Raw genomic sequence first — 56,434 nt, 5'->3', positions numbered from 1 at the left:
GACCGGGGCGTCGGCCGCGACCCAGGCGGCGAGCCGGGCGTTGACGGCCTCGGTGAGGGCGGGCAGGGCGTCGGCGAGGGCGGGGAACTCCTCGGTGGCGTCGACGGTGAAGCCCTTCTTCTTCAGCGACTTGCCGAGCCGGTAGGTGTCCGTGCTTGCCTCGGTGTCCATCACCGAGCTCGCCATCGCGAGGCTGTCGAAGTCGGGGTTGCCGAAGGCGTCGGAGCGGCCCGGGTCCTTGCGCCAGCGCGGGGCGAGCGCGGCGTTGAGGGCGAGGGCGAGCAGGTGGCAGCCGCTGTGCGAGGCGCTCAGGGCGGCCCGGCGTCCGGCATCGACGGTGAGCAGGGCGGTGCGGCCGGTGAGGTCGCCGGGGTCGGCGGCGAGGACGTGCAGCACCAGCCAGGACCACTCCTCGTCCCCGCGCTTGACCGGGATCTCGGCGCCGACCAGCGGCGCGCCACCGTCCGGGCCGACCGCGCCGGTGAGGCAGTCCAGCACGGCCAGTTCGGTGCCGTCGACCGTCAGGGTGCCGTGGTCGGCCGGCTGGTCGGGCCAGGTGTGGTCGAGCGGGTGGAACGGGGTGGCCGCGGTCACCACCGCGTAGCGACCGTCCGCCAGCGGGTGCACCGCCAGCACCGGCGACTCTCCGGTCACCGCCCCGGCCGGGAAGCTGACGTGGGTGGTGGGGAGGGTCATGGCTGGCTCCGGCGCTGGTGGAGGACGGGGGTGGGCGGGCCCGGGCCTTCCGGCCGGATCCGCCCACCATTCTGCCTGCCGGCCCCCGGCCCCGGTCCGGGAGCCCGGTCAGCCCGGTCAGCCCGGGGTCGAAAACCCGATCAGCCCGGCGCGCGCAGCTTGATCAGCTTGATCAGCCCAGTGTCGGAAGCTTGATCAGCACCAGCAGCGCCAGCAGTTGCACCGCCGAGGCGGCCGCCGCCTTGCCCCAGGGCAGGTCGTGCACCCGCCGGACCATGCAGGTCAGCAGGTACGCGCAGAGCCCCCAGGTGGCCCAGCCGACCAGCTGGACGACCATGCTGCCGGAGGGCAGCACCAGGTCGAGCAGCAGCCGGGGAGCGTCAGTCAGCCAGCCGATCAGCGCGGCCAGCCCGACCGTGGACTTCCACGGGCCGTCGCCGCCGAGCTGGCGGGCCAGCGCGTAGGTGACCGCGCCGAAGACCGCGCCGGCCACGGTGAACCCGACGGCGGCGGCGAACAGGCCGGTCAGGGCCACCGAGAAGGTCGAGTTGACGATGTCGTCGTGGGTCAGCCCGATGCCGAGCACCGCGAGCACGCCGTACGTCAGCGAGACGGTGAGGGCGGGCAGCCAGACCTGGTGGTCCCGGGTGCGGTCGAAGATCGCGGTCGGGGTGCGGAAGATGCCGACGAACAGCTCGCGCCACTGCGGCCGCGGCCCGCTGACGTGCGGGGCGGACTGGCCGCCGGCGCGGTAGACGGTGACGTTGTCCTGGCCGTACGGGGGCTGTTGGTCCGGGCCGCCGCCGTACGCGGGCGGGGGCTGCTGGCCGTACGGCGGGTGCTGCCCGTACCCGCCGTCGTCGTAGTGGCCCGGGCCCGGGGGTTGTCCGTACCGGCCGTAGCCGTGGTCCTGGCCGTGGTCCTGACCGTGCTGCGGGCCGTACGGCGGCTGCTGGCCGTACGGGTCGCCACCCTGGTACGGGTCGCCGACCGGGAAGGCCTGGGTGTTGCCGGGCCGGTCGGCCCGGTACGGGTCGTACCCGTCGCCGACGGTGCCTCCGGGCCCGCCGGGGCCACCGGGTGCCCCCGGCCCGGCGGCCGCCACCGTCGGGTGCGCGGACGTGAAGTACTCCGGCCCGTCCACGGGCCCGTCCGTCCGCCCGTACCCCCCGGGCGCCCCCGCCGGCGGCGGCGGAGGAGGGGCCGGCCATCCGCCGTGCGGACGGTCGGCGCCCTGACCGCTGTCGTATCGATTACCAGCCACGCTCCGAAGGTACCCGTCCGGCCCAGTGCGCGTCGGCCCCGGACGAAGCCGGGGCCGGTTTGCAGCGAGCCTGAGACGAACGGGTCCGAAACCCGCCTGCGCGGCCGTCCGCGCCGGACGGGTCCTAGCGCTGGGCGCTGACCGACGGCCCGTGCACCGCGGCGGCCGCGGTGGTGCCGGCCGGGCAGCCGCCCGGGCCGGCCGTGGTGCGGACGGCGCCGACCGGCAGCAGGGTGCCGCAGGCGATCCGGATGCCGTTGGGCAGCTCGTTGTCGGACTCCACGATCGCGCCGTCGCCGATCACCGCGCCGTCCAGCGCCGAGCGGTCGCCGACGGTGGCGTAGGCGCCCACGATCGAGTCCTTCACCAGGGTGTCCGGGCCGATCAGCGCGCCGGGCAGGATCACGCTGCCCTCGACGATGGCGCCGGCCTCGACCACCGCGTCGGCGGAGACCACGGTGCCTCCGCTGAGCACCGCGCCGGGGTGGACGGTGGCGCCGGGCAGCAGCAGGGCGTCGCCGGTCGGGCCGGGGACGGCCGGGGAGTCGACCTTGCCGAGGACCAGGTCGGCCGAGCCGCGGACGAACGCGCCCGGGGTGCCGAGGTCCAGCCAGTACGAGGTGTCGACGACGCCGCGCAGCAGGGCGCCGGTGGCCAGCAGCTCGGGGAAGGTCTCGCGCTCGACGGAGACCTCCCGGCCGGCCGGGATGCGGTCGATGACGGACCGGGTGAAGACGTAGCAGCCGGCGTTGATCTGGTCGGTGACGATCTGCTCCGGCGTCTCCGGCTTCTCCAGGAACTCCAGCACCCGGCCGTCGGCGTCGGTGGGGACGAGGCCGAAGGCCCGCGGGTCCTCCACCCGGGTGAGGTGCAGCGTGACGTCGGCCCCGGCGGCCACGTGGCCGTCCCGCAGGGCGGCGATGTCGAGGCCGGAGAGGATGTCCCCGTTGAAGACCAGGACCGGTTCGTCCGGTCCGCAGGTCAGCCCGGAGGCGGCGTTGCGGATGGCCCCGCCGGTGCCCAGCGGCTCGCGCTCGGTCAGGTAGACCAGTTCGATCCCGTACGGGGTGCCGTCCTGGAAGTGGTCCTCGAACACCTCGGCCAGGTAGGACGTGGCCAGCACCACCCGGGTGACGCCGGCGGCGGCCGCGCGGGCCAGCTGGTGCGCGATGAACGGAACACCGGCAACCGGCAGCATCGGCTTGGGAGTGTGGGTGGTCAGCGGACGCAGTCGCGTGCCCTTACCACCGACGAGCATGATCGCCTCGGTCATGGTCTGCGCTGTTCCCCTTGTGGTCTCTGCGGCCCGGCCCGGCGGGCCGATACCTCCGTCGGTGGTCTGGTCCCGTCCTGGAACGGGTCGACCGGCTCTCGCCGGTCCGGCGCCTACTGTATTTCCTTCCGACCGAATGCCCGTCCGGCGGTCGTGCGATCAGCGTCACTCGCCGTCCGCCCGCCGTACCGCCGGCCGTCGCCCGGGGCACCGAAAAGCCCGGCCCGGCGGGCGCGTTGGCGGCGTCCACCGGGCCGGGCGGTTGTTGCAGAACTGTCGAACAGCGGTCGCGGTTACGCGTCCACCGTCGCCGGCTCCTCGGCCTCGGCCGGCGGGGTCGCCTTCACCGAGTCGAGCAGCAGCTGGGCCACGTCGACCACCTTGAGGTGCTCCTTGGCCGCGCCCTCGTTCTTCTTGCCGTTGACCGAGTCGGAGAGCATCACCAGGCAGAACGGGCAGGCGGTGGAGACGATGTCCGGGTCGAGGGACAGCGCCTCGTCCACGCGCTCGGTGTTGATCCGCTTGCCGATGCGCTCCTCCATCCACATCCGGGCGCCGCCGGCGCCGCAGCAGAAGCCGCGCTCCTTGTGTCGGTGCATCTCCTGCTGGCGCAGACCGGGGACCTTGTCCATGATCTCGCGCGGCGGGCTGTAGACCTTGTTGTGGCGGCCCAGGTAGCAGGGGTCGTGGTAGGTGATCAGGCCCTCGACCGGGTTCACCGGGACGAGCTTGCCCTCGTCGATCAGGTGCTGCAGCAGCTGGGTGTGGTGGATCACCTCGAAGTGCCCGCCGAGCTGCGGGTACTCGTTGGCGATGGTGTTGAAGCAGTGCGGGCAGGTGGCCACGATCCGCTTGGTCGGGGCGTCCTCCAGCGCGGCGTTCAGCGTCTCCACGTTCTGCGCGCCGAGCATCTGGAAGAGGAACTCGTTGCCCAGGCGGCGCGGGGAGTCACCGGTGCAGGTCTCCTCCTTGCCGAGGATGGCGAACTTCACGCCGGCGGTGTGCAGCAGCTCCGCGAAGGCCTTGGTGGTCTTCTTGGCGCGGTCCTCCAGGGCACCGGCGCAGCCGACCCAGTAGAGGTACTCGACCTCGGCGGGGTCGATGTCCTCGCCGATCACCGGCACCTCGATGCCGGTCTCCTTCTTGAGCTCCTTGACCCAGTCCAGGCGGGCCTTGGTGGCCATGCCCCACGGGTTGCCCTTGTTCTCCAGGTTCTTGAGCATCGTCCCGGCCTCGGTCGGGAAGTTGCTCTCGATCATCACCTGGTAGCGGCGCATGTCGACGATGTGGTCGATGTGCTCGATGTCCACCGGGCACTGCTCGACGCAGGCGCCGCAGGTGGTGCAGGACCACAGGACGTCCGGGTCGATGACGCCGTTCTCTTCGGCGGTGCCGATCAGCGGGCGCTCGGCCTCGGCCAGCGCGGCCGCCGGGACGTCCTTGAGCTGCTCGGCGGTCGCCTGCTCGGTGCCCTCCATGTCCTTGCCGCCACCGGCCAGCAGGTAGGGGGCCTTGCCGTAGGCGTGCTCGCGCAGGCTCATGATCAGCAGCTTGGGCGAGAGCGGCTTGCCGGTGTTCCAGGCCGGGCACTGCGACTGGCAGCGACCGCACTCGGTGCAGGTGGAGAAGTCGAGGATGCCCTTCCAGGAGAAGTGCTCGACCTGGGAGACGCCGAAGACGGCGTCCTCGGCCGGGTCCTCGAAGTCGATCGGCTCGCCCTTGCTCGTCATCGGACGGAGCGCTCCGAGCGCGGTGCCGCCGTCCTCCTCGCGCTTGAAGTAGATGTTGAAGAAGCCGAGGAAGCGGTGCCAGGCCACGCCCATCGAGGGGTTGAGGCCGATGGTGACCGCCCACGCGAACGAGATGCAGATCTTCAGCATCGCGAACAGGTAGACCAGGTTCTCCAGCGTGCCGTGCGACAGGCCGCTCAGCGCGGAGGTGATCGGGTACGAGACCAGGTGCTCCGGGCCGTACGAGTCGACGCCGGCCAGGGCGCCCTCCAGGGCGCGCAGCATCAGGATGCAGAGGCCGATGCCGAGGATCGTGTACTCGACGTAGAAGGCCTGCCAGGCGATCGAGCCGGCGAACCGGGACTTGCGGCCCGACCGGGACGGCAGGCTCATCAGGCGGATCACCATCAGGGTGGCGATGCCCAGCGTGGTCAGGGTGCCGACGAGCTCGACGAAGAGCTGCCAGATCATCCAGTTGCCGATGATCGGCAGTTCCCACTCGGCGTCGAAGAGCTGGCCCATCGCGTTGACGATGGTCAGCACCAGGCTGAAGAAGCCGACCGCGACGAACCAGTGGGCGATGCCCACGATCCCCCAGCGGTTCATCCGGGTGTGGCCGAAGAACTCGGTCGCGACGGTCTTGACCCGCTGGGCGGGCTTCCCGAAGCGGGTCGAGTCCGGCGCGCCGGTCAGCACGACCCTGAAGATGTGCCACGCCGCACGGAGGGCGAGCGCGGTGCCGATCACGAACGTGACCAGCGAGATGACGATCGCTGCTAGTTGCATCGCTCTCCGTCTCCTGCGGCTTGCGGTTGAGCAGTGTCTGCGGTTCTGCGGTTCTGCGGTTCTGCAGTTTTCCGAACTGATTGTACTGGTCGGTAACTTGCCGGGCCGACGGCCCGGACATTACCGGTGCGCAACAGTTCTCCAGAAGGTTCCCAAGCTATGGCGGCAGTCACGTGACCGCACGCCCGCCGCCCCGGCCGTCCGCGGCCGCCGTCGCCCGCACCGCCGCGGCCCGCACCCTCGTCGCCGACCCCGCCACCGCCATCGCCATTGCCGCCGCCACCGCCCCGCCGCCGGGCACCGTCCGCGCCGCGTCGGGCCTCAGCAAAGTTGAGCGACTGGCACTCATACCTGTTGACGCCCCCCGTCGAGTCGTGCATCCTTGAGCCCGTAAAGCTCAACTCTTCCGTGGAGGTACCTACGATGGCACGCGCGGTCGGCATCGACCTCGGCACGACGAACTCGGTCGTCAGCGTTCTGGAGGGTGGCGAGCCCACCGTCATCACGAACGCCGAGGGCGCTCGGACCACGCCGTCCGTCGTCGCCTTCGCGAAGAACGGCGAGGTCCTGGTCGGCGAGGTGGCCAAGCGCCAGGCGGTCACCAACGTCGACCGCACCATCCGCTCGGTGAAGCGCCACATGGGCACCGGGTGGAAGATCAACATCGACGGCAAGGACTTCAACCCGCAGCAGATCTCGGCCTTCGTGCTGCAGAAGCTGAAGCGCGACGCCGAGGCCTACCTGGGCGAGACCGTCACCGACGCCGTCATCACCGTCCCGGCGTACTTCAACGACTCGGAGCGCCAGGCCACCAAGGAGGCCGGTGAGATCGCGGGCCTCAACGTCCTGCGCATCGTCAACGAGCCGACCGCGGCCGCCCTCGCGTACGGCCTGGACAAGGACGACCAGACCATCCTGGTCTTCGACCTCGGCGGCGGCACCTTCGACGTCTCCCTGCTGGAGATCGGCGACGGGGTCGTCGAGGTGAAGGCCACCAACGGTGACAACCACCTCGGTGGCGACGACTGGGACCAGCGCGTCGTCGACCACCTGGTCAAGGTCTTCCAGTCCGGCCACGGCGTCGACCTGTCCAAGGACAAGATGGCCCTGCAGCGTCTTCGCGAGGCCGCCGAGAAGGCCAAGATCGAGCTGTCCTCGTCCTCCGAGACCTCGATCAACCTGCCGTACATCACGGCCTCCGCCGAGGGCCCGCTGCACCTGGACGAGAAGCTCACCCGCGCCCAGTTCCAGCAGCTGACCGCGGACCTGCTCGAGCGCTGCAAGGTCCCGTTCCACAACGTGATCAAGGACGCCGGCATCTCGCTCTCCGAGATCGACCACGTCGTCCTGGTCGGTGGCTCGACCCGCATGCCCGCCGTCGCCGAGCTCGTCAAGGAGCTGACCGGCGGCCAGGACGCCAACAAGGGCGTCAACCCGGACGAGGTCGTCGCCATCGGCGCCGCGCTCCAGGCCGGTGTCCTCAAGGGCGAGGTCAAGGACGTCCTCCTGCTGGACGTCACCCCGCTGTCCCTCGGCATCGAGACCAAGGGCGGCATCATGACCAAGCTGATCGAGCGCAACACCACGATCCCGACCAAGCGCTCCGAGATCTTCACCACGGCCGAGGACAACCAGCCGTCCGTGCAGATCCAGGTCTACCAGGGCGAGCGCGAGATCGCGGCGTACAACAAGAAGCTCGGGATGTTCGAGCTGACCGGCCTGCCGCCGGCGCCGCGCGGCCTGCCGCAGATCGAGGTCACCTTCGACATCGACGCCAACGGCATCATGCACGTCGGCGCGAAGGACCTCGGCACCGGCAAGGAGCAGAAGATGACCGTCACCGGCGGCTCCTCGCTGCCGAAGGACGAGGTCGACCGCATGCGCCGCGAGGCCGAGCAGTACGCCGAGGACGACCACAAGCGCCGCGAGGCCGTCGAGACCCGCAACTCCGCCGAGCAGCTCGTCTACTCGACCGAGAAGTTCATCGCGGACAACTCCGACAAGCTCCCCGCCGACGTCAAGACCGAGGTCGAGACCGCCATCGGCGAGCTCAAGGAAGCCCTCAAGGGCGAGGACATCGCGAAGATCCGCGAGGCCTCCGAGAAGGTCTCCACCACCGCCCAGAAGCTCGGCCAGGCGCTCTACGCCAACGCCGACGCCGCCGGTGCCGGTGCCGCCGCGGCCGGCGAGTCCACCCACGCCAAGGAGGACGACGTCGTCGACGCCGAGATCGTGGACGACGAGAAGCCCAAGGGCGGTGCGTCGGCATGACGGACAAGCCGCAGGGCGGTAAGCCCGGCGACGACTCCGCCGCCGAGGAAGCCGTGATCAAGGCTGCCGAGGAAGCCGCGGCCGGCGGTGCCGGCGAGGGCTCCGACGAGCTCGCCGCGGCCAAGCGCGAGCTGGCCGAGCGCACCGCTGACCTGCAGCGCCTGCAGGCCGAGTACCAGAACTACCGCAAGCGGGTCGAGCGCGACCGGCTGACGGTCCGCGAGATCGCGGTCTCCAACATCCTGGAGTCCCTGATCCCCGTGCTGGACGACATCGGCCGCGCCCGCGAGCACGGCGAGGTGACGGGCGGCTTCAAGTCCGTCTCCGACTCCCTGGAGATGGTCGTCGCCAAGCTGGGCCTGCAGCAGTTCGGCAAGGAGGGCGAGCCCTTCGACCCGACCCAGCACGAGGCTCTGATGCACAGCTACTCCTCGGACGTCACCGAGGACACCTGCGTGCAGATCCTCCAGCCCGGCTACCGCATCGGCGAGCGGATCATCCGCCCGGCCATGGTCGCCGTCGCCGAGCCCCAGCCCGGCACCCAGACGACGCCCGGCCCGGACGCCGAGGCCAAGTCCGCCGACCCGGACAAGTCCGACGGTGGCTCGGACAGCTGACAACCTGTGACAGCTGACAACCAGTGCGCTGCGGAGTCGTACGCCGGCCAGTACGGCGGCCGACTCCGCAGCGCGCTGTCAACAGCACTTCTTTCGGCTGCTGTTGACAGCGCAGTGACGATGGACATCGGGAGGTGGCGGAAGCCGTGAGCGAGCGCAGCGGGCGAACCATTCTGAAGTGCGTGTACCGCTCCGCGGCTGCCGAGCTCGGCGAGGTGGGCGCATGAGTGGCAAGGACTACGTGGAGAAGGACTACTACAAGGTCCTCGGCGTGCCCAAGGACGCCACCGCCACCGAGATCAAGAAGACCTACCGCAAGCTGGCCCGCGAGTTCCACCCCGACGCGAACAAGGGCGACGCCAAGGCCGAGGAGCGCTTCAAGGACATCTCCGAGGCCTACGACGTCCTCTCCGACGAGAAGCGCCGCAAGGAGTACGACGAGGCCCGCAGCCTCTTCGCCAACGGCGGGTTCCGCACCGGCGGCCCCGGCACCGGCAGCTACGGCTTCGACTTCGGCGACCTCTTCAGCGGCAACCAGGGCGGCGGGGGCGGCGGCGGAATCGGCGACGTCTTCGGCGGCCTCTTCAACCGCGGCGGCACCCGGCAGGCCCAGCCCCGGCGCGGCGCCGACGTCGAGACCGAAGTGACGCTCTCCTTCGAGGAGGCCGTCGACGGCGCGACCGTGCCGCTGCGGATGACCAGCCAGGCCCCCTGCCGCCTCTGCAACGGCACCGGCGCCAAGTCCGGCACCACCCCGCGGGTCTGCCCGACCTGCGTCGGCGCCGGCACCGTCAGCCGCGGCCAGGGCGCCTTCGCACTCTCCGAGCCGTGCAAGGACTGCCGCGGCCGCGGCATGATCGTCGACGACCCGTGCCCCGACTGCCACGGCAGCGGCCGGGCCAGCTCCGCCCGCACCATGCAGGTCCGCATCCCGGCCGGCGTCCAGGCCGACCAGCGGATCCGGCTCAAGGGCAAGGGCGCCCAGGGCGAACGCGGCGGCCAGCCCGGCGACCTCTACGTCACCGTGCACGTCGACCCGCACCCGGTCTTCGGACGCAAGGGTGACAACCTCACCGTCACCGTCCCGGTCACCTTCCCCGAGGCCGCCCTCGGCGCCACCATCGAGGTGCCCACGCTGAACGGCCCCGCCGTGAAGCTCAAGCTCCCCCCGGGCAGCGCCAACGGCCTCACCATGCGCGCCCGCGGCAAGGGCGCCACCCGCAAGGACGGCACCCGCGGCGACCTCCTCGTCACCGTCGAGGTCGTGGTGCCGCAGCACGTCACCGGCGACGCGCTGAACGCGCTGGAGCAGTACCGCGAGGCCACCGCCTCCGACGACCCACGAGCCGCTCTCTTCCGGGCGGCGAAGGGAGCGTGACGACCAGATGTCCCCGAACCCCCTCAACCCGATGAATCCGATGGGCGCCGACGGCCCGATGGACTCCAACGGCCCCATCGGCCCCGGCCTCGGCGAGGGCCTGCCCGGCAACGGCCCCCGTCGGCCCCGCCGCGCCGCCGCCCCGCCGCAGTACGTGCTCACCGAGGACACCCCGGTGTACGTCATCTCGGTCGCCGCCGAACTCTCCGGCCTCCACCCGCAGACCCTGCGCCAGTACGACCGCCTCGGCCTGGTCTGCCCCGACCGCACCGCCGGCCGCGGCCGCCGCTACTCCGCCCGCGACATCCAGCAGCTGCGCGAGGTCCAGCGGCTCTCCCAGGACGAGGGCATCAACCTGGCCGGCATCAAACGGATCATCGAGCTGGAGAACCAGGTCACCGCCCTCCAGTCCCGCATCACCGAGCTGGTCGACTCCCTCGAAGGCGCCGCCACCGCCATCCAGCAGCGCGAGGCCGCCGTCCACGCCTCCTACCGCCGCGACCTCGTCCCCTACCAGCCCCCCACGCCGCAATCCAGCGCCCTCGTCGTCTGGCGCCCCAAGCGCTGACCCGGGGCCCGGACCGCACCACAGCCGCCGGCTCCCTCCTGTTCGGGGGGTGCCGGCGGCTGGCGTGTGGTGAGAGAGTGGCTGTCCGCTGGACGGTCCTCGCCTACCAGCAGGGTCACACCGAGCCGGTCGAATTCACGTATTCCACGGGCTTCACCAACCATCTTGTCCGGAAAATGGCAAGGAGAGAAAAATGAGCGGCCGGGAGCAGGCAGGTCTTCCAGCGAATGGATCTCGCACCCTGTCACCCGAAGCCCGAGAGCTCTTCCTGGCCATCAGTCAGAGGCGCGGCAGGACGATCCGAAAGGACGATAAATATGCCGCCACAGATGCACTTAACGAACTGACAGAAATCGGACTACTGGTCCCCGATATCGATGAGCCCGGAACGTTCGTGGCAGTCGACCCCGCACAGCTTTCGATGAGCCTCAGCCTCACTTGGCAGCGACAGGCACTGGATCTACTGTCCCGCGCTATATCGATCCCCACGGATTTCAATGAACTTGCCGAAGGATTTCACTCGCCAAGCCAGATCGGCGGCCCGATCGAATACGTTCGCGGAAAAGCGCTCATAAACCAGAGGCTCCGGCAGTCCACCGAAAAGGGACTGGTGGAAGCGCTTGCGATGCAGCCTGGCGGGCCTCGCCCGCCCGAGGTCCTCGCAGCAAGCATCGAGCCCGACCTTGCGGTCCTCCGGCTTGGCGCCAGCATGAGAACCATCTACCACGCGAGCACGCGATATCACCAGCCGACCAGGGACTACGTCACCACCTTGACTGCGGCAGGTTCACAGTTCCGCACCCTGGACGAGCCCTACACCAGACTCATCATCATCGATCGCCGAATAGCTGTAATTCCTGTTGCCGATGACATGGGCCTTGCGGCATTCATATACGATCAATCCGTCATCAAATATCTCGCCGATGAGATATTTGAACGCAACTGGGCCCGCGCACTTGAGTTCGACGGGAATCGAGCAGTTCCGCAGGAGGTCGTCTCCAGGCTGCGACAGACGATCATCGAACTACTGCTTGAAGGAACGAACCACCGCGTCATCGCACGCCGCCTGGGCATCAGCGAAAGAACCCTGGCGCGCCACATAGCGGAGATGCGAGACGACTACAACGTGGATTCGCTGTTCCAACTGGGCTACGTTCTCGGACGAGCGACCCAAGACGCCCCGATCCAACCGTGAGTCACCAGCCGCACCTGGGCGGCACCGCACTTTCCCGTGACCTGGGGGCGGCGAACCTCACGTCCAGTTTATGTCGTTTTGGATGAGTGCAACCGCAGCAATGTGCCCGGAGCTCACGGGTCGTTCCTGAGGGAGCGAGGAGCACACGGCCACCAGCATCGCCACACCGATGACAACCGGGAGCACGACCCTCCGGACGTGCCGTTGGATGCGAGACATCAGCCAACCACTTCCCTCAAAACCCAGGTATCGAACTAATCATCAGCCATGGAACGCGCACCCCCATAGTGCCGTATGGCCGTGTGGCTACGCCATCCCCCCTGTCGCATGCGTGCGTCATCTCCCTGCCAGGCATCCAGATGCCACCTCGTGAACCTGGACGGGGTGGCGTCATGCGATGGACGATCAGTTCGCTCCCAATGGTCCGGCAAGACACCACATCTTGCCAATGTACCGTCAAATGACTAGCCGTTCACCAAACATCGGCATTACGCCGCAGAGCAGCCCAAATCCAACGCATTCGCCGACGCACTCTCCCCTGGTCGGCCTTCCCCCGGAGTCGACATGACCGAGCCCTACCTGCGTCACAACGACAGCCAGGCCCCTGAGGGTCGGCGTGCACGTGTGTTCCTGGCCGCGCCGCTGATGCGGCTGACCGGCCCCGCGGACAGCGTGGTGACGCTCGCCAGCCGGACGCGGCTGACGACGCTCCGCACCACCCTGCTCCGCAGCGGTGCCGCCGTGTACAGCGCGCACCACAGCGACGCCTGGACCGTTGCCGGCCGGGCGCCCGAGCCCCGGGTGCCGTCCGACTTCCGGGCGCTGCAGTCCGCGGACCTGGTGTTCGCCTACGTCGGTGCCCCGCTCTCGGCCGGGGTCAGCCTCGAACTCGGTTGGGCGTCGGCGCTGCGGAAGCCGATCGTCCTGCTCGTCGACGAGGCCATCACCCACAACCCGCTGATCGCCACCATCGAGCAGGTCGCCCCCGTCCTGCCGCTGGTCTTCGACGACACCTGGTCCCAGGAGGCCCTCCACCACACCGTGGAGACCGCCCTGGACTGGGCCGGCATGGCGCTCTCCCTCCGCGAGGGCTTCTGGACCGCCCCCGGCGACCGCTTCAACGTCCCCCGGCAGCAGACCGCCCTTCCCGGCTACTGGCCGACCGGCGCCGCCACCGGCTGAGCCGAACTCACCCACCGGACTCCCCCGTCCGGGCTCCCCGCTTCTGCCGGCCGAGCTGGAACAGGGTCTCGGCGTCGTACACGTCACGCAGCCGGGCGATGTGGCCGGCCACGGTCCGCTCGCTCAGCCCCGTGCGGCTGGCGATCGCCCGCTGCGTGAGCCCCTTCGCGAGCAGGCGACCCACCTGATCGTGGGCCTGGGTCAGGTCCTCCAGCAGGTCTGGCGCCTCGGCGGACCGGACGAGCAGGCGGGCACTCTCCTCCCGCAGATCTGCCCCGACGCGGTCACCGACGGCACGGGGGCTCACCGCGCTGTAGGTGCTGTCGGCAACGCGGAGGACGGTCAGTCCGAGGTCGGCGAGTCGCTTGACGGTGGCTTCGTCCTCTGGGCAGATCTCACCGATGTGTATCCGGCCTTCTTCGGCCAGGATCGCGCGGTAGAGCTCGCGGGCGGCGGCGTCGGGCAGGTCGAGTACCGGCTCAGGCATTGCGGGCTCCCCCCATCTGCCAGCCGAGCTGGAAGAGGGTCTCGGCGTCGTACAGCTCGCGCAGGCGGGCGATGTGACTGGCCACGGTGCGCTCGCTGAGGCCGAGGCGGGTGGCGACGGCGCGTTGGGTGAGGCCTCGGGCGAGGAGGCGGGCGATCTGGTCGCGGGTGTCCGGATCGGGTGAACCCTCTGTCATGGAATCCCAGTTGACGGCGTCGGACTGGTGCCACAGTTGCTCGAAGGCGTCCACGATGAACGCCACCGTCGGCGGGTCGTCGACGATGGCGGCGCTGCTGTTGTCCGGAGCGGCGGGGATGACGGCGACGGTGCGGTCGAAGACCATGAAGCGTTTGAACGGCCGGTCCAGCACTCGTATCCCGCAGCCGAGTCGGGTGGCCGCCGCCGCGTAGGCCACTGCCGGGGCGTCGGTGCGGGCGCCGCGCTCGAACAGGCAGCGAATGGCGCCACCGCGTTCGAGGTAGCGGCGGGTGCGGACCAGGGATTCGGCCAGCTGGCCGGCGTCACGGCTGACACCCGGCTGTGCACTCAGCGCCTCACTGGCGAACTCCCGGGTCAGTTGCTCGACTTCGTGACGGATCTCGGCCTTGTCCGTGATGATCCTGGCGCTACTGCGGCCGGGATCGCGGCGGGGTGCGGTGTCGTAGGCACGGGTGAGGTCGCGCAGTTGCCCGGGGATCTGGTCGGCTTCGGCCAGCAGTCGGGCGCACGCCCTGCGGATGTCGGCACTGATCCGTTCGGCGACCGACCGGGGATCGACCGCGCTGTACGCGTTGTCCACCAACTGCGGCACCAGAAGGCCGAGTTCAACCAGCTGTCCGAGCGCCTCCCGGTCCGCCGGGCCGATGTCGGCGGCGCGGACGCGGCCGCCCTCGCGGAGGATGGCGAGGTAGAGCTCGCGGGCGGTGGGGTCGGGGAGGGCGGCGGGGTCAGCCATGGCGGTCTCCGCGGAGGTGCCAGCCGAGGTGGAAGAGGGTCTGGGCACCGTAGCGGTCGCGGAGGCGGGCGATGTGGCCGGCGACGGTGCGTTCGCTGAGGCCGAGGCGGGTGGCGACGGCGCGTTGGGTGAGGCCACGGGTGAGGAGGTGGCCGATGCGGACGGTGGTGGGGTGGGGGGCGCCGAGGTGGTGGTCGGCCGGGGTGGCGCGGGCCCAGTCGCGGTGGAAGTGGGCGACCAGGTGGGCGACGGTGGCGGGGTCGGTGAGGACGGCGACGCAGTTGCGGTCCTCGGCGGCGGGGATGACGGCCACCGAGCGGTCGAAGACCAGCATCCGCTCGTACGGTTCGGCGAGCACCCGGGTCTGGGCGCCCTGGCGGCTGCGGAGGCCGATCTGGTGCAGTACGGCGGGGTCGTCGAGGATGGCGGGCTGGTAGAGGGTGCGTGTGGTGCAGCCGCGGCGGAGCAGGGAGAGGTCCTGGCCGAGGGTCAGTTGGAGGAGTTCGGCGGGGCGGGGGCCGGGCTGGGCGGAGAGGAACTCCTCCTTGCAGTCGGCGAGGAGTTCGGTGAGGCGTCGGCGGATGGCGGTGTGGCCGTCGATCTGGGTGGCGGGGAGGGACCCGTCGTCGAGTTCTCCGCCGGCCGGGCCGCCCGACCGGTGGAGCGCCTCGTAGGCGTGGGAGAGCGGCCGGAGGGCGCCCGGGAGCCGTTCGGCGTGCACGAGCAGCCGGGTGGCGCGGAGCCGGAGTTCGGCGCCGAGCCGGTCACCGAGGGCGCGCGGGTTGGCGGCCGTGTAGCCGGTGGCGGTGGGGGTGAGGAGGCCGCGGGCGACGAGGGCGGCGACGGTGGGCCGGTCGGCGGGGGCGAGGTCCTCGTGGCGCAGCCGGCCGCCGCCGCGGACGGCGGCGAGGTAGAGGTCGCGTTCGGCGGGGCCGGGTTCATCGGTCATCGCGGGCGCCTCTCATCAGCCAGCCGAGCTGGAAGAGGGTCTGGGCGCCGTAGCGGTCGCGGAGGCGGGAGATGTGGCCGGCGACGGTGCGTTCGCTGAGGCCGAGGCGGGTGGCGACGGCGCGTTGGGTGAGGCCGCGGGCGAGCAGGCGGCCGACCCGGTCGGGGATGGTGCGGGCGGGGCCCTGGCCGAGGGCGGCGGCGGCTTCGGCGGTGTCGGCGCGGGCCCAGTCGCGTTCGAAGCCGGCGATCAGGAAGGCGAGGGAGGCCGGGTCGCTGATGAAGGCGGCGGTGCTGTTGTCGTCGTTGGCGGAGATGACGGCGACGCTGCGGTCGAAGACGATCAGCCGCTGGAAGGGCTCGTCGAGGACCCGGATCTGCGAGCCGTGCCGGGTGACCTGCTCGGCGTAGGCGATGGCGGGTGGTTCGGCGAGCGCGACCGGCTGGTAGACGGTGCGCAGCGAGCAGCCGCGCTGGAGGAGTTGGACGTCCTGGGCGAGGGCGACCTGCAGGGTGTCGGCGGGCCGGTGGCCGGGTTGGGCGGTGAGGACCTCGGAGCGGCAGTCGGAGACCAGTTGGGAGATCCGCTGGCGGATGTGGACGTGGCCCTCGACGTAGACGGCGCCGCCGGCGCGGCCGGACGGGCGGGGCATCGCGTCGTAGGCGCGGGTGAGGCCGTCGAGGGCGCCGGGGAGGTTCTCGGCGCGGACCAGCAGCCGGGTGGCCTCGCTGCGGAGTTCGGCGCCGAGGCGGTCGCTGACGGACCGCGGGCTGACGGCGGTGTAGCAGCGGTCCAGCCGGTTGGCCATGACCAGGCCGATGTCGAGGAGTTGGCGGAGCGCGGTCCGCTCGGCGTCGGTGATGTCGGCGAACGGGATGCGGCCGCCTCCGGCGATGATCGCCAGGTAGAGCTGTCGGGCGGCCTCGTCGGGTTCCTCGCCCTCGGGTCCCGCCTGGTGCGGCGCGTCCGCCGGTTCCGCCGTCACGTCGTAACTCTCCCTGCCGGACGCTCTCCCCTGTTGCCTCCCCGCCGGTACGCGCGCGCCGTGGCGGTGCACGGTCCGCGGGTGCCGGTGGCCGGGCGTCTCACGCTACCGGCCGGACGGCGGGCCCCCGGGTCCGGGTGCCGTCGCACACGGGCTCCCGGGGGCCGCCGTCGGTACGCCAATGCCAGGGCGATTCCGTCGAGGCGGAGCAGCAACGCCTCGCCGGATCCGGCCCGGGCTCCATCACCACACATGGATCCCGGCCGGCGCTCTTCCCCCCCGTTCCACGGCCGCGGGATGTTGCACCCGCGGTCAGTTCTGAAGAGCGGATCGCCACCATCGGGCTGCGGTGCCCGGACGGCCTGGCGTGCCTCCACCCTCACAGCGTGACGGCCGGTGGACAAGTGCCGCCGGAGTGCAGGTTCACGCAATTGCAACTTTCCGCATCCCCCGGTGGGCCCGGGGGCGTGGGCGGCGGGCAGGATTCCGGTAAAGGTCGAGGCCAGCGGGGGGCGGGGGCGGTGGGCGGCGGTTGGCGGTGCACCGTCATCCCGTAGCTGCGCGTTCCTGCAACGGCCGCGTGCTCATGAGCAGCGAGAACCGTCCGGCGAGAACCGCCCGGCGGGGTCCACCGCGGTCGTGTCCCACCGCTGAGCCCGGCCCGTGCCGGCCCGGTTCAGCGCGCCAGCAGCCGCCCGCGCACCAGCCCGGCGGCCGTACCGCCCGCCGCCAGCACCCAGGCGGTGCCGAGCAGCAGGTAGAGCCCGACGGTCAGGGCGGTGAAGCCGCCGAAGCCGGTGTGCTTGGCGAGCGCGGCGGCGCCGGTGACGCAGGTGCCGATCGGGAAGGTGTACGCCCACCAGGTCATCGCGAAGGGCATCCCGGCCCGCCGGGCGCGCAGGTTCGCGGTGAGCGCGACGGCCAGCCAGAGCATCGCGACGCCGATCACCGCGACGCCGTACAGCTCGGCCAGCGGCAGCAGGACGGGGGCCAGCGCGGGCAGCACCGGGCGGGCCGCGTCGGCGAGCTGGTGGATCGCGGTGACGGACTGGCCGAGCGGGCCGAGCACCAGGAACAGCGCGGGGGTGAGCGCCAGGGTGGGCAGCTTGCTGTGGAACAGCCCGGTGAACACCACCGGCAGCAGCACCAGGGTGGCCAGCAGGCCGACCCCGAACAGCGCCCAGCAGCCGTACAGCAGGGCCTGCTGGGGCGTTCCGGCGGGCAGGTGCGGGACGAGGGCCGGGCCGCAGGCGGAGGCGACCAGCGGGGCGACCACGGGCAGCAGCCAGGTCGGGTTGGCCTCCAGGGCGGACACCCGGTGCCGGGTGATCATCAGGTACGGGATGCCGGCCGCGACGGTCAGCGCGTAGAGCGTGCCGACGCCCCACAGCACGGCGTCGACGGCGACGGCCGGGCCGGTGCCGATGACCCGCGAGCCGAGCAGCAGGGTGCCGAGCCCGACCGCCAGCAGTGCCATCGGCGGACAGCCGTAGAAGACGGCGGTGGCCGGGTTGTCCAGCAGCTGGGTCCGGGCCGCCTCGCGGTGCCGGGTGAGGTGCACCAGCCGGGCGCCGGCCAGCACCAGCAGGGCGGCCGCTCCGAGCGCCCACATGACCTCGCCGAAGCCGATCAGGCCGGGCAGCCGGACCGGCAGGGCGGCGGCACCGTTGGCCACGATCGCGGTGCCCATCACGGCGGCGTACCAGTTGGGGCCGAGCTGGGAGAGGTCGAAGCGGGAGAGCCGGGAGCCGGCGGCGGGGATCGCGGGGATGGCCTGAACGCCGGTGGAGCCGGCGGGAACGGCCGGGGCGCCGGTGGAGCCGGCGGGAACGGCCGGGGCGCCGGTGGAGCCGGCGGGGGCCGCGGGGCGGCGGGCGAGTGGACGGACATCGGCCGAGATGGACATGGATCCACCGTCGCCGAGCGGCCCGCCCTCCGGTAGCGCCGCGGATTCTATGAGGGCATAGCCTGAACCTATGCCCCTCTCCCCGCACGTCCCCGAACTGGGTGCCCTGGAACTGCTGCTCTCGGTGGCCCGGCTCGGCAGCGTCGGCCGGGCGGCGGCCGAGCTGGGGGTGAGCCAGCCGACCGCGAGCGCCCGGATCAAGGGCATGGAGCGGCAGATCGGCGTCCCGCTGCTGGAGCGCTCCCCCCGGGGCAGCCGGCCGACCGAGGCGGGCCGGCTGGTGGTCGAGTGGGCCCGGCAGGTGGTGGAGGCGGCGCAGGCGCTGGACGCCGGGATCGACGCGCTGCGCGAGCGGCGGGACGCCAAGCTGCGGGTGGTGGCCAGTCTGACCGTCGCCGAGTACCTGATGCCGGGCTGGCTGCTGGCGCTCTCCGAGGCCAGTCCGGGGACGGCGGTGACGCTGCGGACGGCCAACTCGGCGGAGGTCGCCGGGCACGTGCTCGCCGGGGACGCCGACCTCGGCTTCGTCGAGGGCCCGTCCACCCCGCCCGGACTGGGCGGTGCCGTGGTGGCTGCGGACCGGCTGGTGGTCGTGGTGGCGCCCAACCACCGGTGGGCCCGCCGCCGCACCCCGCTGACCGGGAAGGAGCTAGCGGCCACCCCGCTGGTGCTGCGCGAACCGGGCTCGGGCACCCGGGAGGTGCTGGAGATGGCGCTGACCCCGTACGGGGGCGCGGTGCCGCCCCGGATGGAGCTGGCCTCGTCCACGGCACTGAAGGCGGCGGCGATGACCGGGGCGGGACCGGTCTGCCTGAGCGAGCTGGCGGTGGTGGAGGAGCTGGCCACCCGGCGGCTGGTGGAGGTGCCGCTGGCGGAGGAGCTGGACCTGCGGCGGCCGCTGCGGGCGGTGTGGCCGGCCGGGCAGCGGCCCGGCGGGCCGGCCCGGGAACTGCTGGGGCTGACCCGGCGCCGCCCCGGCCGGTCCCCGAGACGGACGGCCTGAGCGGCAGGGCCGACACGGAAGGCCCGGGGGCCGAAAAGGCTTCGCCGAAAAGTTGAGCGGAATACACTCAACTTAGTGCATGCTGTATCTGGCAGTACTGAAGGACGACGAGGGAGGATCCCCCAGCAGTGGACGCGAGCAAGTTCACCACCAAGACGCAGGACGCCCTGTCCGCCGCGATCCGGCAGGCGGGCGCGGCCGGCAACCCGGACGTCAAGCCGGTGCACATCCTGATCGCCCTGCTGGAGCAGCCCGAGGGCATCGCCCGGCCCCTGTTGGAGGCGGTCGGGGTGAACGCGGCCCGGATCGACGCCGAGGCGCGCCGCCAGCTGACCGCGCTGCCCAGCGCGATGGGCTCGACGGTCGCCGCCCCCCAGCTCGCCCGGGACACCCTGGCAGTGCTCACCGAGGCCGGCAGGCGCGCGGACGACCTGGACGACCAGTACGTCTCCACCGAGCACCTGCTGGTCGGCCTGGCCGCCGAGGGCGGGGCCGTCGCCGAGCTGCTGGTGCAGCAGGGCGCGACGCCCAAGGCGCTGCTGGCCGCCTTCAAGGACGTACGGGGCAGCGGAAAGGTCACCTCGCCGGATCCGGAGGGGACGTACAAGGCCCTGGAGAAGTACGGCACCGACCTCACCCAGGCCGCCCGGGACGGCAAGCTCGACCCGGTGATCGGCCGTGACCACGAGATCCGCCGGGTGGTCCAGGTGCTCTCCCGCCGGACGAAGAACAATCCGGTGCTGATCGGCGAGCCCGGCGTCGGCAAGACGGCCGTGGTCGAGGGGCTGGCCCAGCGCATCGTGGCCGGGGACGTCCCGGAGTCGCTGCGCGGCAAGCGGCTGGTCGCGCTGGACCTCAGCGCGATGGTCGCGGGCGCCAAGTTCCGCGGCGAGTTCGAGGAGCGGCTGAAGGCCGTCCTGAACGACATCAAGTCCTCCGACGGCCAGGTCGTCACCTTCATCGACGAACTGCACACCATGGTCGGCGCGGGCGCCGGCGGAGACTCCGCGATGGACGCCGGCAACATGCTCAAGCCGATGCTGGCCCGCGGCGAGCTGCGGATGGTCGGCGCCACCACGCTGGACGAGTACCGCGAGCGGATCGAGAAGGACCCGGCCCTGGAGCGCCGCTTCCAGCAGGTGCTGGTCGGCGAGCCCAGCGTGGAGGACTCGATCGCCATCCTGCGCGGCCTCAAGGGCCGGTACGAGGCGCACCACAAGGTGCAGATCGCGGACGCCGCCCTGGTCGCCGCGGCCACCCTGTCCAACCGCTACATCACCTCCCGCTTCCTGCCCGACAAGGCGATCGACCTGGTCGACGAGGCGGCCTCCCGGCTGCGGATGGAGATCGACTCCTCCCCGGTGGAGATCGACGAACTCCAGCGTGCCGTCGACCGGTTGCGGATGGAGGAGCTGGCCCTGGAGAAGGAGTCGGACCCTGCCTCGGTCGACCGGCTGGCCCGCCTGCGGCGCGATCTCGCCGACCGGAACGAGCAGTTGAGCGTACTGACGGCCCGCTGGGAGCAGGAGAAGAAGAGCCTCAACCGGGTCGGCGAGCTCAAGGAGCGGCTGGACGACCTGCACGGAGCGCTCGAACGGGCCCAGCGCGACGGGGACTTCGAGCGGGCGTCCAAACTGATGTACGCCGAGATCCCGGCCGCCGAGACGGAGCTCATCGAGGCCCAGGAGCGCGCCGCCACCGCGAACACCGAGCCTGGGGCCGCCACCGCCTCGATGGTCAAGGAGGAGGTCGGCCCGGACGACGTGGCCGACGTGGTCGCCTCCTGGACGGGCATCCCGGCCGGTCGGCTGCTGGAGGGCGAGAGCGCCAAACTCCTGCGCATGGAGGACGAGTTGGGCCGGCGCCTGATCGGCCAGGCGGAGGCCGTGCAGGCCGTCTCGGACGCGGTGCGCCGCACCCGTTCGGGCATCGCCGACCCGGACCGCCCGACCGGCTCCTTCCTGTTCCTCGGCCCGACCGGCGTCGGCAAGACCGAACTCGCCAAGGCCCTGGCCGACTTCCTGTTCGACGACGAGCGGGCGATGGTCCGGATCGACATGAGCGAGTACGGCGAGAAGCACTCGGTCTCCCGGCTGGTCGGCGCCCCGCCCGGGTACATCGGCTACGAGGAGGGCGGCCAGCTCACCGAGGCGGTCCGCCGCCGCCCGTACAGCGTGGTGCTGCTGGACGAGGTGGAGAAGGCCCACCCGGAGGTCTTCGACGTGCTGCTCCAGGTGCTCGACGACGGCCGGCTCACCGACGGCCAGGGCCGCACGGTGGACTTCCGCAACGCGATCCTGATCCTCACCTCCAACCTGGGCTCCCACTACCTGGTGGACCCGGCCATCCCGGAGGACAAGAAGAAGGCCCTGGTGCTGGACTCCGTCCGGGCCGCGTTCAAGCCGGAGTTCCTCAACCGGCTGGACGACATCGTGGTCTTCGACCCGCTGGGCACCGCCGAGCTCAGCCGGATCGTCGACCTCCAGGTGGCCCGCCTCGGCGAGCGGCTGCGCGAGCGCCGGCTCACCCTGGAGGTCTCCGCCGCCGCCCGCGACTGGCTGGCGCTCACCGGGTACGACCCGGCGTACGGCGCCCGCCCGCTGCGCCGGCTGGTGCAGTCCGCGATCGGCGACCAGCTGGCCCGGGCGATCCTCTCCGGGCAGGTGCACGACGGGGACACCGTGCTGGTCGAGCGGGACGACGAGGGCGACCGGCTCACCGTCCGTAGCCGGGGGCCGCTGGAGAAGTAGGCACCGGTGTCCGGGCCGCCTCCCCGCTCGCGCGAGGGGGCGGCCCGTGCCGCGCCCTGGCCCGCCGCGCCCACCGCCGCGCCCCGCCGTACCCGCCGCGCGCCCTACCCCGCCGTACCGCGCTGCTGCCGCCGGGAGCGGTCCCGCCAGGCCCGCGCCAGCCGGTGCAGCTCGGCCCCCTGGGACTCCGGCAGGTTCCAGGTCTGGGTGAGCAGCCGCAGGGTGGACACCCGAGGGCAGGACACCCCCCGCTCCAGGTCGCGGATCGACCGCACACTCAGTCCGGACACCTCGCCCAGTCGCTCCTGCGTCATCCCCCGTTCCAGCCGGATGTTCCGCAACAGCGCCCCGAGCGACGCGCCCTCCCCGGTCACCGTACGCTCCATCCCTGCTCCCCCCATCGGTCCAAATCACCTCAACTCACCCGGGGCAAAAGGGTTTTGCCAACGGCGAGTTCCGTCGCACGCTAACCGCATCCGGCCCGCGCGGCAGCCGAACCCGGCCGCCGGGCGCGTGACTTGGCTCACCCACCCGCCCGGGGCCCGACAGTTCGGTCGGACCCCGCGCACCCTGGGTGACCGCGACCTCCGCACGCCCCCCGGAGGAAGATCGACGCGCCCCCCGGCGCCCCTGTGAGCGAAGCCCCCGATGAGGCAGGATGGGAGGTGGAAAGGGCGGCCTCTCATTGCCGGCCACCACGTGCACTGAGGAAGAGGACCCCCATGAGCATCGACCCGTCGTCCATCCCGTCGTTCGGCGCGCCCCAGGGCGGCCAGCCCGGCGGCCAGGGCGGCCGGCCGGCCGGCCCTCCGCCGATCATCGTCCCGGACCAGGCCCTGGTCACCCAGCTGCTCGACCAGATGCAGCTCAAGCACGTCGTGGACGAGGAGGGCGACCTCACCGCCCCCTGGGAGGGCTTCCGCGTCTACTACATGTTCCGCGGCGAGCAGAAGGAGCTCTTCGCGGTGCGCGCCTTCTACGACCGCTCGTACCCGCTGGAGAAGAAGGGCGAGATCCTCGACCTGATCGACGAGTGGAACCGCGAGACCCTCTGGCCCAAGGTGTACACCCACACCCACGAGGACGGCGTGGTCCGCCTGATCGGCGAGGCCCAGATGATCGTCGGCACCGGCGTCAACCTGGACTACTTCGTCACCACCACCGCGAACTGGACCCAGGCCGCGGTCGGCTTCGAGCAGTGGATCGTCGAGCGCCTCGGGCTGCAGAACGAGATCGAGGGCGAGGACGGCGAGGGCGAGGACGGCGAGGAGGCCTGATCCCGGCCCCGGCGCGCACCCCTGCGGCCCGGTCCCCGGCACGGCCGGGCGCCGGGCCGTTCGCGTCTCCGTACCCCCCGCACCGCCGGACCGTCCTTGTCGCCCGCCCCCGGCTGCCCCAGGATGGCCCTGACGACGATCCGTGAGGAGCCACCGATGGGTACCAGGCCGCTGCTGAACCGCCGACTGGCCGGGATGGGCACGACGATCTTCGCCGAGATGTCCGCCCTGGCCACCGCCACCGGCTCGATCAACCTCGGCCAGGGCTTCCCGGACACCGACGGGCCCGAGGAGGTCCGCGAGGCCGCCGTACGGGCCCTGCGCGAGGGCCGCGGCAACCAGTACCCGCCCGGCCCCGGCGTCCCCGAGCTGCGCACCGCCGTCGCCGAGCACCAGCAGCGCTTCCACGGCCTGTCGTACGACCCGGACACCGAGGTGCTGGTCACCGCCGGCGCCACCGAGGCCATCGCCGCCGCCCTGCTCGCCCTGCTGGAGCCCGGCGACGAGGTGATCGCCCTCGAACCCTTCTACGACTCCTACGCCGCGTGCATCGCCATGGCCGGTGCCACCCGCCGCCCGCTCACCCTCCGGGCCCCGCACTTCCGCCCCGACCTGGACGAGCTGCGCGCCCTGATCACCCCGCGCACCCGGCTGCTGCTGATCAACACCCCGCACAACCCCACCGGGACCGTCCTGACCCCCGAGGAGCTGGCCGCCATCGCCGCCCTCGCCGTCGAGCACGACCTGCTGGTGGTCACCGACGAGGTCTACGAGCACCTGGTCTTCGGCGCCACCCACCACCCGCTCGCCGCCCTCCCCGGCATGCGCGAGCGCACCGTCACCATCTCCTCGGCCGGCAAGACCTTCTCCTTCACCGGCTGGAAGGTCGGCTGGGTCACCGGGAGCCCCGCCCTGGTCTCCGCCGTCCGCACCGCCAAGCAGTACCTCACCTACGTCAGCGCCGGCCCCTTCCAGTACGCCGTCGCCGAGGCGCTCCGCCTCCCCGACAGCTACTTCGACACCCTGCGCACCGACCTGCGCCGCAAGCGCGACCTGCTGCTCGACGGCCTCACCGCGGCCGGCTTCCGGGCCTTCACCCCCGAGGGCACCTACTTCGTCACCACCGACATCACCCCCCTCGGCGAGAAGGACGGCATCGAGTTCTGCCGCGCCCTCCCCGAGCGCTGCGGTGTGGTCGCCATCCCCAACGCCGTCTTCTACGACGACCCCGACGCGGGCCGCAGCCAGGTGCGCTTCGCCTTCTGCAAGAAGGACGAGGTGCTCACCGAGGCCGTCACCCGCCTGCGGCGGCTCTGACCGACCACACGGTGGAAGAGCGCGCTCAGCCGCCCGGGGCCACCGGACCGGCCTCGTGGGCGAAGACCACCGCCTGGGCACGTCAGACCCCTGCGGCCGTACCGAGCAGACGGACGGCCAGCCGCCGCCGGGCGACGACGAGCACCCGGAACAGTGCCGCGACGGCGTACGCCGAGCTGCGCCAGTCGTAGCTTGCGCGACGCCAACCTTCCTATGCAGCGGGCGACTTGGCGGTGAGTCCGGAATGCGTGGCGAGTGCCATGAGGCGTTTCCCCCTGCGGGGCGGTTCCGCGAACCCTCCGCCGCCAGCCCGACCCAATGGTCTTGTCACCATGAAGAGTTGGCGATCACATCGTCCGGCACAGGTGCCGGCCGAGCACCGTGACGTAGCACGCCGGCGCGACCACCGGCAGGCCGTGGCCACCCATAGCCCGGGGGTGGGGCGGTTTGTGCAAAGGGGTCGGGTACTCCAGGGGTGCGGTGCGCGCAGGCGGCGCTCGGAGAGGTTTCGCGCGCCCCCCATTGGACGGGTCCAATTCTGGCCCGACTGCCGTGCTGATTGGCTCTCAACTTCCATGAGTGACAGGCTTCTTTGCTGCCGTTGAGGCAAACCGGGCGACCCGTCCGGCACGCCGGAGCGGCCCTCCGCGCCCGGCGTGTCGAGGGCGGCGGCGCATGTAGCGCGCGAACAGCGCACTACCGGCGCACACGGCGCACAGGCCGGTTACAGGGGCGCGCGCTGTGCAGAGTCGCACACCGGGTCGATCAGAGCCGGGAAGCAGGTGTGCTCGAAACGGTGAATGCTTGACAAAGTTGGGTAAATCACCGACGGACCCGGCGTATTCATGCTTCTCTGCTGCTGAATCTCCAGCCGGAATCCTTCCTTCCACGGTCGGCCGCGCCCAGGGCCGCACAGCCACGAACAGCCTCGCCATCGGCCCAGGCCTACTCGATGCTGCTCGGCGGGCGCGCACGGAGCTGAAACGCGGAGCCGAGCATGCTCACCACACTGCAGACCTCCTACACGGACACCCGCGCCGGTGACCTCGCCTGGTGCCTCGGCGGCGAGCCGCTGCCCGCTCTCGCCGTCCGCGACCTGAGACTCGACACCGACCGCCCCGGCACCTCCGGCACCCTCCAGCTGCGGTTGCTGGGCGCCTCGCACCAGGTGGTGATCTCGGCCGGCCCCGGCGACTGCCTGGAGACCGTCGCCTGCCTGCCCGGCCGCCGCACCCCGCTACCCGCCAGGGTGGCCAAGCAGGTCGGCGGCTGGGAGTACGAGTTCGCCGCCCGGATCGAGGCCCTGCCGCCGCACGACTTCGCGGCCCGCGCCCAGGAACTGCTGGCCCTGGTCGAGGGGCACCCGCGCGGCCTCGCCGGAGTCTTCCCGGGGGACCCGAGCGCCTTCACCGCGCTCGTCACCCAGGGCGGTACGGACCGGCTGCTCTGGCGGACCTGGCACGCCTACCCGCAGGAGGGGCAGCTGGTCTGCACCCGCTCCTCGCTGGTGGTGTCGAGGGCGTGACCACCGACGGACCGGGCACCCAGAGCCCGGGCGCCATCGCCGATCCGGTCACACACCACCCGGCCCAAGCCTATGAATCGCACGCAGGAACGATTCGTCAATCCGACGGTCCTCGCTGTCCGTCGGATGGGCGCAGCGATCCGTCCCGCACGTCCCCTAGCGTTTGTTCGTGATCAACCATCCGGCCGGTCCGCCCGCACGCCCGCGAGTGGACCTCGACGACGGCACCCCACCCCGGCCCGGGCGAAGCCTCACCCCCCTGCCCACCCGCCGTCGATCCCGGCTGCGCTCCCGACCCCGGCTCGCCCGGCTGACCGTCCTGCTGGCCGCCTTCGTCTGCGCGGCCTGCGGACTCGTCTACGAACTCGAACTCGTCGCGCTCGGCGACTACCTGCTCGGGGACGCCGTCACCCAAACGTCCGTCGTGCTCTCCGTCATGGTGTTCGCGATGGGCCTCGGCTCCCTGCTCGCCAAACGGCTCACCAGCCGGCCCGCCACCGCCTTCGCCCTGGTCGAATGCGCCCTCGCGCTCACCGGCGGACTCTCCGTCCTCGCCCTCTACTCCTGCTGGGCCTGGATCGGCCGCTACCAGGCCGCGATGGTCGGCCTCACCTGCCTGATCGGCATCCTGATCGGCGCCGAGATCCCCCTGCTGATGACCCTCATCCAGCGGATCCGGCGCGAGGACGCCGGCCGTGCCGTCGCCGACCTGTTCGCCGCCGACTACGTCGGCGCGCTGATCGGCGGCCTCGCCTTCCCGTTCCTCATCCTCCCCCTCCTCGGCCCCGGCGACGGCGCGCTGCTCACCGGGGCCGTCAACGCCGTCGCCGGGGCGGCCGTGGCGCTCTGGCTGTTCCGCGAGGAACCCGCCCCCCGGATACGACGGCTGCTCTGGGCCGGCTGCGCCCTCGTCCTCGCCCTGCTCGCGGCCGCCGCCGTCGGCTCCGACGCGATCGAACGCGCCGCCCGGCACGCCCTCTACGGCGACCAGGTCCGCTACGCCACCCGCAGCCACTACCAGGAGATCGTGCTCACCGGCCCAGCCGAAGGCCCGCTCCGGCTCTACCTCGACGGACGGCTCGCGGTCTGCGGGCCCGACGAGTACCGGGGCAACGAAGCCCTCGTGCACCCCGCCATGGCCGCCGGGCCGGACACCCGGGTCCTGCTGCTCGGCGGTGGCGACGGCCTCACCCTGCGGGAGGTGCTGAAGCACCGGGGCGTTCGCAGCGTCCGGCTGGTCGACGCCGACCCGGCACTCCCCCGCCTCGCCCGCACCGACCCCGGGCTCGCCGCCCTCGGCGACCACTCCCTGGACGACCCCCGGGTCCGCACCACCGCGGCCGACCCGATGGCCTGGCTGCGCGGCGCCCCCGACGAGGAGTACGACGTGGTGCTCGCCGACCTGCCCGCACCCTCGGACGGCGGACCGGTCAAGTTCCACTCCCAGGAGTTCTACGGCCTCGCCGCCCGGCTGCTGGCCCCCGGCGGTCGGATCGCCGTCCGCGCCGGAGGAAACAGCGGGAACAGCGGGAACAGCGGGGTCAACGACGGGAAGGGCGAGGTCAACGGCGGGAACGGCGGGGCCGACGACGGCCTCTGGCGGATCGAGTCGGGCCTCCGGGCAGCCGGACTGCGGACCACCCCGTACGCAGTCCCGGGCAGCGCCACCGCCGGCTGCCGCCCCGACCCTCCGGACACCGCCCAGGACTTCCTGCTCGCCGCCGCCACCCCGCCCCCGCTCGCCCTCGCCCCCGACGCCCCATCACCCCGCGCCCTCACCCCCGACACCCTCCACGCCTCCAGCACCCGCCTCACCGCCCTCCGCCCGCCCCACCTCCCGGCCCCACTCACCCTCCTGGGCCCCCGCTGACGGGACCGCCCGAGGTGGGTCCGGCAGCGGGCGGAGGCCGGTGAGGCGGGTGGACACCCCCGGCGGGGTTCGGGGCGGGTGGCGTGGGGCGCAGGGGTGTGGAGGGCGCTGGTGGGGTGGGGAAAGTCGGGCGGTGGTGGGTAGGGACCGGGCCGGGTGCAGTCGGTAGGCTCCGTGGCATGGAGCATGAGGTTGTCGTCCCGATGTCCGCAGAGCTGGTGCGGCAGGCCCTGCAGGATCCCGCGCTGCTGGCGCGGAGTGTGCCGGGGCTGAGCACCGAGCCGGCCGCGGTCGGGGCCGGGCTTGCGGAGGAGATCGGCGGGCGGCTGAAGCTGCGGATCGGTGGCTCCACGATCACCTACAAGGGTGTGCTGTCGCTGATCGAAGGCCGGGGCGGCGTGCTGACCGTACTCGCCGAGGGGCAGGAGGCCCGGGGCGACGGCGAGGCGACCGCCACCGTGCGGGTCAGCGTCACGGAGGGCGCCGAGGACGGCACCGCGACGATCCGCTTCACCGGCGACCTGAGCGCCACCGGCCGGCTGACCGAGTTCGACGCCGAGACCCTCGACGCCACCGGTCGCCGCCTGCTGGAGCGCTTCGCCGCCACGCTCACCTCCCCGGACGCCCCGGTGGAGGGCGACGAGGAGCCCGCCGACGGGACGACGGACGAAGCCGAGGACGCGGCCGACACCGGCACCGGCACGGGCACGGGCACGGACGCCGAGGTCGTCTTCATCGAGGACCGCCAGGACCAGCCCGGCGACGACCTGGACGACGACCTCTCGGACCTGATCGCCTTCTCCGACGCCGACGCCGAGCGCTTCGGCCTCCCCACCGGCTCGGCCGCCGACGACGCGGACGACGTCGACGAGCACGACGAGGCGGACACCGGCGACGGCGGCCCCCAGGACGGGGTGGCCGAGGAGCTCCCGGTCGAGCCGCTCTTCGCCTACGAGGACGAGCCCGAGCTCAGCGGCCCGGTCCGCCGCAGCATCGTCGGCCGTTCGGCCGAGGAGGTGGACCACGCCCCGCCGCGCGGCCGCTACGCCCCGGCGCTGCCGGCCCGCAGCGCGCGGGCCCGAGCGGCGTCCCGCTGGGGCGGCGAGGTCGGCGGCATCGTGGTGCCGGGTGCCGGTGGCCGCAGCGCGGTGCCGTGGGTGATCGGCGGCTCGGTGGCCCTGCTGGGCGGCGCCGTGGTGCTGGTCAGGGCACTGCGCCGACGCTAGGCCCTGTCCGGCCGACAGGACCTCGTCGCGAGCACCCCCGAGCGTTCAGGCCCTAGACTGAACGCTCATGAGCAACGACCGCGACGCCCTGCTGGCACAGATCAAGGACAAGGCCGTCGTGCACGGCAAGGTCACCCTCTCCTCCGGCAAGGAGGCCGACTACTACGTCGACCTGCGCCGGATCACGCTGGACGGCGAGGCCGCCCCGCTGGTCGGCCGGGTGATGCTGGACGCGACCTCGCACCTGGAGTACGACGCCGTCGGCGGTCTGACCCTGGGTGCCGACCCGGTGGCCGCCTCGATGCTGCACGCCGCCGCCGCGCGCGGACAGAAGCTGGACGCCTTCGTGGTCCGCAAGGCGGGCAAGGCGCACGGCCTGCAGCGCCGGATCGAGGGCCCCGAGGTGAAGGGCCGCCGGGTGCTGGCGGTCGAGGACACCTCCACCACCGGCGGCTCGGTGCTGACCGCCGTCGAGGCGCTGCGCGAGGCGGGCGCCGAGGTGGTCGGCGTCGCGGTGATCGTCGAGCGCGGTGGCGCGGCCGCCGTCGAGGAGCAGGGCCTGGCGTACGTGACCGCGTACACCCTGGACGACCTGGGCCTCTGACCCGTACGGAGACTCCGGACAGCACGAAGGGCCGGGCCCTGTTTCACGTGAAACCGCGTGGAACGGGGCCCGGCCCTCTGTCGTGAACGCCGTGGAGGCCGTCGACGCTGCGAAGACCGTCGACGCTGCGAAGACCGTGAACGCCGCGAAGGCCGTCGAGGCCGCAGCAGGGGTCTCAGCCGCGCCGGTGCCGCCCGCTGCCGCTCTGCGCCACGTCGGCGGCCGGGGTCTCGACCAGGCCGGCCTTCTTCTTCCGGCGCTCCCGCATGACCTCGACCAGGATCGGCGAGATCGACAGCAGCACGATCAGCAGCACCGCCGGGATCAGGTACTTGTCGATCACCGGGGCGAGGGCGTCGCCGAAGAAGTAGCCGATCAGCAGCATGGACTCGGTCCACAGCACGCCGCCGATGACGTTCCAGACGAAGAAGGTCCGGGCGGGCATCTCCAGGGTGCCGGCCACCGGGTTCAGGAAGGTCCGGATGATCGGCATGAAGCGGGCCAGTACCACGGCCTTGCCCGAGCCGAACTTGTTGAAGTACTCCTCCGCCTTCACCACGTACTCGCGGCGGAAGATCTTCGAATCGGGCTTGTCGAACATCCTCGGCCCGACCTTGGCCCCGATCAGGTGCCCGAGCTGGGCTCCGGCGACCGCCGCGATCGGGCAGCCGACGAGCAGCACCGCGATCGGCAGCTTCGCGCCGTCGCCGAGCACCGAGGAGGCCGCGTTCGAGGCGGCGACGCCCGCCAGGATCAACAGCGAGTCGCCCGGGAAGAAGAAGCCGACCAGCAGGCCGGTCTCCGCGAAGATGATCGCGATCAGCCCGATGGCGCCGAGGGACGAGATCAGGGATTTGGCGTCGAGCAGATTGACGGCCAGCTGGTTGTAGTCCACGGGCGCAGGATAGCGGGCGTACCTTTCCGGCGACTTCCGGCCAAGCCCCGCGGGCCCGGTCCGGGCGGGCCGACGGGTTCCGGCCGAGCCGTCACGTGCGACGTCCCGACAGGCGGGCTCCTGCTGACCTGCGGGCACGAGTCTGGGAAGATGGCCCAGGCGTCCGGTCCGCGGCGGCCCACCACCCTCAGGGCCCCACCGCGGAGGTCGCCTCGAACCTTGGTGCCGGAGAGCCACACCGCAGCGCCGCGCGTCGGCGGGCCGGCACGGAGTCGTCACGAAGGCGTACACAGCGTCGGACAGCACCGTCCGTACGCCGCAACCCGACAGGAGCGGATCGCATGCCCATCGCAACTCCCGAGGTCTACAACGAGATGCTGGACCGGGCCAAGGCGGGCAAGTTCGCCTACCCGGCCATCAACGTCACCTCGTCGCAGACCCTGCACGCCGCGCTGCGTGGTTTCGCCGAGGCCGAGAGCGACGGGATCATCCAGATCTCGACCGGTGGCGCGGAGTTCCTGGGCGGCCAGCACAACAAGGACATGGTGACCGGCGCGGTCGCGCTCGCCGAGTTCGCCCACATCGTCGCCGCCAAGTACGACATCACCGTCGCGCTGCACACCGACCACTGCCCGAAGGACAAGCTGGACGGCTACGTCCGCCCGCTGCTGGCGGTGTCCGCCGAGCGCGTGGCCAAGGGCGAGAACCCGCTGTTCCAGTCGCACATGTGGGACGGCTCGGCCGAGACCCTCGCCGACAACCTGGCGATCGCCCAGGAGCTGCTGGCCCAGGCCGCCGCCGCGAAGATCATCCTCGAGGTCGAGATCACCCCGACCGGCGGCGAGGAGGACGGCGTCACCCACGAGATCAACGACGAGCTGTACACCACCGTCAACGACGCCGTGCGCACCGCCGAGGCGCTGGGTCTGGGCGAGAAGGGCCGCTACCTGCTGGCCGCCTCGTTCGGCAACGTGCACGGCGTGTACAAGCCGGGCAACGTCGTGCTGAAGCCGGAGCTGCTGCGCGAGCTGCAGGACGCGATCGGCAAGCAGTACGGCAAGACCGACCCGTTCGACTTCGTCTTCCACGGCGGCTCGGGCTCCACCGCCGAGGAGATCGCCACCGCGCTGGAGAACGGCGTCGTGAAGATGAACCTGGACACCGACACCCAGTACGCCTTCACCCGCCCGGTGGCCGGCCACATGTTCGCCAACTACGACGGCGTGCTGAAGGTCGACGGCGAGGTCGGCAAGAAGAACACCTACGACCCGCGCACCTGGGGCAAGCTGGCCGAGGCCGGCATGGCCGCCCGCGTGTTCGAGGCCGCCGAGCAGCTGCGCTCGGCCGGCAAGCGCCTGAAGTGACAAGCGTCTGAAGTGAGGGGCGTCTGAGGTCACCAGCGCCTGAACCGACCGTGCCCCCGGTGGATGATCCACCGGGGGCACGGTCGTGTCCGGGTCCCTACAGCTCGGACGACTGCTTGAGCTCGGTGTACGCCTCCGCGCTGCTGTCCTTCAGGAACTGCCAGCAGCGGGCCTCCTCCTCGGTCTCCTTGATCGCGCCGGCCGCCCGGGCGAGCGCCGCCAGGCAGCGCAGGAAGCCGCGGTTGCCGCGGTGGTCCCACGGCACCGGGCCGTGGCCCTTCCAGCCGGCGCGGCGCAGCGCGTCCAGGCCGCGGTGGTAGCCGGTGCGGGCGTAGGCGTAGGACTCGACGTGGCGGCCGGCCACGTAGGCGTCGTCGGCGAGCATGGCCCAGCCGAGGCAGAAGGCCGGGAATTCGGCGACCACCTGGGTCGGTGAGGCCGACTCCTCCGCCAGCATCCGGTAGGGCTGCTCGTCCTCCGGCAGAAGGGTCGGTTCGGGGCCGTCGAGAAGATTCTTGTGAATCGCCATGGAGTGCAGTCTGCCATCCGGGGCCCTGGGGTCAACCGCCCGGCCGTGATCGGGCGCCCGCTCGACCGGCACGGGGCCGGGGTCCGCGCAGCGCCCGGCTCACCCCGGAGGTTGCATACCGGGTATATGGACATTCACCCGTTCGCCATGCCAGGGTGTGGCTCGTGCCCGCAGCCAGATCCGCCCGCAGGCGAGCCACTCCACCCAAGAACGCTCGCAACAGACGCCGCCGGTCACGCCGCAGGATCGGCCCTGGCATGCTCACGGCAATGATCGCCTCCGTCGTCCTGCTGGGCGTCGCGGCCTTCGCGCTGAACGGCTCCACGGACACTCCGACCCCCGCCACCACCCAGGCCCGGTTCGCCCCGCCCGCCGAACAGTCGCCCGGCACCGCGTCGGCGGCGGCGACACCCACCAGCGCGCCCACGGCGGCCCCGACGCCGACCCCGACGCCCACCGCTCCGGACCCCGGCCCCACCAAGGGCTCGGGCACCTTCAGCATCGCCCCCGCCAGCGCCAAGGCGGTCGGCCGCGGCACCGTGCGCCGCTACCGGGTGGAGGTCGAGGACGGCATCGGCCTCGACGCCACGTCCGCCGCCGCCCAGATCCACGGCATCCTCGGCGATCGCCGCGGCTGGACCAACGACCGCAAGAACGCCTTCCAGCTGGTCGCCGGCGGCTCGTACGACTTCACCGTGAAGATCGCCTCCCCGGTCACCGTGGACAAGATCTGCGGCGCCTCCGGCCTGGACACCCACGGCGAGGTCAACTGCAACGTCGGCAACCAGGTGCTCGTCAACTCCAAGCGCTGGAACACCGGTTCGCCCCAGTTCAGCGGCCCGCTGGACGAGTACCGGGCGCTGATCATCAACCACGAGGTCGGCCACCGGATCGGCCACGGGCACGAGACCTGCCCCGGCCCCGGCAAGCCCGCGCCCGCGATGATGCAGCAGATCTACGGACTCAAGGGCTGCGCGCCGAACGCCTGGCCGTACTCGGCCGAGGGCACCTACCTGAGCGGCCCGGCCGTCCCCTAGGGTCCGTCCGGCGGACCGTGCCGGACGGACCCCAGCGGTACGGACCGGAACGGAGTTGAGACCTGATCGGCGATCCCCCGGCACAACCAGCACCTACCCTGCGGTCATGACCGCAGCCCAACGCCGAAAGCTCACCGCCGTGTTCGCCGCCGCCGGGATCGCCCTGGGCGCCGCCGCCTGCTCGTCCTCGTCCGGCACCGGGCCGGGCGGCGGGCCACTGTCCTACGACCGGGTCCGGTCGACCGCCCTGGACCTGGTGAAGAACAAGTCCACCAGCTGCCCGTTCGGCCTCGACCTCGCGAAGGCGACGGCCGCCGCCGGGATCAGCGGCACCGTCGCCCCCGCCGTGACGGACGGACGTTCCGTCACCGGCAACACCGGCGACGGCGTGCCCGCCCAGCCCTGGCCGTCGGCGGTCAGCCACCCACCGACCATGACCGAGATGCCGGCCACGCCGCCGAACGCCCAGATCACCTGCTCGTACACGGTCGGCCCGTCCACCGTCGACCTCGAACTGCTGGCCGTGCCGAAGAACGACTACGGCGTCAGCATGATGCTCCCCGCGATCCAGCGCGCCGGGCTGCTCAGCGTGGATCAGCTCACCCGGTTCTCCACCGACCGCCCCTCCGTCGGGCAGACCAGGATCACGCCGGGCCAGGGAACGGCCGCCGTCGCCCGGATCGCGCTGCACGGCGACGGCGACCTGGTGCTGATGCTCGACCAGAACACCACCGCCCAGGACGACCGGAACCCGGCCCTGGCCGGCGAACCCCTGCGCAAGACCGCCGAGAACCTGGCCGGGCAGCTGCGCTAGGGGGGGGTGCTCCGGCGTCGCGTGCCCGGCGGGAACTGTCAGAAGCGCCCTAGCCAAGTCCTAGCCAAGTCCTAGCCCAGGACCGGCAGGTACTCCCCCAGGTCGCTGCGCTCGCCGGAGGCGGACACCTCGTGGTCCGCCACCGCGGCCGCCCACGGCACCCGGCCCGTGGCGAGCCGGATCCAGGTCAGCGGGTCGGTCTCGACCACGTTGGGCGGGGTGCCGCGGGTGTGCCGGGGGCCCTCGACGGCCTGGACGACGGCGTACGGCGGGATCCGCAGCTCGACCGCCCCGCCGGGCGCCCGGGCGGCCAGCGCGTCGGCCAGCAGCCGGGTGACGGCGGCCAGGGCCTGGCGGTCGTGCGGGAAGGCGGCCAGGCCGAGGGCCTCGGCCAGGTCGTCGGCGTGCACCACGGTCTCGACCAGCCGGGTGACCAGCATGTCGGCGAGCGTCATCGAGCCCAGCCGGATCTCGAACCGCCGTGCCGGGTCGGCGGCTTCGGGCCGCGCGAGCAGTCCGGTCAGGGCGTCGGCGGCCCGCCCGAAGGCCTCCGCGACCGCGACCGCGTCCCCGTCGAACTCCGCCCCGACCCGCTCCCGGGCCTGCTCGTCCAGGAGCGGCGCCACCGTGCCGACCGCCGCCACCCAGCCCGTCAGGTCGAGCGGCGGGCGCCCCTGGAGCGGGTCGTCCAGGTGCGCGGGGAGGTACTCCAGCTGGACGGCCAGGTGCGCGAGCAACTCCCGCACCCGCCAGTCCCCCAGCCTGGTCGGCAGGTCCAACTGCCCGTCGGCGAGGCCCGCCACGGCGGCACGCAACGCCCCGGTCTGGGCGGCCAGCGCGGCGCGGACCTTCTGCGGTTGGTAGGTGCGGGACTTGGCAGGCATGGGGCCCAACATACGCCGAGGGGCGGACGGTTCAGAACGAACCGCCCGCCCCTCGGAACAGCCGATCAGGCCAGCAGGGCCTCGATGACGCCGGTGTGGGCGTCCTTCAGCTCGGCCAGCGTGACGCTGAACTGCCCCTGGACGTCGATGCTGTCGCCGTCCACGACACCGATCCGGGTGGCCGGCAGGCCACGCGCGGTGCACATGTCGTTGAAGCGGAGCTCCTCGCTGCGCGGCACCGCCACGACGGCACGGCCGGCCGACTCCGAGAACAGCAGGACGAACGGGTCGGTGCCCTCGGGCACGACGATCCGGGCGCCGTGGCCGCCCTTGAGGCAGCTCTCCACGAGCGCCTGGCCGAGGCCGCCGTCGGAGAGGTCGTGCGCGGCGTCGATCATGCCGTCGCGCGAGGCGGCGATCAGGATGTCGCCGAGCAGCCGCTCGCGCTCCAGGTCCACCTTGGGCGGCAGGCCGCCGAGGTGGTCGTGGACGACCTGCGACCAGGCCGAGCCGCCGAGTTCGTCCGCGGTGTCGCCGAGCAGGTAGAGCAGCTGCCCCTCCTCGGCGAAGGCGACCGGGGTGCGCCGGGTGACGTCGTCGATGACGCCGAGCACCGCGACCACCGGGGTCGGGTGGATGGCGACGTCGCCGGTCTGGTTGTACAGCGAGACGTTGCCACCGGTGACCGGGGTGCCGAGCACCAGGCAGGCGTCGGCCAGGCCGCGGGTCGCCTCGGCGAACTGCCACATGACGTCCGGGTCCTCGGGGGAGCCGAAGTTGAGGCAGTCGGAGACGGCGAGCGGCTTGGCGCCGCCGGCCGCGACGTTGCGGTAGGACTCGGCCAGGGCCAGCTGGGCGCCGGTGTACGGGTCCAGCTTGGTGTAGCGGCCGTTGCCGTCGGTGGCGACCGAGACGCCGAGGTTGGTCTCGTCGTCGATCCGGATCATGCCCGAGTCCTCGCCGTGCGAGAGCACGGTGTTGCCGAGCACGTAGCGGTCGTACTGGTCGGTGATCCAGGACTTGGAGGCCTGGTTCGGGTGGCTCGCGACCTTCAGCAGATCGGCCTTGAGGCCCTCGCCGGTGGTCGGGCGGGCCAGCCGCTCGGCGGTGGGGGCGTCGGCCTGCAGCGCGTCCTGCCAGCTCGGGCGGGCGTAGGGGCGCTGGTAGGTCGGGCCCTCGTGGGCGACGGTGCGCGGGGGCACGTCCACCACGAGCTCGCCGTGCCAGAAGATCTCCAGGCGCTCGCCGTCGGTCACCTCGCCGATGACGTTGGCGATGACGTCCCACTTCTCGCAGATCTCCAGGAAGCGGGCGACCTTGTCGGGCTCGACGATCGCGCACATGCGCTCCTGCGACTCGCTCATGAGGATCTCCTCCGGCGAGAGCGTGTGGTCGCGCAGGTGCACGGTGTCGAGGTCGATCCGCATGCCGCCGGAGCCGGCCGAGGCCAGCTCGCTGGTGGCGCAGGACAGGCCGGCGCCGCCGAGGTCCTGGATGCCCTTGACGAGCTTCTCCCGGAAGATCTCCAGGGTGCACTCGATCAGGAGCTTCTCCTGGAACGGGTCGCCGACCTGGACGGCCGGGCGCTTGGCCGGCTTGGTGTCGTCGAAGGTCTCGGAGGCCAGCACCGAGACGCCGCCGATGCCGTCGCCGCCGGTGCGGGCGCCGTACAGGATGACCTTGTTACCGGCCCCGGAGGCCTGCGCGAGGTGGATGTCCTCGTGCTTCATGACACCCACGCACAGGGCGTTGACCAGCGGGTTGCCCTGGTAGCAGGAGTCGAAGACGACCTCGCCGCCGATGTTCGGCAGGCCCAGGCAGTTGCCGTAGCCGCCGATGCCCGCGACGATCCCGGGCAGCACGCGCCGGGTGTCCGGGTGGTCGGCCGCACCGAAGCGCAGCGGGTCCATCACGGCGACCGGGCGGGCGCCCATCGCCAGGATGTCGCGCACGATGCCGCCGATGCCGGTGGCCGCGCCCTGGTAGGGCTCGATGTACGAGGGGTGGTTGTGCGACTCGACCTTGAAGGTGACCGCGTAGCCCTGGCCGACGTCGACCACTCCGGCGTTCTCGCCGATGCCGACGAGCATCGCGTCCGAATCCGGCTTCTTCTCGCCGAACTGCTTCAGGTGGACCTTGCTGCTCTTGTACGAACAGTGCTCGGACCACATGACCGAGTACATCGCGAGTTCGGCGCCGGTCGGGCGGCGGCCGAGAATCTCCCGGATGCGCGCGTACTCGTCCTGCTTCAGGCCGAGTTCGGCCCACGGCTGGGCGGCGTCCGGGGTCTGCTCGGCGTTCTTGACGGTGTCGAGGCTCATCAGGCGTTCACCAGCTGCTTCAGGACGGAAGTGAAGAAGCCCAGGCCCTCGGTGCTCGGGCCGGTGAGCGGCTCCACGGCGTGCTCCGGGTGCGGCATCAGGCCGACGACATTGCCGGCGGCGTTGGTGATGCCGGCGATGTCGCGGTACGAACCGTTCGGGTTGACGTCGAGGTACCGGGCCACGACCCGGCCCTCGGCCTCGAGTTCGTCCAGGACGTGCGCGTCGGCGACGAAGCGGCCCTCGCCGTTCTTCAGCGGGACGACGATTTCCTGGCCCGCCGTGTAATCCCGGGTCCAGGCGGTCTCCGCGTTCTCGATGCGCAGCTTCTGGTCGCGGCAGATGAAGTGCAGCGAGTCGTTCCGGGTGAGCGCGCCGGGCAGCAGGTGCGATTCGCACAGCACCTGGAAGCCGTTGCAGATACCCAGCACGGGCATTCCGAGCCTGGCCTGCTCGATGACGGTGTCCATCACCGGCGAGAAGCGGGAGATCGCGCCGCAGCGCAGATAGTCGCCGTAACTGAATCCGCCGGGCAGGACGACGGCGTCGACCTGGTGGAGATCCTTGTCACGGTGCCAGAGGGCGACCGGCTCCGCGCCGGCCAGGCGGACCGCGCGCTGGGCGTCGCGGTCGTCGAGGGATCCGGGGAAAGTGACGACGCCTACGCGGGTGGTCACTTCGCCTCCTCCTCGACCCGGACGGTGAAGTCCTCGATCACGGTGTTGGCGAGAAAGGTCTCGGCGGCTTCGCGGATACGGGCGAGCGCGGCGTCGTCGACCGGGCCCTCCAGCTCCAGCTCGAAACGCTTGCCCTGGCGGACGTCGGCGATCCCGGTGAATCCGAGACGGGGCAGTGCTCGCTGCACCGCCTGTCCCTGGGGGTCGAGGATCTCCGGCTTGAGCATGACGTCGACTACGACGCGTGCCACTGGCACTCCCGGTGGTGTCTTCGGTGAGGCGGGGGAACTCCAGACTACCGGCCGTTCGGGGCAGGATTGCTGGCCGGGGCGGGTGACGCGCGTAGACCCAGGACCCTTACGGCACAAGGGATCCAGCACCCCCACCCCCCGCAAGACCCGGCCCGTTTCCGGTGATTCGCGGGCCCGGACCACGACGCGCGAAGAACACCCGAATACGGCACTTGGGGACAGATCCGCCCGTCCCGCACTCCGGTATCCCGCAGTCCCGCGAAGACTCGTGAATATCCGGAAAAGAATGTCGAACTCTTCGATTTCGACCCCCTTCGGGTGCAGAATAGGGCCACCTGTCGCGGCAAGTGCTGCGTATCCGGCGGGCCACCAGGCCTGCCCGTATGCGCTTGCGCGAGTTGGTGCACATCAGGCCACCCGTCGCACTCCGCGAACCGGCGGCCGAATTGCCCGAGAGGATTGACACCCATGGCTCAGCGTGTAGTTGTCACGCTCTCCGACGACCTGGACGGCGGCGCCGCCGCAGAAACCGTCCACTTCGGCGTCGACGGGAAGTCGTACGAGATCGACCTGTCCGTGGACAACGCGGAAAAGCTGCGGGAGGCCCTCGCTCCGTTCGTTGCGGCCGGCCGTCGCCAGAGCCGCACCGGAAAGTCCTTCCGCCGCACCGCGCTCACCCCGGACCCGGCCGCCGTGCGCGCCTGGGCCCTGTCGCGCGGGATGGAACTGCCGGCCCGCGGCCGCATCCCCAAGCACGTGTACGAGGCGTTCGCCGAGGCGAACTGATCCCGTCGGGGCACCGCCCCCGGTCGCCCTGCCCGCCTGGACCGAAAGGGTGGGGCGACCACCCCGAACGATGCTGTAGAGTAATCCTCGTCGCCGCAACGGAGAGATCCGAAGAGGCGGCGGGTGCCCCACCAGGCACCATGCGGACGTGGCTCAGTTGGTAGAGCATCACCTTGCCAAGGTGAGGGTCGCGAGTTCGAATCTCGTCGTCCGCTCGCAGTGCGCGAGCACAGCACAACTCAATAGTTTGACCCTGCGGACGTGGCTCAGTTGGTAGAGCATCACCTTGCCAAGGTGAGGGTCGCGAGTTCGAATCTCGTCGTCCGCTCCAGCACGAAGGCCCCCTCGATCGAGGGGGCCTTCGACGTATTCCCGCACTTCCTTCCCCGCTCTCCCCATGACATTTGTCATCGCCGACCCGTGGATCCGCACCGCCGATTCATGACGGCGCGCACTGCCCGCGCGGCCGGGTCCGCGGAAGGCTCGGGGCATGGAGAAGAGCCAGCCCGCCCACCCCGGCGACAGCGTGATCGAGGTCACCGACCTGCACCGCCGCTACGGCACCGGCGCCACCGAGTACCACGCCGTCCGCGGCGTCGACCTGACCGTCGGCCGCGGCGAGCTGTTCGCCCTGCTCGGCACCAACGGCGCCGGCAAGACCTCCACCATGGAGGTCATCGAGGGTCTGGCCGCGCCCGGCGGCGGCACCGTCCGGGTGCTCGGCCGTGACCCCTTCAAGGAGCGCACCGCCGTCCGACCGCGGATCGGCATCATGCTCCAGGAGGGCGGCTTCCCCGGCGAGCTCACCGCCTCCGAGACCGGCCGCACCTGGGCCGGGATGACCAGCGGCGCCCGCCCGGTCGCGGAGGCCCTGGAACTGGTCGGCCTCGGCCACCGCGCCGACGTCCGGGTCAAGCAGCTGTCCGGCGGCGAACGGCGCCGACTCGACCTCGCGATGGCCCTGCTCGGCCGCCCCGAGGTGCTGTTCCTGGACGAGCCCAGCACCGGACTCGACCCGGAGGCGCGCGCCGCCGTCTGGCGGCTGGTGCGCGAACTGCGCGCCCAGGGCACCACGGTGCTGCTCACCACCCACTACCTGGAGGAGGCGGAGGAGCTCGCCGACCGGCTGGCCATCATGCACGGCGGCCGGGTCGTCACCACCGGCACCGTCGCCGAGGTGATCGCCGGCCGGCCCTCCCGGATCACCTTCGAGCTCCCCGAGTTCGCCGGCAGCGCGCTGCCCGTCCTGCCCGGGGCCGAGGTCACCGTCGACGGCCGCAAGGTCACCGTGCAGAGCACCGGCCTCCAGGACACCCTCACCGACCTGCTCGGCTGGGCCCGGCACCACGGGATCGCCCTCGGCGCCCTGGACGCCCGCAGTGCCTCGCTGGAGGAGGCCTTCCTCGCCATCGCCTCCGAGGCCGCCCACCAGGCCCCGCCGCAGGCCCCCGCCGCCGCCCGCCCCGCCCGCCCCGCCCGCCGCCGCCTGATCGGATCCGCCCGATGACCACCGCCACCGCCACGGGTGCCCCGAGCACCACCGCCGGCCGACTGTTCGCCCTCGGCCGCGCCGAGGCCACCCTGCTGCTGCGCAACCGCACCGCGCTGTTCACCGCCGTGGTGATGCCGGTCGTGCTGATCGGCACCCTGCGCGGCATGCTCAAGAAGCAGGCCGAGAACACCCCCGGGCTGGACGTCGACTCGATGCTGGTCTACGGCTCGGTCGGGATGATCCTGGCCTTCGTCGTCTACTACAACCTGACCGCCGCGTACGTCGGGCGGCGCGGTGAGCTGGTGCTCAAGCGGCTGCGCACCGGCGAGGCCGGGGACCTGGAGATCCTGCTCGGCACCGCCGTCCCCTCGCTCCTCCTCGGCCTGCTGATGGCCGCCCTGATCGGGGTCGGCGGCAGCCTCGGCCTGCACCTGGCGGTGCCGGTCAACCCGCTGCTGATGCTGGCCGGCCTGGTGCTCACCCTGGCCACCATGATCGCGCTGGCCGCGCTGTCCAGCGCCTTCACCAAGACCGTGGAGAGCGCGGGCATCACCACCCTGCCGGTCATGCTGGTCATGCAGTTCGGCTCCGGCCTGTTCGTCCCGCTGGAGGTCATGCCCTCGCAGCTGGCCGACGTCTGCCGCCTGCTGCCGACCACCCCGGCCTTCCAGCTGATCCGGGTCGGCTGGTTCGGCACCGACGGCTCGGCCTCCCCGACCGACTTCCTCGGCAGCTGGAGCGCCGCCGCACCGCACCTGGTCACCGGCACGGTCTGGTTCGGCCTGGCGGTCTGGGGCGCGGTCCGCTACTTCCGCTGGGAACCGCGCCGCTGACCTGGGGCGGGAGAGGGAAACCAGAAGACCGGCCCCCTGTTCCACCTCTGATATGAAGGCAGCGACACGATCGTGATCAGACGGGGAGCACTTCGATGGTCCGGGGGCCGATCCGACGCTGGCGGGGCTACGGCAAGCCGCAGCGCGCCGAGCTGTACTTCCGCTGGTCGCTCTACCTGATGGCCTGGTTCATGCTGCCGCTGAACCTGCTGGCCAGCGCCTCCGCCGTGCGGATCCAGGGGGCCGCGGCCACCGCCCAGGTCGGCCTGGTCCTGTCGCTGGCCTCCGTGCTGGTCACCCTCCGGGCGTACCGGACCTCGCTCGACCACTACCTGGGACGGCCCAGCACCTACCGGCGGTGGCTGATCGTCAACGGCGCTCTGAGCGTGGCCGGTTCCTGGATCGTCCTGCTGCTCGGCCCGGCCTCCGACGGGCTGTCGACCCACCCCGGCCCGCCGTTCACCGCGGTGATCGCCGCCGCCCTGGTCGGAGCGACCGCAGGCCCCACGGGGGTGGGCCTGCGGTGGCGGTGGGCCTCGCTCGTCGGAATCGCTCTGCCGTTCACGATCGCCCCGGCAATGCTGCTGGCCGGAATCGGCTTCGCCACCACCTGCGGATGGGTCTGCGGTTCGGTCTTCGGCGTCCTCCTCCTGATCGGCACCTGCCGCAGCTTCGCCTGGCTCACCGCCATCGTCTGGGAGCTGGACGTCGCCCGCGAGGCGCAGTCCCGGCTGGCCGTAGCCGAGGAGCGCCTGCGGTTCTCCCGCGACCTGCACGACGTGATGGGCCGCAACCTCACCACCATCGCGCTGAAGAGCGAACTCGCCGTCCAGCTCGCCCGGCGAGGACGCCCGGAGGCCGCCGAGCAGATGGCCGAGGTACAGAAGATCGCCCAGGAGTCGCAGCGCGAGGTCCGGGACGTCATCCGCGGCTACCGCACCGCCGACCTGCACGCCGAGGCGATCGGCGCCCGCGCCGTACTGCGCGCCGCCGACGTCAGCTGCGAGATCGACCTCGGCGAGGACCTCGACCGGCTGCCGCACCCCGTGCAGTCGGTGCTCGGCTGGGTGATCCGCGAGGCCACCACCAACGTGCTGCGGCACAGCGAGGCAGCCCACTGCCTGATCCGGCTGCGGCAGCGGGACGGCCAGGCGGTGCTGGAGCTGGAGAACGACGGGGTGCCAGCCGTGCCGCTGCCCTCCCAGGGCGGTGGCACCGGACTGCGCGGCCTGCGCGAGCGGCTGGCCGCCCACGACGGCGAACTGAGCGTCCCGACCGCCGCGCCCGGTACCTTCCGGATGCTCGCCACCGTCCCGCTGCCAGGCTGAGAGAGGCCCCGATGACCGAGAACACCGCGCCCGTCCGCGTCCTGCTCGCCGACGACGAGCACCTGATCCGCGGCGCACTGGCCGCGCTGCTCTCGCTGGAGGACGACATCGAGGTGGTCGCCCAGGCCGGCTCCGGCCCGGAGGCGTTGGCGATGGCCCAGTCGCACCGGCCGGACATCGCGGTGCTGGACCTGCAGATGCCCGGCAAGGACGGCATCGAGGTGGCCACCGAGCTGCGCCGGCTGCTGCCGGACTGCCGCTGCATGATCGTCACCGGCCACGGCCGGCCCGGCTACCTGAAGCGGGCGCTGGAGGTCGGGGTGCGCGGCTTCCTGCCGAAGACCGTCTCCGCGGCCGACCTGGCCGGCATCATCCGCACCGTGCGCTCCGGCGGCCGGTACGTGGACCCGGAGCTGGCGGCGGACGCGATCAGCGCCGGGGAGACCCCGCTGACCCCGCGCGAGACGGACGTCCTGGAGCTGGCCGCGGACGGCACCCCGATCGCGGAGATCGCCGAGCGGGCCGCGCTGTCCCAGGGCACCGTGCGCAACTACCTGTCCTCGGCCGCCACCAAGCTGGGCGCGGAGAACCGGCACGCGGCGGTGCGGATCGCCCGCGAGCACGGCTGGATCTGACGCCGTACCCGCGGGCCGTCCGGGCGGCTCAGACCCAGCTGGTGCCGGTCAGCCGCTCGTACACCTCGATGTACTTGGCGCGGGTCCGCTCGACCACCTCGGCCGGCAGCTCCGGCGGCGGCTGCTCGCTGTAGCGGTCCCAGCCGGAGGCCGGGGAGACCAGCCAGTCACGGATCAGCTGCTTGTCGAAGGACGCCTGCGAGCGGCCCGGCCGGTAGTCGTCGGCCGGCCAGTAGCGGGAGGAGTCCGGGGTGAGCACCTCGTCGCCGATGATCAGCTCGCCGTCCAGCAGGCCGAACTCGAACTTGGTGTCGGCCAGGATGATGCCGCGGTCACGGGCGATGTCCCGGGCCCGGGCGTAGACGTCCAGGGTGGTACGGCGGACCTGGTTGGCCAGCTCGGCGCCGATCCGGCGGGCGGTCTCCTCGTACGGGACGTTCTCGTCGTGCTCGCCGACCTCGGCCTTGAGGGCCGGGGTGTAGATCGGGGCGGGCAGCTCGGAGCTGTTCTCCAGGCCCTCCGGCAGGGCGATGCCGCAGACCGTGCGGCTCTCCTCGTACTCGGTCAGGCCGGAGCCGGCCAGGTAGCCGCGGGCGACCGCCTCGACCGGGATCATCTCCAGGCTCTTGCAGATCAGCGTGCGGCCCTTCCAGTCGGCGGGGGCGCCGGCCGGGACCTCGGTGGAGATCACGTGGTTGGGGACGATGTCGGCGATCCGCTCGAACCACCACAGCGAGAGCTGGGTGAGGACGCGGCCCTTGTCCGGGATCTCGTTCGGCAGCACCCAGTCGTGGGCGGACGTCCGGTCGCTGGCCACCATCACCAGCTCGCCCGCTTCGGTGCGGTACAGGTCGCGCACCTTGCCGGTGTGCAGGTGGACCAGGCCGGGTACCAGCACCGGCTCGGGCTTGGTGACAAATCCGCTCAAGGTGTTCAGTCCTCAGGGGTCGTTCACGGGCGTGGGGCACCGCGAAAGGGGAGGTCACTGCTCCCGCAGTCTTTCACGCCCGCCCGGGCCCGGTTCCTGCGGAGCCGGGGCTCAGTTCTTGCAGAGCCGGTCCAGCAGGTTGGCGGTGGCCCGCTGGACCCGCTCGTCGGTGAGCCCGGGGCGGCCCAGCGCGGGCGACCAGGCGAAGGTGCCGGCCGCGAAGACGTACGCGCCGCTGGGCGCCCGGTACAGCGAGGTCTCCTGGTAGCGGGTGCGGCCGGCCAGGTCCCGGTACGGCGAGTGGGCCAGCAGCACCCGCTCGGTGTGCTCGGGCAGCGCGACCTTCGGGTAGTACCGGTCGGCCTCCCCCGCGACCAGGCCGGGCAGCTCGTCGCCCTCCTGCAGGCCGGTGCCGTCCCAGAGCCAGTGCCCGGTGTGCCGGGCGACCAGCGGCACCGGCGCGGCGACCCGGCCCGAGTACTGCACCCCCAGCAGGTGCTGCTCGGGCTCGCCGGCGTCCCGCCACAGCGCGCTGGCCGCGCCGGGCACCCCGGCGGCCGGGCTGCCCGGCCCGGCCTTCTGCCGCTTGCGGCAGTTGAGCAGCCGGTTGGGCTCGCCGGAGGCGGCGGCGGTCAGCTCGACCCGCCAGTACATGGTGTTGGCGGACAGGAAGACCAGCGAGGTGCCGCCGTCCCGGGCCCGTTCGGCGGCCCGTCTCATCGGCTCGGACCAGTACTCGTCGTGGCCCGGGAAGACCAGCGCGCGGTGCTCGGCCGGGTCCACCAGACCGGCGTGCAGGTCGGTGGCGGTGGCGTAGGAGAGGTCGTAGCCGTAGCGCTCGGCCCAGCGGATGAAGTCGTACGCGTGGCCGACGTGCAGCGGCAGTCCGGCGGTGGCGTGCGGGCGGTCGAAGGACACCGTGACGGCCGCCTCGGGCTCGCCGACCAGGCTGCCCCGGCCGTCCCAGGCGTGGTAGAGGCTGGCGCCGGTGCGGCCGTCCTCGGGGAACAGGTTGTACGCCTGCCAGGTCACGTCCGGGAGCACCAGGAGCAGCTCGGCGGTGCGCCCCTGGTCGGCGAAGTCCCTCACGGTGAAGGGGATGTGGCTGCGGTGCAGCATGTCGGCGGTGGTCAGCACGGCGACGTACGCGCCGGGCTTCCAGTGCGCCGGGATCTGCAGTCGCCAGGAGTGCCACCAGTGGTGGCAGGAGACCGTCCGCTCGACCACCAGCGGGGCGGGCTGGGCGAGGCCGGCCACCAAGGGGCTGTCGGTCATGTGGCGGGCGCCGTCGCCGCCGTAGTGGCCGATCCGGTAGACGCTCACGGTGAAGTCGCGGGGCGGGTTGACGGTGACCCGGAAGTCCACCGAGCCGCCGGGGCGGACCACCCCGGCCGAGGCGAAGCCCTTGATCTGCTGGTCCACGTCGTTGGAGCTCTGCGGAGTGCCGACCGGCGGCTTGGTCCGCGCGCCGGCCGACAGCGGCTGCTGGCCGGGCGCGTCCACCGAGACGTACCAGGGCACGGCGCCCTCGGCCCCGGCCAGGTACTGGTCGGGGCTGCGCAGCCAGGGCAGCGGGCCCTGGCCGAAGGGGTCGGAGACGCTGTAAGCGTGCGTGCCCGACTCCCAGCGGCGGTTGAGTTCCGTCCCCACGCGCCCCTCCCAGGTGCACTTCCGTCCGGTTGGCACGTGCCCCCCGGATGTGCGTGCGGTCTAATACACCACACGGCGCTGGCGCTCCGTCACCCCACGGTAGCAATTGGTGCCGGGAATCTTCCGGGCCGTCAGGACAGGGCCTCCGGCCTGCGGATACGGCCGGCGGCCGGAGCCCACGGGGGCGCGTGCCGGCGCTCCGAGCGCCGCCCGGGACGGCTGCGACGTCAGAGGCGGACGGGTTTCTCGAGCCTGACCTCGGCGGCGTCCAGCCAGGCGCGCAGCGGACCGTCCTGGCCCTGCTCCACGGCCTGGGCGACCGGGCCGGCCAGGTCGGTGCGGCGGACCCCGCCGAGCAGCAGCACCGGGCCGTCCAGCCAGTCCAGGCCGGGCGCGCCGCCCGCGGTGTCCACGGCGGCGCAGCAGACCATCGCGGTGACGTGGTCGACCAGCAGGTCGCGGCCGGTGCGGTCGGGTTCGAGCAGCGGGGCCGGGGCGGTGGTGCGGGCCAGCTGGGCTGCCAGGGCGGCCGCCAGCTGCTCGCCGTCGCCCTCGGCGAGCCGGAGCAGCAGCCGGGTGAGAGTCGGGGCGCCGGGGCGGGACTGCGGGGCCAGCCGGTCCAGCGCGGACTGCAGGCCGGTGGCCCGGGCCCGCCAGCCGACGTCCACCACCCCGGCCGGGTAGTCGGCCCACTCCAGCTCGTGCCAGGCGCCGGCCGCCGGACGGCCGAAGAACAGCTCGGCGGCGAGCCGGGAGACCGCCCGGTCCACCTCGCCGGGCTCCTCCAGCAGGTCGCAGGCGGGGCGGTCGCCGAGCCGGGTGCCGTAGCCGTCGGCCAGCCGGTCGCGGCGGGACAGCTCGGTCAGTGCGGCGACCACGCCGGCGTTCAGGTGCACCGGGTGGCGGCCGAGCCGCCAGGCGGGCAGCGCGACCCGGGTGAGCAGCCGGTCCCAGCCGGCGTAGGCCAGGCCGACCTGCTCCTGGGCGGCGATCCGCAGGCCGTAGTCGACCGTCCGGGCCTGCTCGGAGGCCCAGCTCGCGACCGACCGCTCCAGCTCGGCGGAGTGGCCGCGGCAGGCGCCCAGCAGCCGGCGGGTGATCCGCCGGGTGATCCGGTCGGCGAACCCGGCCGGGCCGCGGCGGGGCGGGGCGGGCGGCCCGGCCAGGGTGCCGCCGCCGAGGCCGGGAGCGGTGCCCGCGCCGGAGTCCAGGCAGGCGTCCAGGCTGCGCAGGAAGCGGCGGGCGGCGGCGATCTCCGGGTCCGCGGAGGCGGCGGTGCCGGCCACCACGGGGGCGAGCAGGGCGCGCAGCTCGCCGGCCCGCATCCACCACAGGAAGGGCGAGCCGATCACCAGCACCGGCGCGGGCGGCCCGGCGTGCGGCCGAGGTCCGTGGGGGCGCCGGGGCGGCGCGACGTCCTCCAGCCAGCTGTCGCAGTCCGGGGTGAGGGCCACCGCGGAGGGCGCGGGGACGTCCAGCCGGTCGGCCAGTTCGTCGATCAGCCGGTACAGCTCGGGGGCGGCGCCCCGCTCGACCGGTACGGCCGGGGTCCGTGGCGGGACCGCCCGGCGCAGGGCGCGGGCGGTCAGCCCGGCCACCAGCAGGGTCAGCGCGGCGACCGCGCATATCACCCAGCGGGCGGCGTCCCAGCCGGCGGCGTCGGAGGAACCGGCGGCCCCGATCCGGCCGGTGAACCGGCCCGCGAGCAGGACCACCGCGACGGCGGCGGGCAGGACGGCCGCGGCCAGAGCGAGGCCCCGGATCCGCAGGACCGCTTGGGCGTGAGCGCGCGCGGTGTCGACGGCCATACGGTGCGGCACCCCCTTCGGAGCCCTCGGGCGCCCGTTACAGGCCCTGAGCCGACTCGAAACGATCAGTTCCGACCGGGAAGCGGAGGTGTCCGATCCCCGGCAGTGCATGCTGTGTGGCGCTACTGACATTTTCGACGCCCCGATCCGGGCGGGTGTTCCGGATCGGCCCGGTTTCCACTCGTCCCGGTGACGCCGCCCGGTCGTTGCGGTGACGCCGTCCGAATTCCGGACGCCCACGACCGGTCCGATGCGAAGCACCGGGCGACCGCCTGGCCGATCGCCGTCCAGCATCCCCCCGCGGGCGCGCCGCTACCCGGCGGCGACCCAGGCGCACGGCCCGTCGCACGGCGATCCAGCGCACCATAAGGCCGAGCGCCCGGTTACGTCAGCTGGATGCGGGTGCTATCACCCGATGGGCTGGAATCCGCCCGCCGAACGGTGAGTCGGCCCGCCGGACCACCCCCACCCCGGAAACGCCGGGGGCGCTGCGCCCTGTGGGTTGCCGGGCTGTAATTTTTGGGCTCGCTCGCGCCGTGCGTGGCGCAGGACCCGTGGCGCAGGCCCGATGGCGCAGGGCCCATGGCGCGGGGCCCATGGCGCGGGGCCTGTGTCGTTGGCCCCATGGCGCGGCCCCCGTGCGAGGGGTTCGCACGGGGGCCGCGAGGGGCGCGGGAGCCTCAGGCGGTGGCCGCCTTGAGCGCGATGTCGGTGCGGTGCTGGCCGCCCTTGAGGGAGATCCGGTCCACGGCCGCGTAGGCGCGGTCGCGGGCCTCGGCCAGGTCGGCGCCGGTCGCGGTGACCGACAGGACGCGGCCGCCGGCGCTGAGCACCCGGCCGTCCTGGTCCGTCGCCGTGCCGGCGTGCAGCACGTACGCGGTGCCGTCCGCCTCGGCCTCGGCCAGGCCCTCGATCGGGTCGCCGGTGCGGGGCGCGGCCGGGTAGCCCTCGGAGGCGACGACCACGGTGACGGCCGCCCCCTCGTCCCAGCGCAGCGGCTCCAGCTGGTCCAGGGTGCCGGTGGCGGAGGCCAGCAGCACGCCGGCCAGCGGGGTGCGCAGCCGGGCCAGCACGACCTGGGTCTCCGGGTCGCCGAAGCGGGCGTTGAACTCGATCACCCGGGTGCCGCGGGAGGTGAGCGCCAGGCCCGCGTACAGCAGGCCGGAGAACTCGGTGCCGCGGCGGCGCAGCTCGTCCACCGTGGGCTGGAGGACGGTGTCCAGGACCTCCTGGACCAGCCCGGCCGGGGCCCAGGGAAGCGGCGAGTAGGCGCCCATGCCACCGGTGTTGGGGCCCTCGTCGCCGTCCAGGGCGCGCTTGAAGTCCTGGGCGGGCTGCAGCGGCAGCACGGTGGTGCCGTCGGTGATCGCGAACAGCGAGACCTCGGGGCCGTCGAGGTACTCCTCGATGACCACGCGCTCGCAGGAGGCGGCGTGCGCCAGCGCGGCGGCGCGGTCGGAGGTGACCACGACGCCCTTGCCGGCCGCCAGGCCGTCGTCCTTGACCACGTACGGGGCGCCGAAGGCGTCCAGCGCCTCGGCGGCCTCCTCGGCGGTGGTGCAGACGTAGGAGCGGGCGGTGGGCACGCCGGCGCCGGCCATCACGTCCTTGGCGAAGGCCTTGGAGCCCTCCAGCTGCGCGGCCGCGCCGGAGGGGCCGAAGACCGGGATGCCGGCCGCGCGGACGGCGTCGGCGACGCCGGCCACCAGCGGGGCCTCCGGGCCGACCACCACCAGGTCGGCGCCGAGCTTCGCGGCCAGTTCGGCGACCTGCGCGCCGTCCAGCTGGTCGACCGGGTGGACCGTCGCCACTTGGGCCGTACCGGCGTTGCCCGGGGCACAGTGCAACTCGGTCACGGAGGGATCTTGGGACAGGGAGCGGCACAGGGCGTGTTCGCGGGCGCCGCCGCCGATGACGAGGACCTTCACGCCAGGCAGCGTAGTCGGTGGCCAGTTCCGGCCGCTCTCCGGTCCCGTCGGATCCTCCAGGAAACGCGCTCCGTACACCGATGACGTAGGAGGATCCTCCAAACCGGGATGACCCCTGATGCGCGGTGGGTGTCCGGGTCAGGACGGCGGGTCACCGGCGCCTCGCTCGGACGGGTGAAATCTCGCCGCCCCCCGCAACCGCCCCACCTCGGGTTCCGGTGGCCGAAACCGGTAACGATCAGCGATGAAGGGCACCCACGGTCAGCCATTTGGCGGTAAGAAGTGCTGTTGGAGAACCACCGGCAGACGTCATGTCAGCCGATGCGCCGACAGACCCAGCCGCCCGCCCGCCACAGGGAGCCCCACAGGTGAGCCAGCCGGAAATGCAGCCCGAGGAGAGTGCCTGGGGCAAGGAGATCGGTGAGGAGGACCAGCCCGCCGCAGCCGTGGCCCGGCGGGCCTCCACCCGCCACCGGACCGATCTGAGCGCCCGCCAGTTCCCGCTCGGGGACTGGGGCGAGCCCGCCGAACGGCTGGAGGAGCTCTACCGCTGGTCCGAGGAGCGGGCGGTCGAGGCGATCGAGTGGTACCGCCGGGACCGGATCTGGAAGCGCCGCTGGGCCCGACTGCTGCGGTTCGGGTCGGCCGGCTTCGCGGTGGGCGGGGTGACCGCCCCGCTGGTCCAGCTCACCGGCACCGTCGCGCACGGCGCCGGCTGGGGCTACGTCGGCCTCGCGCTCGCCGCCGCCTGCTACGGCACCGACCGGGTCTTCGGGCTCACCTCCGGCTGGATGCGGGACGTCTCCACCGCGCAGGCGCTGCAACGCCGCCTGGAGGCCTTCCAGTTCGACTGGGCGTCGGAGTGCGTGCGCGAGGTGCTCGGCCCGACCGAGGGCACCGCGGGCGAGGCCGCCGAGCGCTGCCTGGGCGTGCTGCGCCGGTTCTGCGAGGACGTCTCGGACATGGTCCGCACCGAGACCTCGGAGTGGATGCTGGAGTTCCGCGCGTCGATGACCCAGCTGCCCACCCAGTCCGCGGGGACGTGGGGCGGGCGCACCGAGCCCGGGGTGGGCGCCCAGGTGCGGGTGCTGCCGCCGCCGGGGGCCAGGCCCACCATGCCGCGCCAGCGGCCGCCGGAGGGGCCGCTGCGCTAGGGCGTGTCAGGCCGGAGCGGGACGCGCTACGCGAAGACGATCATCGAGCCCTGGGCGAGGCTGCGGGTCGCCGCCGCGTACAGGCCCGACCAGGCGTGCCGCTCCCGGGCGAAGGGGTGCAGGTCGTCGATCGGGGGCCCGAACGGCTGCTCCAGGCCGGTCGGGCCGAGCGGCCGGGTCGGGGCCGGCGGGTTGAGCGGGTCGATGCCCAGGGCCGGTGCCACGGCCTGGAGTTCGCGCAGCAGCCCGTGGCTGGAGCCGAGCGGGCCGCCGGAGGCGAGCAGGGTGTCGTCCACCAGCGGGGCCGGGAACTCGATCGGGACGTACGCGCCGGCGTGGTCGAAGTGCCAGACCAGGTGGGACTGTTCGGCGCTGCTCTCGAACATCTCCAGCAGCTGCTCGTAGTCGCCGCCGAGCGCGTCGACCGGGGTGATGTCCAGGCCGGTGAGGCCCAACAGGTAGGCGCGGCGCAGGAAGTGCAGCGAGTCGTAGTCGAAGGCGGCTATCGGTTCGACCGCCCCGCTGAGCCCGGGGACGAACTGGTAGACCGGCACCTCGGGCAGCCCGCGTGAGGTCAGCACCGCGTTGTAGAGCGCGAGGTCGTCCCGGAAGGGGTTGTCGGGGCTGTGGCTCAGCACGTCCACCAGCGGGACGAGCCAGAGGTCGCAGGCCATGGCCGGCAGTTCCTCTCCGGGCGGCGGGAATCGCCCGCGGGAGCGGGGCGACGACGGGGGCGGAGTCGGTACCCGGACGGCCCGTGCGGGCGCCCGGTTCGACGCCCGCCCACCCTACCGGCCCGGAGCCGGGTGCGGATCGGGCCGTCCCCGCGGGGCCTCGGGGGGCGGCTCGGGCAGCTTCCGGCCGAACCCGTTGTGCGGCGGCGCCCAGCGCGGCTGCGGCACCAGGCCGAGGCCCAGCCCCAGCTCCCGGCCCAGCTCCCGGCCGACCTCGTCGCTCCGCCGGGGCCGCCCGGACCGGGCCGTCCCCGTCGCCGTTCCCGTTCCCGTTCCCGGCGAGGGCTCCGGCGTGGGCTCCGCCGGCGGCCGGGCCGGCGACTGGGCCGACGGCTGGACCAACTGCGACGCCGGCGGCTCGACCGGGACGGGCAGCGGCTCCCCGTCGGCGACCTCGGTGAGCAGCCCGAGCACCGTCACCGACTCCAGCGGCCGTCCGGCCAGCCCGGCCAGCAGCCGGACGGTGAACAGGTTGTACTCGCAGACGATCCGGTGCGCGCCGGTCAGGTCGTGGGTCGCGATCGCGTCGACCAGGTCGGGGTGGCGGTCCCAGCAGACTCCGGCCAGGGTGGGCATCGCCCGCAGGTAGGGCGCGGCGAACATCCAGGACTGCACCCGCAGCCAGTCCAGGTAGTCCCCGATCCGGCGGTTGCCGAGCAGGGCGGAGACCTCCTGCCAGAACCGGCGGTCGCAGCCCACCATCACGTCCAGGTTCCCGGCCCGGGCGGCCCGGACGGCCGCGTCGGCCCGGCGGCTCAGCGAGGGCAGCCGGCTGAGGTCGGGCAGCGCCCGGCGGGTGGAGAACTGGCGGTAGAAGCTGTCGGTGAGCAGCACCCGGGACTCGAAGATCTCCAGGAAGTCCTCCCAGCCCAGCTCCGGCACCGTGAAGCCGCGGTGGTGCTCGGCCCGCAGCAGTCCCTGGGCGCCGAGGTCGACCAGGGCCTCGCGGGCCGGGGTGGCGGAGACGCCGTACAGGTCGGCGATCTCCTTGACGGTGAAGTTCCGGCCGGCCTCCAGCCGGCCGGCCATCATCTCCTCGCGGAGCGCGCCGGCGATCTGCTCGCGCAGGCTGTTGCGGTGGATGACGGGGCGGGGGGTGTCGCCGGCGCCGGTGCCGGACATGCGCGCGACCTCCTCGGGCGGGCCGCCGTGCCGACCCGCGACGGACCGGCCGACCGGCGGCGGGGAACACGACGAGTGCTCATCTTCTCAAACCGGCCCGGAGCAGGTACGAACCAACCCTCCGGAAAGCCGTGCCCCCGCCCGCGCCTACCGCTGGACCGGCGCCGGGATCCCCAGCAGGCGGTCCCGCAGCACCGGGAAGTCCTCGCGCGCCCGGCCCACCTCGGCCGGGTCGAACTCGACGGTCAGCACCTGCTCGTCCGGCCCGGCCTCGGCCAGCACCCGGCCCCACGGGTCCACCACCAGGCTGTGCCCGGCCTGCTCGACCCCGGCGTGCGTCCCGGCGGTGTTGCAGGCCAGCACGAAGGCCTGCTCCTCCAGCGCCCGGGCCCGGGCCAGCAGCGTCCAGTGCTCGCGCCGCTTGGCCGGCCAGGCCGCCGGGACCACCAGCAGCTGGGCGCCGGCGTCCAGCAGCGCCCGGAACAGCTCCGGGAAGCGCAGGTCGTAGCAGGTGGCCAGGCCCAGGGTGCCGAACTCGGTGGGCGCGGTGACGATCTCCTGCCCGGCCCCCATCACCACCGCCTCGCCGCTGTCGAAGCCGAAGCGGTGGATCTTGCGGTAGGTGTGCACCAGCTCGCCGTCGGGGGCGAACACCATCGAGGTGTTGTAGATCGGACCGTCCGGGTCGCGTTCGACGATCGAACCGGCGTGCAGCCAGACCCCGGCGGCCCGGGCGGCGGCCGCCATCGCGTCCGAGGTGGGCCCGTCCAGCGTCTCGGCGCCGTCCGACCAGAGCTCGTGGGCGAAGCCGCCGAGCGGCCACAGCTCGGGCAGCACCACCAGGTCGGCGCCCTGTTGGGCCCGCACCAGCGCCGCGGCCCGGGCCCGCCGTTCGGCGGGCGGCTCGGCGTCGGAGACCGCGAGTTGGATCAATGAAGCGCGCACAGTACCACCGTCCACGGCAAGAGACCTACGATCGTCACCCGAAAGCGCTGCCCAGCTGTCTCCCGGCAGCGTAACGTGCGGTTAGCGTGCGCGCCCGGAAGCCGGCCATCCCGGCCGAGAGCGACGGCCGGGCGCGGAGCGTAGGAAAGCTGACGGAGGGCCGGAGATTCCCGTGACGGACAACCAGACCGTGCAGGCTTACACGGAGGCGTGGACGCAGAGCATCGAGGCCATATCGGAGCTGGTCGCCCCCCTGCCCGAAGGCTCCTGGAACCGGGCCACCGAGTGCCCCGGCTGGTCGGTCCGAGACGTCGTCTCGCACGTGATCGCGGTGGAGTCCGAGCTGCTCGGCGATCCCCGCCCGATCCACTCGCTGCCGCGTGACCTTCGCCACGTGACCACCGAGTTCGCCCGCTACGTCGAACTGCCGGTCGACAAGCGCCGCTGCCACACCGCGCTGGAGATGACCAGCGAGCTGGAGTACACGATCATCCGCCGCTCCCGCGCGCTGCGGAACGCCAAGCAGACGCCGCAGGAGCCGGTCCGCTGGCCGGGCGGCCCGCTGGCCGGGGACATCCCGTACCACGAGCTGCTGCGGATGCGGGCCTTCGACGTCTGGGTGCACGAGCAGGACCTCCGCCGGGCCCTGGACACCCCCGGCGACCTGGACTCCCCGGGCGCCCTGGTCGCCCGGGACTACCTGCTGCAGTTCCTGCCCAAGGCCGTCGCCCACAACGCCGGCGCCCCGGCCGGGACGGCCGTGGTGGTGGACGTGACCGGCCCGGTGGAGTTCCTGCGCACCGTCCGGGTGAACGCGGCCGGCCGCGGCGTCGTGGACGAGTCGATCAGCCTGGCCCCGGACGTCCAGCTCACCATGGACTGGGAGACGTACGTCCGACTCGCCTGCGGCCGCGGTCGGCCCGGCCCGGTGGGCGTCGAGGGCGACAAGGAGCTGGCCGAGCGGGTGCTGGCCAACTTCTCGGTCACCGTCTGAGGCCCGGGGTTCAGGAGGCGGCTGCGACCTTCCGGCGCAGCCGCAGGATCATCGCCGTGCCCAGCGCCAGCGGGACGTACTGCCAGCAGAACGCCCAGCGGAAGGCCTCGGCCGAGTACGCCCCGGAGCCGGCCGGGGAGAGCGCGTCCAGCAGCACGCCGATGCCGAACAGGGTGATCATCGTGCCGATGAAGCCGCCCATGTTGACGATCCCGGAGGCGGTGCCCAGCCGCTCCACCGGGTTGCGGGCGCGCGCGTAGTCCAGGCCGACCAGCGAGGCCGGGCCGTTGCTCCCCATCACCAGGATGATCCCGACCAGCAGCCAGAACGGCGGGTGCCCGCCCGGCCAGGCCAGCACCAGCGCCCAGCCGAGCCCGGTGGCCGCGAGGACGCCGAACACGATCGGCATCCGGGCCCGGGCCGTCCGGGAGATCAGCCGGCCGAAGACGAAGCCGCAGCTCATGTTGGCGAGCACCAGCACGGTCAGCAGCCCGCCGGCCTCGCCCCGGGTCATCCCCTGGGCCTCGACCAGGTAGGGCAGGCCCCAGAGCAGTCCGAAGGCGTTGCCGGGGAACTGGGTGGTGAAGTGGATCCACAGGCCCAGCCGGGTGCCCGGCTCCCGCCAGCAGTCCAGCACCTGACGGCGGACCTTCGGCCGCTCCCGCCGCTCCCCCGCCGGCCGCACCGGCTCCTGCTGTGCCGGGGTGTCCTGGAGGAAGAGCGCGACCAGCGCGAACACCGCCACGCCGAGCAGCGCGATCGCCGCGAAGGTGGGCGTCCAGCCCTCGCTGTGCAGCGCCTGAGCGAGCACCACGGTGGTGACCAGGTTGCCGCCCATCCCGGCCAGGCCGGTCAGCTGGGCGACGAACGGGTTCTTCGCCGCCGGGAACCACCGGGCGGCGATCCGCAGCACGCTGATGAAGGTCATCGCGTCGCCGCAGCCGAGCACCGCCCGGGAGGCCAGTGCCGGGGCGAAGGAGGAGCTGAAGGCGAAGGCCAGCTGACCGGCGCTCAGCAGCAGCACGCCCAGCAGCAGCACCCGGCGCGGCCCGAACCGGTCGACCAGCAGGCCGACCGGGACCTGCATGGCCGCGTACACCAGCACCTGGAGGATGGAGAAGGTGGACAGCGCCGAGGCACCGATGCCGAAGCGCTCGGCGGCGTCCAGTCCGGCCACGCCGAGGCTGGTGCGGTGGATGACGGCCAGGATGTAGACGCTGACGCCGATGGACCAGGCCAGCCAGGCCGCGCGCCCGCCGGGCGGCGCGGGGACGGTGGCGGCGGGGAGCCCGGCGGTGGCCGGGGACTCGGCGGTGGCTCGGGGAGCGGGGACGGGCAGGGGCGGGGCTGAACGGGCGGGCTCCACGGTCATAGTCCGTCCAGACTAGTCATCCCATGATTGGACGCCCAGATCCGGGGGGGTGCCTCTATGTCCTTCGTCAAGGCTGCGCGGGTCATGCGGGCACGGTTTCGGGGGTGCGGGTTTCGTAGAGGGTGCCGTCTCGGAGCAT

Annotated in this window: 47 protein-coding genes, 2 tRNA genes and 1 pseudogene (1 of these 50 cut by a window edge); 26 read left to right on the top strand and 24 right to left on the bottom strand. The window is 72.6% G+C overall.

Translation table 11 applies throughout. The features are described 5' to 3' along the window. The 4 genes and pseudogenes from ACFWIS_RS17395 to ACFWIS_RS17380 all read right to left on the bottom strand — a co-directional run. Positions 1-696 carry the 5' portion of a metal-dependent hydrolase gene (locus tag ACFWIS_RS17395; RefSeq protein WP_380454270.1) on the bottom strand. It extends 195 nt beyond the left edge of the window, so the window shows 696 of its 891 coding nt (coding positions 1-696); it begins with the start codon at positions 694-696; its stop codon lies off the left edge, out of view. Positions 697-868: 172 nt separating this feature from the next. Further along, entirely contained in the window at positions 869-1,840 is a 972-nt protein-coding gene (locus ACFWIS_RS17390; protein WP_380454268.1) for a YIP1 family protein, read from the bottom strand. A gap of 328 nt (positions 1,841-2,168) precedes the next feature. Beyond that, positions 2,169-3,233 (bottom strand): annotated as a pseudogene (locus tag ACFWIS_RS17385) (sugar phosphate nucleotidyltransferase); the annotation flags it as partial. A gap of 293 nt (positions 3,234-3,526) precedes the next feature. Then, positions 3,527-5,749, bottom strand: a complete 2,223-nt coding sequence (locus tag ACFWIS_RS17380) for a (Fe-S)-binding protein (protein WP_380454266.1) — start codon at positions 5,747-5,749, stop codon at positions 3,527-3,529. 423 nt (positions 5,750-6,172) lie between these two features. Between ACFWIS_RS17380 and dnaK the strand changes: the two genes are divergently transcribed. The 6 genes from dnaK (at position 6,173) to ACFWIS_RS17350 (ending at position 12,960) form a co-directional block, all read left to right on the top strand. After that, positions 6,173-8,020 (top strand): molecular chaperone DnaK, encoded by a 1,848-nt coding sequence (gene dnaK / locus ACFWIS_RS17375; RefSeq protein ID WP_350506620.1) that lies wholly within the window; start codon positions 6,173-6,175, stop codon positions 8,018-8,020. Further along, entirely contained in the window at positions 8,017-8,637 is a 621-nt protein-coding gene (grpE, locus tag ACFWIS_RS17370; protein WP_380454264.1) for a nucleotide exchange factor GrpE, read from the top strand. Before dnaK ends, grpE begins: the two co-directional genes overlap by 4 nt. 223 nt (positions 8,638-8,860) lie before the next feature. Then, the gene (dnaJ, locus tag ACFWIS_RS17365; RefSeq protein ID WP_380454262.1) at positions 8,861-10,015 is read left to right on the top strand and encodes a molecular chaperone DnaJ; all 1,155 of its coding nucleotides are present in this window, start codon (positions 8,861-8,863) and stop codon (positions 10,013-10,015) included. 58 nt (positions 10,016-10,073) lie between these two features. After that, the gene (locus tag ACFWIS_RS17360) at positions 10,074-10,583 is read left to right on the top strand and encodes a heat shock protein transcriptional repressor HspR (protein ID WP_380454314.1); all 510 of its coding nucleotides are present in this window, start codon (positions 10,074-10,076) and stop codon (positions 10,581-10,583) included. A 193-nt stretch (positions 10,584-10,776) separates the two neighbouring features. Next, entirely contained in the window at positions 10,777-11,778 is a 1,002-nt protein-coding gene (locus tag ACFWIS_RS17355; RefSeq protein WP_380454260.1) for a helix-turn-helix domain-containing protein, read from the top strand. A gap of 564 nt (positions 11,779-12,342) precedes the next feature. Next, complete coding sequence (locus tag ACFWIS_RS17350) at positions 12,343-12,960, top strand: hypothetical protein (protein ID WP_380454258.1); 618 nt, start codon at positions 12,343-12,345, stop codon at positions 12,958-12,960. Positions 12,961-12,967: 7 nt separating this feature from the next. Here ACFWIS_RS17350 and ACFWIS_RS17345 read toward each other — a convergent pair whose 3' ends face one another. From ACFWIS_RS17345 to ACFWIS_RS17325, 5 genes are all read right to left on the bottom strand, one after another. Continuing rightward, entirely contained in the window at positions 12,968-13,447 is a 480-nt protein-coding gene (locus ACFWIS_RS17345; RefSeq protein WP_380454256.1) for a LuxR C-terminal-related transcriptional regulator, read from the bottom strand. After that, positions 13,440-14,402 carry a helix-turn-helix domain-containing protein gene (locus ACFWIS_RS17340; protein ID WP_380454254.1) on the bottom strand — a complete coding sequence of 321 codons (963 nt, stop codon included), beginning with the start codon at positions 14,400-14,402 and terminating at the stop codon, positions 13,440-13,442. Before ACFWIS_RS17340 ends, ACFWIS_RS17345 begins: the two co-directional genes overlap by 8 nt. Beyond that, positions 14,395-15,351, bottom strand: a complete 957-nt coding sequence (locus ACFWIS_RS17335) for a LuxR family transcriptional regulator (RefSeq protein ID WP_380454252.1) — start codon at positions 15,349-15,351, stop codon at positions 14,395-14,397. Before ACFWIS_RS17335 ends, ACFWIS_RS17340 begins: the two co-directional genes overlap by 8 nt. Next, positions 15,341-16,336, bottom strand: a complete 996-nt coding sequence (locus ACFWIS_RS17330) for a LuxR family transcriptional regulator (protein ID WP_380454250.1) — start codon at positions 16,334-16,336, stop codon at positions 15,341-15,343. The genes ACFWIS_RS17335 and ACFWIS_RS17330 overlap by 11 nt, the downstream gene beginning before the upstream one ends. Before the next feature lie 676 nt (positions 16,337-17,012). Continuing rightward, positions 17,013-18,242, bottom strand: coding sequence for a TDT family transporter (locus tag ACFWIS_RS17325; RefSeq protein WP_380454248.1), 1,230 nt, complete (start codon positions 18,240-18,242; stop codon positions 17,013-17,015). 70 nt (positions 18,243-18,312) lie between these two features. Here ACFWIS_RS17325 and ACFWIS_RS17320 point away from each other — a divergent pair, with 70 nt between their 5' ends. Both ACFWIS_RS17320 and clpB read left to right on the top strand, forming a co-directional pair. After that, the gene (locus ACFWIS_RS17320) at positions 18,313-19,245 is read left to right on the top strand and encodes a LysR family transcriptional regulator (RefSeq protein ID WP_380454246.1); all 933 of its coding nucleotides are present in this window, start codon (positions 18,313-18,315) and stop codon (positions 19,243-19,245) included. Positions 19,246-19,373: 128 nt separating this feature from the next. Beyond that, a complete protein-coding gene (gene clpB / locus ACFWIS_RS17315; protein WP_380454244.1) occupies positions 19,374-21,995 on the top strand; it encodes an ATP-dependent chaperone ClpB in 2,622 nt (873 codons plus the stop codon). Positions 21,996-22,099: 104 nt separating this feature from the next. On the opposite strand, the gene ACFWIS_RS17310 is transcribed toward clpB, so the two are convergent. After that, entirely contained in the window at positions 22,100-22,381 is a 282-nt protein-coding gene (locus ACFWIS_RS17310) for a helix-turn-helix domain-containing protein (RefSeq protein ID WP_380454242.1), read from the bottom strand. A gap of 336 nt (positions 22,382-22,717) precedes the next feature. Here ACFWIS_RS17310 and ACFWIS_RS17305 point away from each other — a divergent pair, with 336 nt between their 5' ends. From ACFWIS_RS17305 to pyrE, 6 genes are all read left to right on the top strand, one after another. Continuing rightward, the gene (locus tag ACFWIS_RS17305) at positions 22,718-23,272 is read left to right on the top strand and encodes a YbjN domain-containing protein (protein ID WP_380454241.1); all 555 of its coding nucleotides are present in this window, start codon (positions 22,718-22,720) and stop codon (positions 23,270-23,272) included. Between the two features lie 156 nt (positions 23,273-23,428). Then, complete coding sequence (locus ACFWIS_RS17300) at positions 23,429-24,589, top strand: pyridoxal phosphate-dependent aminotransferase (RefSeq protein ID WP_380454239.1); 1,161 nt, start codon at positions 23,429-23,431, stop codon at positions 24,587-24,589. 997 nt (positions 24,590-25,586) lie between these two features. Continuing rightward, the gene (locus ACFWIS_RS17295) at positions 25,587-26,114 is read left to right on the top strand and encodes a DUF2617 family protein (RefSeq protein WP_380454237.1); all 528 of its coding nucleotides are present in this window, start codon (positions 25,587-25,589) and stop codon (positions 26,112-26,114) included. Between the two features lie 169 nt (positions 26,115-26,283). After that, on the top strand, positions 26,284-27,984 hold the full coding sequence (locus ACFWIS_RS17290) for a polyamine aminopropyltransferase (RefSeq protein ID WP_380454235.1): 1,701 nt from the start codon (positions 26,284-26,286) through the stop codon (positions 27,982-27,984). Between the two features lie 179 nt (positions 27,985-28,163). Then, complete coding sequence (locus ACFWIS_RS17285) at positions 28,164-29,210, top strand: hypothetical protein (RefSeq protein WP_380454233.1); 1,047 nt, start codon at positions 28,164-28,166, stop codon at positions 29,208-29,210. Between the two features lie 67 nt (positions 29,211-29,277). After that, the gene (gene pyrE / locus ACFWIS_RS17280) at positions 29,278-29,814 is read left to right on the top strand and encodes an orotate phosphoribosyltransferase (protein WP_188307417.1); all 537 of its coding nucleotides are present in this window, start codon (positions 29,278-29,280) and stop codon (positions 29,812-29,814) included. Between the two features lie 175 nt (positions 29,815-29,989). On the opposite strand, the gene ACFWIS_RS17275 is transcribed toward pyrE, so the two are convergent. Then, positions 29,990-30,709 (bottom strand): DedA family protein, encoded by a 720-nt coding sequence (locus ACFWIS_RS17275; RefSeq protein WP_380454231.1) that lies wholly within the window; start codon positions 30,707-30,709, stop codon positions 29,990-29,992. A 341-nt stretch (positions 30,710-31,050) separates the two neighbouring features. Between ACFWIS_RS17275 and fbaA the strand changes: the two genes are divergently transcribed. After that, a complete protein-coding gene (gene fbaA / locus ACFWIS_RS17270) occupies positions 31,051-32,073 on the top strand; it encodes a class II fructose-bisphosphate aldolase (protein WP_188307415.1) in 1,023 nt (340 codons plus the stop codon). Positions 32,074-32,170: 97 nt separating this feature from the next. On the opposite strand, the gene ACFWIS_RS17265 is transcribed toward fbaA, so the two are convergent. After that, on the bottom strand, positions 32,171-32,602 hold the full coding sequence (locus ACFWIS_RS17265; protein ID WP_380454229.1) for a DUF3151 domain-containing protein: 432 nt from the start codon (positions 32,600-32,602) through the stop codon (positions 32,171-32,173). A 257-nt stretch (positions 32,603-32,859) separates the two neighbouring features. On the opposite strand from ACFWIS_RS17265, the gene ACFWIS_RS17260 reads away from it, so the two are divergent. Both ACFWIS_RS17260 and ACFWIS_RS17255 read left to right on the top strand, forming a co-directional pair. Next, positions 32,860-33,639, top strand: a complete 780-nt coding sequence (locus ACFWIS_RS17260; protein ID WP_380454227.1) for a DUF3152 domain-containing protein — start codon at positions 32,860-32,862, stop codon at positions 33,637-33,639. A 106-nt stretch (positions 33,640-33,745) separates the two neighbouring features. After that, positions 33,746-34,453 (top strand): hypothetical protein, encoded by a 708-nt coding sequence (locus tag ACFWIS_RS17255; protein WP_380454225.1) that lies wholly within the window; start codon positions 33,746-33,748, stop codon positions 34,451-34,453. Between the two features lie 71 nt (positions 34,454-34,524). Here ACFWIS_RS17255 and ACFWIS_RS17250 read toward each other — a convergent pair whose 3' ends face one another. The 4 genes from ACFWIS_RS17250 to purS all read right to left on the bottom strand — a co-directional run bounded on the left by ACFWIS_RS17250 (position 34,525) and on the right by purS (position 38,586). After that, entirely contained in the window at positions 34,525-35,337 is an 813-nt protein-coding gene (locus tag ACFWIS_RS17250; RefSeq protein WP_380454223.1) for a sterol carrier family protein, read from the bottom strand. A 65-nt stretch (positions 35,338-35,402) separates the two neighbouring features. Next, complete coding sequence (purL, locus tag ACFWIS_RS17245) at positions 35,403-37,658, bottom strand: phosphoribosylformylglycinamidine synthase subunit PurL (protein ID WP_380454221.1); 2,256 nt, start codon at positions 37,656-37,658, stop codon at positions 35,403-35,405. Beyond that, positions 37,658-38,335: a phosphoribosylformylglycinamidine synthase subunit PurQ gene (gene purQ, locus ACFWIS_RS17240; RefSeq protein WP_380454219.1), complete on the bottom strand. Its 678-nt coding sequence runs from the start codon at positions 38,333-38,335 to the stop codon at positions 37,658-37,660. Before purQ ends, purL begins: the two co-directional genes overlap by 1 nt. Next, complete coding sequence (gene purS / locus ACFWIS_RS17235) at positions 38,332-38,586, bottom strand: phosphoribosylformylglycinamidine synthase subunit PurS (RefSeq protein ID WP_218201110.1); 255 nt, start codon at positions 38,584-38,586, stop codon at positions 38,332-38,334. Before purS ends, purQ begins: the two co-directional genes overlap by 4 nt. Before the next feature lie 468 nt (positions 38,587-39,054). Here purS and ACFWIS_RS17230 point away from each other — a divergent pair, with 468 nt between their 5' ends. From ACFWIS_RS17230 to ACFWIS_RS17200, 7 genes are all read left to right on the top strand, one after another. Beyond that, complete coding sequence (locus ACFWIS_RS17230) at positions 39,055-39,372, top strand: Lsr2 family protein (protein WP_030056585.1); 318 nt, start codon at positions 39,055-39,057, stop codon at positions 39,370-39,372. 142 nt (positions 39,373-39,514) lie between these two features. Then, positions 39,515-39,587 (top strand) — tRNA-Gly (locus ACFWIS_RS17225). A gap of 40 nt (positions 39,588-39,627) precedes the next feature. Further along, a tRNA-Gly gene (locus ACFWIS_RS17220) sits at positions 39,628-39,703 on the top strand. 159 nt (positions 39,704-39,862) lie between these two features. Next, complete coding sequence (locus tag ACFWIS_RS17215) at positions 39,863-40,879, top strand: ABC transporter ATP-binding protein (RefSeq protein WP_380454217.1); 1,017 nt, start codon at positions 39,863-39,865, stop codon at positions 40,877-40,879. Then, positions 40,876-41,697 carry an ABC transporter permease gene (locus ACFWIS_RS17210; RefSeq protein ID WP_380454215.1) on the top strand — a complete coding sequence of 274 codons (822 nt, stop codon included), beginning with the start codon at positions 40,876-40,878 and terminating at the stop codon, positions 41,695-41,697. Before ACFWIS_RS17215 ends, ACFWIS_RS17210 begins: the two co-directional genes overlap by 4 nt. Positions 41,698-41,792: 95 nt before the next feature. After that, positions 41,793-43,025: a sensor histidine kinase gene (locus ACFWIS_RS17205; protein ID WP_380454213.1), complete on the top strand. Its 1,233-nt coding sequence runs from the start codon at positions 41,793-41,795 to the stop codon at positions 43,023-43,025. Between the two features lie 11 nt (positions 43,026-43,036). Next, positions 43,037-43,660, top strand: a complete 624-nt coding sequence (locus ACFWIS_RS17200; protein WP_380454211.1) for a response regulator — start codon at positions 43,037-43,039, stop codon at positions 43,658-43,660. 28 nt (positions 43,661-43,688) lie between these two features. Here the strand turns inward: ACFWIS_RS17200 and ACFWIS_RS17195 are convergent, their stop codons facing one another. The 4 genes from ACFWIS_RS17195 to purD all read right to left on the bottom strand — a co-directional run bounded on the left by ACFWIS_RS17195 (position 43,689) and on the right by purD (position 49,974). Next, complete coding sequence (locus tag ACFWIS_RS17195) at positions 43,689-44,588, bottom strand: phosphoribosylaminoimidazolesuccinocarboxamide synthase (protein WP_380454209.1); 900 nt, start codon at positions 44,586-44,588, stop codon at positions 43,689-43,691. A gap of 111 nt (positions 44,589-44,699) precedes the next feature. Further along, a complete protein-coding gene (locus ACFWIS_RS17190) occupies positions 44,700-46,238 on the bottom strand; it encodes a N,N-dimethylformamidase beta subunit family domain-containing protein (RefSeq protein WP_380454207.1) in 1,539 nt (512 codons plus the stop codon). 227 nt (positions 46,239-46,465) lie between these two features. Then, entirely contained in the window at positions 46,466-48,046 is a 1,581-nt protein-coding gene (locus tag ACFWIS_RS17185) for a hypothetical protein (protein WP_380454205.1), read from the bottom strand. Between the two features lie 680 nt (positions 48,047-48,726). Continuing rightward, the gene (purD, locus tag ACFWIS_RS17180) at positions 48,727-49,974 is read right to left on the bottom strand and encodes a phosphoribosylamine--glycine ligase (protein ID WP_380454204.1); all 1,248 of its coding nucleotides are present in this window, start codon (positions 49,972-49,974) and stop codon (positions 48,727-48,729) included. A gap of 368 nt (positions 49,975-50,342) precedes the next feature. Between purD and ACFWIS_RS17175 the strand changes: the two genes are divergently transcribed. After that, the gene (locus ACFWIS_RS17175; RefSeq protein WP_380454202.1) at positions 50,343-51,128 is read left to right on the top strand and encodes an SLATT domain-containing protein; all 786 of its coding nucleotides are present in this window, start codon (positions 50,343-50,345) and stop codon (positions 51,126-51,128) included. 26 nt (positions 51,129-51,154) lie between these two features. Here the strand turns inward: ACFWIS_RS17175 and ACFWIS_RS17170 are convergent, their stop codons facing one another. From ACFWIS_RS17170 to ACFWIS_RS17160, 3 genes are all read right to left on the bottom strand, one after another. Then, positions 51,155-51,802 carry a hypothetical protein gene (locus tag ACFWIS_RS17170; protein WP_380454200.1) on the bottom strand — a complete coding sequence of 216 codons (648 nt, stop codon included), beginning with the start codon at positions 51,800-51,802 and terminating at the stop codon, positions 51,155-51,157. A 114-nt stretch (positions 51,803-51,916) separates the two neighbouring features. Then, the gene (locus ACFWIS_RS17165) at positions 51,917-52,984 is read right to left on the bottom strand and encodes a GntR family transcriptional regulator (protein WP_380454198.1); all 1,068 of its coding nucleotides are present in this window, start codon (positions 52,982-52,984) and stop codon (positions 51,917-51,919) included. A 147-nt stretch (positions 52,985-53,131) separates the two neighbouring features. After that, positions 53,132-53,929, bottom strand: coding sequence for a carbon-nitrogen family hydrolase (locus ACFWIS_RS17160; protein WP_380454196.1), 798 nt, complete (start codon positions 53,927-53,929; stop codon positions 53,132-53,134). A gap of 172 nt (positions 53,930-54,101) precedes the next feature. Here ACFWIS_RS17160 and ACFWIS_RS17155 point away from each other — a divergent pair, with 172 nt between their 5' ends. Beyond that, positions 54,102-54,923 carry a maleylpyruvate isomerase family mycothiol-dependent enzyme gene (locus ACFWIS_RS17155; RefSeq protein WP_380454195.1) on the top strand — a complete coding sequence of 274 codons (822 nt, stop codon included), beginning with the start codon at positions 54,102-54,104 and terminating at the stop codon, positions 54,921-54,923. A gap of 10 nt (positions 54,924-54,933) precedes the next feature. On the opposite strand, the gene ACFWIS_RS17150 is transcribed toward ACFWIS_RS17155, so the two are convergent. After that, positions 54,934-56,295: a nitrate/nitrite transporter gene (locus tag ACFWIS_RS17150; protein ID WP_380454193.1), complete on the bottom strand. Its 1,362-nt coding sequence runs from the start codon at positions 56,293-56,295 to the stop codon at positions 54,934-54,936. Between the last annotated feature and the right edge of the window lie 139 nt (positions 56,296-56,434).

This window comes from Kitasatospora sp. NPDC127060 (genome assembly GCF_042724935.1).
GTDB lineage: Bacteria > Actinomycetota > Actinomycetes > Streptomycetales > Streptomycetaceae > Kitasatospora.
The sequence above is the reverse complement of the archived record's forward strand: the minus strand, read 5'-3'. Positions and strand labels throughout refer to the sequence as shown.

Excerpts from the sequence above, each read along its gene's own strand:
- ACFWIS_RS17380 (WP_380454266.1), bottom strand. The coding sequence starts at position 5,749 with ATGCAACTAGCAGCGATCGTCATCTCGCTGGTCACGTTCGTGATCGGC.
- dnaK (WP_350506620.1), top strand. The coding sequence starts at position 6,173 with ATGGCACGCGCGGTCGGCATCGACCTCGGCACGACGAACTCGGTCGTC.
- grpE (WP_380454264.1), top strand. The coding sequence starts at position 8,017 with ATGACGGACAAGCCGCAGGGCGGTAAGCCCGGCGACGACTCCGCCGCC.
- dnaJ (WP_380454262.1), top strand. The coding sequence starts at position 8,861 with ATGAGTGGCAAGGACTACGTGGAGAAGGACTACTACAAGGTCCTCGGC.
- ACFWIS_RS17360 (WP_380454314.1), top strand. The coding sequence starts at position 10,074 with ATGGACTCCAACGGCCCCATCGGCCCCGGCCTCGGCGAGGGCCTGCCC.
- ACFWIS_RS17355 (WP_380454260.1), top strand. The coding sequence starts at position 10,777 with ATGAGCGGCCGGGAGCAGGCAGGTCTTCCAGCGAATGGATCTCGCACC.
- ACFWIS_RS17350 (WP_380454258.1), top strand. The coding sequence starts at position 12,343 with ATGACCGAGCCCTACCTGCGTCACAACGACAGCCAGGCCCCTGAGGGT.
- ACFWIS_RS17345 (WP_380454256.1), bottom strand. The coding sequence starts at position 13,447 with ATGCCTGAGCCGGTACTCGACCTGCCCGACGCCGCCGCCCGCGAGCTC.
- ACFWIS_RS17340 (WP_380454254.1), bottom strand. The coding sequence starts at position 14,402 with ATGGCTGACCCCGCCGCCCTCCCCGACCCCACCGCCCGCGAGCTCTAC.
- ACFWIS_RS17335 (WP_380454252.1), bottom strand. The coding sequence starts at position 15,351 with ATGACCGATGAACCCGGCCCCGCCGAACGCGACCTCTACCTCGCCGCC.
- ACFWIS_RS17325 (WP_380454248.1), bottom strand. The coding sequence starts at position 18,242 with ATGTCCATCTCGGCCGATGTCCGTCCACTCGCCCGCCGCCCCGCGGCC.
- ACFWIS_RS17320 (WP_380454246.1), top strand. The coding sequence starts at position 18,313 with ATGCCCCTCTCCCCGCACGTCCCCGAACTGGGTGCCCTGGAACTGCTG.
- ACFWIS_RS17310 (WP_380454242.1), bottom strand. The coding sequence starts at position 22,381 with ATGGAGCGTACGGTGACCGGGGAGGGCGCGTCGCTCGGGGCGCTGTTG.
- ACFWIS_RS17305 (WP_380454241.1), top strand. The coding sequence starts at position 22,718 with ATGAGCATCGACCCGTCGTCCATCCCGTCGTTCGGCGCGCCCCAGGGC.
- ACFWIS_RS17300 (WP_380454239.1), top strand. The coding sequence starts at position 23,429 with ATGGGTACCAGGCCGCTGCTGAACCGCCGACTGGCCGGGATGGGCACG.
- ACFWIS_RS17295 (WP_380454237.1), top strand. The coding sequence starts at position 25,587 with ATGCTCACCACACTGCAGACCTCCTACACGGACACCCGCGCCGGTGAC.
- ACFWIS_RS17285 (WP_380454233.1), top strand. The coding sequence starts at position 28,164 with ATGGAGCATGAGGTTGTCGTCCCGATGTCCGCAGAGCTGGTGCGGCAG.
- pyrE (WP_188307417.1), top strand. The coding sequence starts at position 29,278 with ATGAGCAACGACCGCGACGCCCTGCTGGCACAGATCAAGGACAAGGCC.
- fbaA (WP_188307415.1), top strand. The coding sequence starts at position 31,051 with ATGCCCATCGCAACTCCCGAGGTCTACAACGAGATGCTGGACCGGGCC.
- ACFWIS_RS17265 (WP_380454229.1), bottom strand. The coding sequence starts at position 32,602 with ATGGCGATTCACAAGAATCTTCTCGACGGCCCCGAACCGACCCTTCTG.
- ACFWIS_RS17260 (WP_380454227.1), top strand. The coding sequence starts at position 32,860 with ATGCTCACGGCAATGATCGCCTCCGTCGTCCTGCTGGGCGTCGCGGCC.
- ACFWIS_RS17255 (WP_380454225.1), top strand. The coding sequence starts at position 33,746 with ATGACCGCAGCCCAACGCCGAAAGCTCACCGCCGTGTTCGCCGCCGCC.
- ACFWIS_RS17250 (WP_380454223.1), bottom strand. The coding sequence starts at position 35,337 with ATGCCTGCCAAGTCCCGCACCTACCAACCGCAGAAGGTCCGCGCCGCG.
- purL (WP_380454221.1), bottom strand. The coding sequence starts at position 37,658 with ATGAGCCTCGACACCGTCAAGAACGCCGAGCAGACCCCGGACGCCGCC.
- ACFWIS_RS17230 (WP_030056585.1), top strand. The coding sequence starts at position 39,055 with ATGGCTCAGCGTGTAGTTGTCACGCTCTCCGACGACCTGGACGGCGGC.
- ACFWIS_RS17215 (WP_380454217.1), top strand. The coding sequence starts at position 39,863 with ATGGAGAAGAGCCAGCCCGCCCACCCCGGCGACAGCGTGATCGAGGTC.
- ACFWIS_RS17210 (WP_380454215.1), top strand. The coding sequence starts at position 40,876 with ATGACCACCGCCACCGCCACGGGTGCCCCGAGCACCACCGCCGGCCGA.
- ACFWIS_RS17205 (WP_380454213.1), top strand. The coding sequence starts at position 41,793 with ATGGTCCGGGGGCCGATCCGACGCTGGCGGGGCTACGGCAAGCCGCAG.
- ACFWIS_RS17200 (WP_380454211.1), top strand. The coding sequence starts at position 43,037 with ATGACCGAGAACACCGCGCCCGTCCGCGTCCTGCTCGCCGACGACGAG.
- ACFWIS_RS17185 (WP_380454205.1), bottom strand. The coding sequence starts at position 48,046 with ATGGCCGTCGACACCGCGCGCGCTCACGCCCAAGCGGTCCTGCGGATC.
- ACFWIS_RS17170 (WP_380454200.1), bottom strand. The coding sequence starts at position 51,802 with ATGGCCTGCGACCTCTGGCTCGTCCCGCTGGTGGACGTGCTGAGCCAC.
- ACFWIS_RS17165 (WP_380454198.1), bottom strand. The coding sequence starts at position 52,984 with ATGTCCGGCACCGGCGCCGGCGACACCCCCCGCCCCGTCATCCACCGC.
- ACFWIS_RS17150 (WP_380454193.1), bottom strand. The coding sequence starts at position 56,295 with ATGACCGTGGAGCCCGCCCGTTCAGCCCCGCCCCTGCCCGTCCCCGCT.